Source organism: Cardiobacterium sp. Marseille-Q4385 (genome assembly GCF_916618745.1).
Taxonomy (GTDB): domain Bacteria; phylum Pseudomonadota; class Gammaproteobacteria; order Cardiobacteriales; family Cardiobacteriaceae; genus Cardiobacterium.
Window position 1 is genome coordinate 1,332,501 of record NZ_OU745373.1, and the last position, 55,219, is coordinate 1,387,719.

Here is a 55,219-nt window from a genome sequence, read left to right on the forward strand (position 1 = left end):
ACGAATTTCTACGGAAATGAAGTGGTTGATGCTCTGCTTCCAGGAAAAGCCTCTAAGCTTCAGATTATGATTAACCGTACCCCAAACCGACACAGGTGGGTAGGAAGAGAATTCCAAGGTGCTTGAGAGAACTCGGGTAAAGGAACTCGGCAAAATGATACCGTAACTTCGGGAGAAGGTATGCCTCTGATGGTGAATAGCTGTTGGAGGCCGCAGAGAATAGGCCGCTGCGACTGTTTAACAAAAACACAGCACTCTGCAAACACGTAAGTGGACGTATAGGGTGTGACGCCTGCCCGGTGCCGGAAGGTTAATTGATGGGGTGCAAGCTCTTGATCGAAGCCCCGGTAAACGGCGGCCGTAACTATAACGGTCCTAAGGTAGCGAAATTCCTTGTCGGGTAAGTTCCGACCTGCACGAATGGCGTAACGATGGCGGCGCTGTCTCTACCCGAGACTCAGTGAAGTTGAAATCGCTGTGAAGATGCAGTGTACCCGCGGCAAGACGGAAAGACCCCGTGAACCTTCACTATAGCTTGACACTGAACATTGAAACAAGTTGCATAGGATAGGTGGGAGGCTAAGAAGCAGAGACTCTGGTTTCTGTGGAGCCATCCTTGAAATACCACCCTGCTTGTTTTGATGTTCTAACGTAGACCCGTGATCCGGGTTGCAGACAGTGTCTGGTGGGTAGTTTGACTGGGGCGGTCTCCTCCCAAAGAGTAACGGAGGAGTGCGAAGGTGGGCTCGGTGCGGTCGGAAATCGCACCAAGAGTGCAAAGGCAGAAGCCCGCTTAACTGCGAGACAGACAAGTCGAGCAGATACGAAAGTAGGTCTTAGTGATCCGGTGGTTCTGAATGGAAGGGCCATCGCTCAACGGATAAAAGGTACTCCGGGGATAACAGGCTGATTCCTCCCAAGAGTCCATATCGACGGAGGAGTTTGGCACCTCGATGTCGGCTCATCACATCCTGGGGCTGTAGCAGGTCCCAAGGGTATGGCTGTTCGCCATTTAAAGTGGTACGCGAGCTGGGTTCAGAACGTCGTGAGACAGTTCGGTCCCTATCTGCCGTGGGCGTTGGAGATTTGAGGGAAGCTGTTCTTAGTACGAGAGGACCGGAATGGACGAACCTCTGGTGTACCGGTTGTCACGCCAGTGGCACAGCCGGGTAGCTATGTTCGGAAGGGATAACCGCTGAAAGCATCTAAGCGGGAAGCCCCTCCCAAGATAAGATCTCCCTGAGACTATAAGTCTCCTAAAGATCCGTTGTAGACTACGACGTTGATAGGCTCCATGTGGAAGTATAGTAATATATGCAGCTAAGGAGTACTAATTGATCGTGAGGCTTGATCATACAACGCTCAAGTTATTTTTAGCGCTCAAAAGTTTTAGACGATGATTCTCTTTTAAATAGATAGAGAACATTTATTAATTGAATGTAACCGGTTTTCCTGACGGTCATAGAGCTGTGGTACCACCTGAATCCATGCCGAACTCAGAAGTGAAACGCAGTATCGCCGATGGTAGTGTGGGGTTTCCCCATGTGAGAGTAGGACACTGTCAGGGTTTATTATCAAGCCTCCGCATCTAATGCGGAGGCTTTCTTCATTTGTGAATAACGGTTCTGTGATTGTTGTAAAGCAGGTATTGTCGGAGCGTGAGGTCAAGAACGAGATGACTGCACTCTCTCGGCAAGAGAGTTACGTCGCTTTCGGAAAAAGCGAGCAGTGATACTGAACATTGTCTGCAAAGCGAGGCTGTACGCAAGCCGTGAGTTACTATAGTCGTTTCCCCCTCACAGTAGAGAGGCCTCCATGCTATGTGCCGACTGACCTTCCTCACCCTGCTCGCGAGCGTTACCGCCTGCGCCGATGCCATCGACCGCATCACCCCCAACCCGCCCGCGCGTATGGTCGCCCGCACCCAAATCAACAAAAGCCACTGCATCGGCGAAGCGGCAACGGCGATATGCAGCCGTATCGAAATCGTCTGGCCGCAGAACAATGATCCGTGGCTGAACGACTGGCTGACCGGCATCAGCAAGAATGAACTGCACACACCCGACAGCCTCACGCTGGACGCTGCCGCTACCGCCTTTATTCGCGCCCAGGCACAGCAGCAGGGCGTGCAGGGCAGCACCGCCGACCTGAAATTACACTGGACGATGCTTGGCGAAGTTGGCCGCTATCGCAATTTGCTGTTGGTGCGCGACGCGCAGGAAAACGGCACGGCGGGGCGCGCCGTTTCGCGCCGCTTCTACGTTCTCGATCTCACCCGTCATGCGCCGCTTGACCTACCTGACATCATCCTGCCCGGACAAGAACAGGCATTACAGGTGCTGCAACGCCGGGCCCTGCAAGGCTGGCTCGAACGCAACCGCGACATGAGTCCGGACGCGGCGGCGCAACAACTCGCCTCGCTGGCGCAAATCCCCGCCGACGACTGGGCCATCAGTCGTGGCGGCCTGGTCTTCTCCTACGCGGCTTACGATATCGGCCCGGCGGAATGGGGTCTGCCGCTCATTTATCTGCCGCTGGACGTTTTGCACGGCATCATCCGACCCGAAGTCCTGACTGCCGCCGGTAACTGGACGGTGGACGTGCCGCGCGCTGTCGCGCAATAACGGTCGGTAGGCACGTGAGAAGCCGTCAGACTTGTAGGGGCATAAAAATCCCCATCTTTGTGGCAAGAATGCGACAATAACGGCGGCTGCCACGAAGGCGCAGCCGCTATCCCACATCACGGAGATTATTGTATGGAATTGAAACCCCAACCCCTGCTTCTTGCCGCAACCATCACCCTGCTCACCGCGTGCGGAGGCGGCAGTGATGACAACAGTCCGGCTGATCCGCGCCCCGACAATCCGGGCAATACCGGTAAAATCCTGCAACCCGCCCCTGGCAATAACGTGCCGGAGATTTACCGCCAGCGCCTGCACGAGGTCAAAACCAAGGATCTAGGAGTATCTTCAGGCGGTGCCAGAATTGACACCATCTTGGATGGGCGGATGCTTACCTCCCTCGCCAACAACCGCCTGAAAATGAATTTGCTCGGCTTGCCGCAGGGCTGGCTGGATAAAACCGGCACCAGCGTACGCAGCGGCTGGGGCGGGGATACGGAGAGCGCCCGTATCCGCAGTTACAACGGTTTTTACGGTGGTGCTTACATTCAGCAGTCGGAGCACGGTCTTAACCTGAAAGCAGCCTATGGTATTGAACCGTTGGCAGGCGAATTCCCCACCAGTGGCAAGGCGACCTACACAGGTGTTGCCTTCGATAAGGATGATAGGGGGACACTCTCCTATCACGTTGATTTCGGCAACAAGCAGGGGCATGGCAATATCACGAATTTGGGTCGCTACGGTAATGTCACCCTGCAACCGGCAACCTTCCGGCAAGTCAACGAAGCAGACTACGTTATCTATGAAATCCCTCAACGTGTCGGCGTTGCCAGTAGCGATCGTTACGGGCGCATGAGCTACGATTTGCGTCTGTGGGGGCCGCAAGCAGCCGAATTGTCGGGTAAGTTGAGCAATACTGACGAGGCGGTCGCCGTCTTCCACGGCACGCGCGGTGCCATCACCGAATGATGCACATTCTCCCGAAAGGAAGAGGCACCGCTTGCGGTGCCTCTTTTGTATCCCACCGCTGCTTGACACTCCCCAACCCTTCGCCAACAATCCCTTGCCTCACCCGCCAATAAGGAAACCCCATGAACAAAACCCTCGGCACCACCCTGCTCGTCTCCGGCACCATGATCGGGGCGGGAATGCTGGCCATGCCGCTTACCTCAGCCGGCATAGGCTTTACTTTTACCGTCGTCCTGCTGCTGATTCTGTGGGCGCTGCTCACGTACAGCGCGTTGCTGTTCGTCGAGGTGTATCAGACCGCCGACAGCGACGCCGGCATCGGCACTCTCGCCGCGCTGTATTACGGCAATGCCGGGCGGGTCATCGCTACCACCGTGATGTTTGTCTTCCTCTACGCGCTGCTTTCCGCCTACATCAGCGGCGGCGGCGAAATCCTGATGAAAGCGGCCGAGCGGACGGGGCTTGCGCCTGATACCGGTCTGAACGGGCAAGCGACTCTGAAACTCTACATCGGCCTTTTCACCCTCGTTTTCGGTGCCTTCATCGTTATCAGTGCCAAAGTGGTGGATGGTGGCAACCGCTTTTTCTTTTTCATTATGCTCGCTGCGCTGTTGCTCGTTATCGCCGTCATGCTGCCGCAGGCCTCGCTGCACAATCTCGCCGCCATGCCGCTTAATAATGCGCTGCTGCTCTCCGCCGCGCCGATTTTTTTCACGTCTTTCGGCTTCCACGGCTCTATTCCCTCGCTGAATAAATACCTCGCCGGCAATGTGCGCGCGCTGCGTTTTGCCATCATTTGTGGCTCGCTCCTTACCCTCGGCGTTTATACGCTGTGGCAGCTCGCTACCCACGGTGTTCTCAGTCAAAGCCAGTTCACGCAAATCCTCAGGGAAAACCCGACGCTTTATGGCCTGATCGAGGCGACCCGCGTTATCACTGGCAGCAATATCATCGCCGGCACGGTCGAACTTTTTTCGGCACTGGCGCTGATTACGTCTTTCCTCGGTGTGGCGCTGGGGCTGTATGACTGCATTGACGACATGCTGCGCAAGGGCATGAAACTCAACCCCGGCCGCGCTATCCTCGGCACCGCCACGTTCCTGCCGCCGATTCTCTTCGCCTGGTTCTACCCCGATTTCATCGCTGCCCTTAGTTATGCCGGGCAAATGTTCGCCTTCTATGCAGTCGTGCTGCCGGTCGGTCTCGTCTGGAAGGCGCGTCGCCGCTATCCGCACCTGCCCTACCGCGTGCCGGGTGGCGATATTGCCCTCATCCTGGCGCTTGTCCTCGGCATCGCCGCCGCCGTCATCCCCTTTTATGTCAAGGCCGGTTATTTGCCGCCAGTGGTCGGTTGATCCAGCGTCGTCACGGCATAAAAAACCCCGCTTGAGCGGGGTTTTTTATGGGTGCGGGAATTATCCCCGCAGACGCGCAATATAGCCTTCGCGCAGGGCTCGGGTGAATTTGCCCGGTTTGCCGTCGCCGATTTTCACGCCGTCAATCTCCACCACCGGCAGCACAAAGGAACCGGCGGCGCTCATCAGTGCTTCATCCGCCGCTTTGGCCTCTTCAATCGTAAACGGGCGTTCGTCCAGCACCAAGCCGCAGTCCTGCAACAGAGTAAAGAGCGCCTGGCGGGTGATGCCGTTCAAGATGTCATGCGTTGCCGGGCGCGTCGTCAGCGTGTTGCCCTTGATAATCCACACATTATTCGAGCTGCCTTCGGTGACGAAACCGTCCGGCGCGACCATCCACGCATCATCAAAGCCCGCTGCCTTCGCCGCCATCTTCGCCAGCGATTGCGCCAGCAGTTGCGTCGTTTTGATGTCGCGCCGTCCCCAGCGGATATCCGGATGTGCCATGACCCGCAGCCCTTTCTGCGCGGCGGGTACGTCAATAATCGCTTTTTCCTGGGTGAAGAGCACCAGGGTTGGCCGCATGGCCGGGTCATAGACAAAATCACGGTCGGCACTGCCGCGCGTTACCTGCATATAAACAATCCCCTCGCGCAGATGATTTTCGGCAAGCAGCCGCTCTTCCACCACGACCAGCTCGGCCAGCGGCAGCGGCAACGGCATTGCCAACTCGCCGAGGCTGCGTTCCAGGCGGCGCAAATGGCCATCGTTATCGACCAGCTTGCCGTCCACCACGGCGCTTACCTCATAGACCGCATCCGCCATCAAGAAGCCGCGATCAAAAATTGAGACCGTCGCAGCCTCTTCCGGCAGGAATTGCCCGTTTACATACACCACTCTACTCATCACTTGTTTACCTCACGTTGCTTGGAAGAACCGCCGAAGCGGCGCAGCATGATACCGGCCACGAACGCAATCGTAGCGGGCATCACCCAGCCGAGCTGAATCTCAAAAAGCGGCAGCCAGCGGCTGATCGCCCCGACCGTATCCGGCGAAAAACCCACCGCCTGCCGCGTGGCATCGAGCAGTCCGGCGGCGGCGGTCGCGGCAATCGTCAGCACATAAACGCGACGGCTACCGCCGAAAAACGGATGCAGGAAAGTGAGCAGCACCAGCACGATAGTCAGCGGATAAAGCAGCATCAAGACAGGCAGTGACAGCTTGATGATGCCGTTTAAGCCGTAATTGGCGAAAACGCAGGCGATAACCGCAAACAGCACCGCCAAGCCGCGATAAGGCAACTGCGGCATCAGGCGGTTGAAATACTCGGCGCAGGCGCAAATCAGGCCGACTGACGTGGTGAGACAGGCGAGGAAAACAATCACCGCCAGGAGCCCCTTGCCGGCACCGCCGAAATAAAAGTGCGCCGTCTGCGCCAGCACCGCTGCGCCGTTTTCCTGCAACCCGATACCGGCGACACTGCTCGCACCAAGATAAGCGATAAAGACATACACCAAGGCTAGACAACACACCGCCAGCAGCCCGGAAAACGCGACCATGCGCAACACCTGCCGCCGCCCGTGCACACCGAAGCCCTGCACCGCTTCCAGCACAATCACGGCAAAAATCGGCGAGACGATACCGTCCATCGTGTTATAGCCGTCAATCATGCCCGTCGTCGCTGGATGCAGCACATACGCATCATGTGCCGCCTGCAAGGCGCCGCTGGGAAACAGCGCCGCTGCGCCGACCAGAATCGCGATACAGAACAGCAGCAGAGGCGTCAGCACCTTACCGATGCGGCTGACCAGCTTCCCCGGCGACAGTGCCAGCCAGCAACTGAGCGCAAAGAAAAACAGCGAAAAGAGCGCCAGCGGCAAGGTCTGTGAAGCACCGGGCGCCATGAACGGCACCACGCCGATTTCAAACGACACCGTGGCCGTGCGCGGCATGGCGAAAAGCGGGCCGATGGTCAAATAGAGCAGCAGCGTGAACACCAGCCCGTAAGCGGGCGAAACACGCGCGGCCAGCGACTGCGCATCACGCACCCCGGCATAGCCGACAGAAATAATGCCGAGCAGCGGCAGGCCGACCCCGGTCAGGAGAAAGCCGAACATGGCGGCAAAGACGTGTTCCCCCGCCTGCTGCCCCAACATCGCCGGAAAAATCAGATTTCCGGCACCAAAAAACAGCGCGAACAACATCAACCCTGTCGCCCAAAACGCCGATTTATCAAAAGAACGCATAAAAAACCTCAAAACAAGCGCTATCTATCGCGCGATGAAGCGGGATATTAACAAAAAAAAATCCCGACCAGTCCCACCAATTCCCAACACACCGCGTAAACACTATACTTCGCGGCAACGCAATACCGGGAGATTCCCATGTACCGACTGGAAAACGAACACCTCGCCATTACCGTCTCAAACCACGGTGCCGAGCTGCAATCCCTCGTCAGCGGCGGGCGCGAATACCTCTGGCAGGGCGATGCGCGCTACTGGAAACGCCGCGCGCCCATCCTCTTTCCCATCGTCGGCAAACTGAAAAACGGCGAATACCGCTATCGCGGCCACAGCTACACCCTGCCGCAGCACGGCTTCGCACGCGATCGTGACTTCAGCCTGCTTGACCACGACGAACACCACATCAGCTTCCGCCTCGAAGACGACGGCGAAAGCGCTGAACACTACCCCTTCGCCTTCACCCTCGACCTCAGCTATACCCTGCTGGGCGACACCCTGCGCGTCGGCTGGCAGGTGCACAACCCGGCTGAACAAGAAGACCTGCTCTTCTCCATCGGCGGCCACCCCGCCTTTGCCCTGCCGCTGACCGACGGCGAAACCTTTGCCGACCACCACATCCAGATAGAAAGCGCCAATTTCTCTCGCCTCGGCTGGCGCGACGGCCTGCTTGACCCCACCCCGCATCCCGGCGAACGCCACCTCGCGCTTGACTACGCCGCTTTTGCCAATGACGCCCTCATCTACCACACCCCGGCAGCGACCACCATCCGCCTGCACGGCACGCGTCCCACACCCGCCCTCAACATCAGCTATCCCGACCTGCCCTACCTCGGTATCTGGACCCCGGCGGACAAAGAAGCCCCCTTCATCTGCATCGAACCCTGGGCGGGGGTGATGGACTGCGCCGACTACGACGGCGAACTTGAACACAAACTGGGCATCATCCGCCTCGCCCCGCAAAGCAACTGGCAGCGCCATTACGACATCCAGATACAGCACACGGATACGCCGTAACCACCGGTTCCTGCATTTACAAAAAATCCTCCCCCCGCTTGCGGGCTGCCGACTCCCTCTAATTACTGCTGTTTATCGAATAAAAATCCTGACGTTGCACGAACCTCCCCCTCTGTCGCTTGCGAATCAAGAAAAGGCTGGGGCGAGGGCAAACAGCGGTATCGCAGATAATTATGATGACAGAGGGTTAGCTAAACATGACCGCCCTGCCGCTTGCGGGGGAGAAGTGCCAACAACACCACAAACCCAGCGGAGAACACCATGACCATCCACGCCCTTGCCTTCGATCTCGATGGCACCCTCTGCGACACCCTACCCGACCTTGCCGCCGCCGCCAACGCCACCCGCGTTGCCAGTGGGCTTGCCCCGCTGCCTGTTCCCCGCATTGAAAGCTACGTCGGCGACGGCATCCCGCGCCTCGTGCACCGCCTCCTGCTCGATGCGCGCGAGGGTGACGCCCCCGCTGCGCAGCACGCCGCCGCCTACCAATACTTCACCGACTACTACCGCGACCACCTCTGCGTGGCAAGCCGCCTCTACGATGGCGTCGCCACGACCCTCGCCACCCTGCGCGCACGCAAGCTGCCGCTCGCCGTCATCACCAACAAAAACGAAGCCCTCGCCCGTCGCCTCCTCGCCGACCTTCATATCGCCGAACACTTCGCCCTCATCTACGGCGGCGACACCCTGCCCGAAAAAAAACCCGCACCGCTGCCGCTTATTACCGCTGCTGAAGCGCTTGGGGTCGTCCCGGCGCAGATGCTCATGGTCGGTGATTCCGCTAACGACATCCTCGCCGGCAAAGCGGCAGGCTGCCCCGTCGCCGCTGTTACCTTCGGCTACGCCGACACCCGCCGCCTGCACGACAACCCAGCGACCCGCGCCGATTACCTTATCGACCAGTTCGCGCAATTGCTTGAATGCATCTGAAAAAGCAAAACCGCGTAACTATCCCGCTTGGCGGCATCTCCCTGCAAACCGGCAAGATCCGGACCGAGGGTCTCACTCGCTTCAATGACAACGGCGGCCTCGCCTGGCGGACATGAACGGATACCTCCATTCGTCCTTCATGGGGAAGGGCTCTCTTTTGTCGTGTACGAAGGATTTTGGTATTACTCCTCCACCCTAACGTTCTCGCGCTGAAGCATGGGTTCAGCGAGCCCCCGTAAGCGGGGGAGATGATTTTTTGGTGATGTAAAGGCTCCCGCTCATCAGGCTGTAGAGAACCATGGCAAAACGGCAGCGGAGTGCGGACATAAAAAAAGCCCGCAGCAGCGGGCTTTGGCGATAAGCGGCAATTAATGCGCTTCGTGGAAGTTGCGTTCCTGCCGTTCGGCGATTTCTTTGCAGTCAATGCACAGTTCGGCAGTGGGGCGGGCTTCCAGGCGGCGCAGGCCGATTTCTTCGCCGCAGCGTTCGCACCAGCCGAAATCTTTGCGGGCGATGCGTTCCAGGGCGTTGTCGATTTTGCGCAGCAGTTTGCGTTCACGGTCACGGGTGCGCAGTTCCAGGGAAAATTCTTCTTCCTGTGTGGCGCGGTCGTTGAGGTCAGCGGTGGGGGAGCGGTCGTCACGCAGGTGTTCTTTGGTGCGGTCGCTGTCAGAAAGAATATCTGCCTTCCAGGCTTCAAGTATTTGGGTGAAGTAAGCCAACTGGGCATCGCTCATGTATTCTTCGTTTTTAGCGGGGGTATAGTGGGTTTTAGCCTTGTATTCTTTCATGTTTTTTACCATCCGTTGTGGGCCAGGGAAATTGGCGGCGCATGGTAGCGAAGCGGTCTGGTGTTGTAAATGTTTTTCTCCCGGCCTGCCGGACGGTCTTTATCCCGTCATCGCGGTACTCATCCGCCGCTGTGATGCTGGGGACGAGTGAGGCGGGCGTTGTCCGCATCGGCCAGCATCCGCTCCCGCCAGCGGGCAGCGGAATAGTGGTAGAACGGCTTGGGCTGGATTTGTTGTGACAGCCATGAGGCGATGAGGCTTGCCATCAGCAGCCAGATTAGCAGCGGCTGGCTGCCGGTCATTTCCATGACCACCACGCTGGCGGTCACGGGTGATTGTGTCGCGGCGGCGAGGAAGGCGGCGGTGCAGAGCAGGGCGATGAGACCCTGTTCGACCGTGCCGTCGGACAGTGCCCACAGGCCGCTGCCGATCCCCGCGCCGGTACTGAGCGCGGGGGTGAAGATGCCGCCCGGAATACCAGTCCAGTAGGTGATGACGGTCGCCCCCAGTTTTGCAGGTCCTGTGCCGGCAGGTTCGAGGGTGATACCGTTCAGGGCGTTGGCGACAGTGTGGTAGCCGGTACCATAGGTCTGGCCGTGGCTGTATGTGCCGAGGGCTGCGAGCAGCAGGCCGAGGACGAAAGCGACCGTGAGCGGGTGGCGGCGTAGCGGTGCACGCAGCAGGGCGGGGACGTAACCCGTCAGTCCTTTGGCGAGCAAGCGGGCGAAGATGCCACCTGCGACGCCGCAGGCCAAGCCGCAGATGATGATCCAGGTTAGGGGCGCGTTGCCCGTGCCGTTATAACGCGGGAAGTAGGGGTTGTTGCCCTTGATGGCGACGAGGATGAAGCCGGCGGCAAGCACGCCGAGAAGCACGCGCCGCTGCCATTGCAGGTGCAGGCCGCGTCCCAGTTCTTCGATGGCGAAGATGATGCCGGCAAGCGGTGCGTTGAAGGCGGCAGCGAGACCGCCTGCCGCGCCGGTCGCCATCAGTTCGTTGGCACTGAAACCGCCGAAGGCGAGGCGGTGGCGGCGGCAATAGGCGCCCCAGGCGAGCATTACCGCTGCGCCGACCTGCACTGATGGCCCTTCGCGCCCAACGGAGGCACCGATGAACATGGCGAGGAAGGTCAGCGGGATTTTCCACAGGGTTTGCCGCAGTGCCACCAGCCGTCCTTTATCCATGCTGTACGGTAGGCTGATGGCGGCGATGACTTGCGGGATGCCGCTACCGGCGACGTAGGGCGCGTGTTTGCGGGTGAGATGCACCAGGGCGACGAGGCCGAGCGGCAGCACGAACCATGACAGAAGCGGCCAGTGTCCCGCCCACCAGGCATTGGCTTCCAGCGCCCAGTCGGCGAGGGCGGCGAAGGTGAGCGAGGCCAGCGCAACCAGCACGGCCCCGATGAGCAGGCAGGTAAATTCCAGGCTTTTGCGCGAGATGCGCGAGGATTGGCGCAGTTTGCGGTGCAGGTAGTAGCGCAGGCGGATACGGCGGTTGGCGGGAGTGGGCATGGGGTTGGTGGGATGGTAGTGATGGGTGCGCATTATAGGCGGATGGGGATGCGGCATTCGGTGGCCAGCCAAATGCGGGCACAAAAAAACCGCCGTTGGTCAGGCGGCGGTTCGGGGTGGGTTGCATCAGCGGCGGCAGCGGGTGAGGTCGTGGCTTTCGCGGTCTTCGAGTATGAGCTGTTGCGCGTTCAGGAAGATGATGTTGGAGGCTACGGTTTGCTGCGGTTTGCTGTTGACGTCGCGGGCGATGCTTTCCGCTGCCGGACGCAGTGCCGCCTCGGTCTTGGGCGCAGTGGTCAGGCGCGGCTTGATGCTTTCGATCAGGATGGTGTCATCGCGGCGCTGCCAGTTGCCGTCTGAGGCGTAGATGAAGTGCAGGCGGGCGGGCGGTGTGTCTTTGCTGTGGATACGCACTTCGAGGGTACCTTCGCCGTGCAGGGTGCCGTCTTCTCTGTGCTGCCAGCGGGTGTTGTCGATAAACACCAGGTAGTTGTTACCGTATTGCTGGTAGCTGATGGTCTGGCACTGCCAGTCACCGCTGATCGGGACGAGGGCGGCGGCAAAAGGGGCGTGAGCGAGGAGGAGGAATGCGGCGAGGAGTCGCTTCATGAAAGGTCCTTTGTTATTTTTAACGGATGGTAATTATACCCGCTTCCTCGTTTTTTGCGGTGGTTTTGCCACCCCATTCCGCCACAGTGCGGCACATTTTTCACAGTGAGTGTGGCAATGTCTGTGGAAAGGGGTGGCGGCGCAGGCTCGGCTACCGGTTTTCAGCTCAGGGCTTGCAGCGCTTCCTGCGCAGCGGCAAAGCCTTGCGCTGCGGCTTTTTCGAACCAGCTTTTCGCAGTGTCAGGGTCTAGCGTCACGCCGAGGCCTTCGCGGTAGAGGATGCCGAGGTTGGTTTGCGCTTCGGGGTCGCCTCCGGCGGCGGATTGTTCCCAGTAGGCGCGGGCTTTGCCGTAGTCCTGGTTGACGTCAATACCGCGCGCGTAGCGGATGCCGAGGGCATTTTGCGCGCCGCTATGGCCTGCGCTGGCGGCTTTCTCCAGCCAGAGCAGGGCAGTGGCGGGTTGCGGCGGCAGGTCGAGTTCTTCGCTGTGGCCGTAGAGGATGCCGAGGCCGTATTGGGCGACGACGTGTCCGTGCAGGGCGGCTTTTTCAAACCATTCGCAGGCTTTTTTGCTGTCTTTGTTCACGCCTTCGCCTTGCAGGTAGCAGATGGCGAGGTGGTTTTGCGCGTTGGCGTTGTCCTGTTCGGCGGCGGTTTTCCACCATTGGTAGGCTTGGGCGAAATCCTGGGTGACGCCGAGGCCGTCGTGGTAGAGCTGGGCGAGGCCGTTTTGGGCAGCGGTATCGCCCTGGGCGGCGGCCTGCTTCCAGTAGTCGTAGGCTTTTTTGTAGTCCTGCGCGACGCCTTCGCCTTCGGCGTAGATGATGCCGAGGTTGCGTAGGGCGTCGCTGTCGCCCTGGGCGGCGGCTTTTTCAAACCAGGTGCGCGCTTTATCGAGATTTTGTTCGCCACCTTCGCCGTTGTAGTAGTAGAGGGCGAGGATGCTTTGTGCTTCGGCATTGCCGCGTTCGGCCGCCTGGGTGTACCAGTCGCGTGCTTTGGCGTGGTCTTGCGTGACGCCAAGGCCGCCGCTATAGAGCCGGCCTAGCAGGTTTTGTGCGGCGGCGTTGCCTTGCGCGGCGGCTTGTTCGCACCATTCGCGTGCAACGGTGTAGTCCTGCGCGATGCCGAGGCCGCCGAAGTAGAGGAGGCCGAGCTGATATTGTGCTTCCGCATCGTGTTGGGCGGCGGCTTTTTCCCACCACTGCCGCGCTTTCTCGTAGTCCTGCGCGACGCCGTCGCCGGTGGCGTAGTAGCTGCCGAGCAGGGTTTGTGCGGCGGCGTAACCCTGGGCGGCGGCTTTTTCTTGCCACTCGTGTGCGGTTGTGCTGTTTTGCGGCACGCCCTGCCCACGCAGGTAGAGGTTGCCAAGTTGGTGCTGTGCTTCGGCATCCCCTTGGGCGGCGGCTTTTTCCAGCCAGACGCGGGCGTTATCGTAGGCAGTAGCGACCAGGTAGGCATCGCCCAATTCGCGTTGGGCGCTCGCGTCGCCGGTTTTGGCAAGGCTTTCCAGCAGGCGGCGCACGGTGGCGTCGTCGTTTTGTGCGCGGGCCTGTTCAATCTGGCGGCGGATGGCGCCCGGATCGTCGCTGCGGCCAAAGAGTTTGCTGAAGATGCTCATGGTTTTTTCCTTATGTTGCGGTTACTTGGGGAGGGTTTCGCTGTCGCGCCAGGCGGCGAGGGCAGCAATATGTTCGGGGCCGATACCGCAGCAACCGCCGATGATGTCCGCTCCGGCGGCACGCCAAGCTTGGGCAAGGGCGAGGTAGGCGGCGGGGCTGAGGTCGGTGCGGATGTCATCCAGGCCGTCATTGGCGGGCAGGGCGGCTTCGTCAGCGTCATGGGCGCAGAATGCGTTGGCATAGACGCCGAGGCGCAAGGTGCTGTCTGCTGCGTCCAGCGCGGCGCGGGCCACCGCGATGGCGTCCGCCATGATTTCGGGGTGGCTGCAATTGAAGAGCAGGGCGTCGGCACTGAGGTCAATGACGGTGGCAACGGCATCAGCGATGCCTTCACCGCTGCGCAGGCGCGGCGGTTTGGCAGGGTGTTCGTCGTCGAGGGTGAAGGAGGCCCAGAAGGGGCGATCGTGCGGTGCCAGCGCATGCAGGGCGCGGACTTCAGCAGTGCTGCTTTGGGTTTCGGCCAGCCACAGGTCGGCATAGGGGGCTTGTCCGTCAATAAGCGGGCGGGCGATGGCCGGAGCCTGTGCGGCGTCAAACAGGTCGGGGCGGTAGGAGCCGAATAGTGGTGGCAAAGAGGCGGCGACGCGCACTTTTTTGCCGCTGTCCCTGACGGCTTGCTGTGCCAGTTCTCCGGCGAGGCGGGCGAGTTTGTTGCCCTGGGTGCGGAAATCGTCTTCGCCGATATGGAAGGGGACGAGGGCGTAGCTGTTAGTGGTAATGATGTCGGCACCGGTCTCGATGTAGGCACGATGCACGTCGGCAACGGCGGACGGTTGCTGCATCAGCGCGAGCGCTGACCATTGTGGCTGGGCAAAGGGCGCGCCCCGGCGCAGCAGTTCGCGGCCCATGCCGCCATCAAGGATGAGAAGGGGGTGTGGCATTGGGATTCCTTTCAGTGGTGTTTGTGTCTTTATTATAAGGGCGGCAATAAAAAACGGCGGTTGCCCGCCGTTTTTGTTTCTCTACTTGCCGCTTTATGGCGTCGCTTTTTCCGCCTGCTGTTTGGCAACAAAGGCTTGTGCATTAGCCAGGGTGCCGAGGTTGGTGACTTTTTTGTAGCCGAGGCCGCTCAATGTTTCCTGGGCGACACCGGCACGGCGGCCGCTGCGGCAGTACACGTAAATATCGGCGTCTTTGTCAGCGGTCACTTCGCTGATTTTTGCCGCTACGTCTTCCACCGGAATGTTGATGGCACCGTCGGCATGAGCTTCGGCGTATTCGGCCGGGCTGCGCACGTCAATCAGGTAGGTCTCCGCCCAGGCGCTGAGGGCAGGCACGGCGAAGAGGGCGGCGAGAAGGGTCTTTTTGAGCATGTTTGGGGTCTCCGTCTGGTTTTGAGGGTGGCGAGTGTAGGGGGCAGAAATGCCGCAATCAAGTGGGGTTTGTCGCATTTTTCCGTGCCAGTGTCGCGTGTTGCCCTTGTTACCTTGAGGCAGTACCATAGGCCGCCTTCCCCATTTGTAATATTTTTATCATGTTTAATAAAGAAATGACCATCACGGGCTTTGATGACGAACTGGCGGCCGCGATTGCCGCCGAAGCCCTGCGGCAGGAAACGCATATTGAGCTGATTGCTTCGGAAAACTATGCCAGCCCGCGTGTGATGGAAGCGCAAGGCACTTGTTTAACCAACAAGTACGCCGAGGGTTACCCCGGCAAGCGTTATTACGGCGGCTGTGAGCATGTTGATGTCGTCGAAACGCTTGCCATCGAGCGCGCCAAGATGCTCTTCGGCGCGGATTATGCCAATGTGCAGCCGCACTCCGGTTCGCAGGCAAACGCCGCTGTCTTCCTCGCCCTGCTGAACGCGGGCGACACGGTACTCGGCATGGATCTTGGCCACGGCGGCCATTTGACGCACGGCTCGCCGGTCAGCTTTTCCGGCAGACTGTACAACGCCATTCACTACGGCCTTGACCTGAAAACCGGCCTGATTGATTACGACGCGCTGCAGCGTATGGCCACAGAACACAAGCCAAAGATGATCATCGCCGGCTTTTCCGCCTATTCTCAGGTTCTTGATTTCCAACGTTTCCGCGAGATTGCCGACAGCGTCGGCGCTTATCTGCTGGTCGATATGGCACACGTCGCCGGACTGGTCGCCGCCGGGCTGTATCCGAACCCGGTGCCGATTGCTGACGTCGTTACCTCCACCACGCACAAAACCCTGCGTGGCCCGCGCGGCGGCCTCATTCTCGCCCGCGCCAATGAAGAGCTGGAGAAGAAGCTCAATTCCGCCATTTTCCCCGGTGTGCAGGGCGGTCCGCTGATGCAGGTGATCGCGGCGAAAGCAGTCGCCTTCCTCGAAGCGCTGGATCCGTCTTTCACCAAATACCAGGAACAGGTGCTGGATAACGCCAAGGCGATGGTCAAAGTATTCCTTGCCCGCGGCTACGATATCGTTTCGGGTGGCACCAAGAACCACCTGATGCTGCTCAACCTCGTCAGCAAAAATATCACCGGTCGCGCCGCCGACGCTGCCCTGTCGCGCGCACATATCACCGTCAACAAAAACGCCGTGCCGGATGATCCGCAATCCCCCTTCGTCACCAGCGGTATCCGCATCGGCACACCGGCCATTACCACGCGCGGCTTCAAGCAGGCCGAAGCGAAGCAGGTTGCCACCTGGATCTGCGACATCCTGGATGACATTGACAACGAGGAAACTATCCTCGCCGTGCGCGAAAAAGTCAGCCGCCTCTGCGCTGAATTTCCGGTGTACCGCTAACGGGGGCGTGCCTTGCATTGCCCCATCTGCCATCAGCCCGACACCCGCGTCGTCGATTCTCGCCTTATCGCCGACGGCAGCAAAATCCGCCGCCGGCGCGAGTGCATCAACCCCGATTGCACCACCCGCTTCACCACCTACGAAACAGCGGAAATTTCGCTGCCGATGGTGATCAAGCAGAACGGCGAGCGGCAGGCCTTCTCGGCAGAAAAACTGCGCAACGGTCTCCTGCGCGCCATCGAAAAGCGTCCGGTCAGCGTCGATAAAATCAACCGTCTTATTGACGACATCGAAAACCGCCTGCGTATCGGCGGCGAGCGGGAAATCCCCTCACGCCGCCTCGGCGACTGGGTCATGCAGGGGCTGAAGGACATCGATCATGTCGCCTACATCCGCTTCGCCTCGGTGTACCTCAGCTTTCAGGACGTCGAAGCCTTCATCAACACCATCGCCGAACTGCGGCAAGACTAGCCGCCATGCACGACGATACCTACTGGATGCGGCGCGCGCTTGACCTCGCGCGGCGCGGCCTCTACACCACCGCCCCCAATCCGCGCGTCGGCTGCGTCCTCGTCAAAAACGACGTTGCCGTCGGCGAAGGCTGGCACCAATATGCCGGCGAGCCGCACGCCGAAGCACACGCCCTGCGCGCAGCGGGCGACGCGGCCAGTGGCGCCACCGCCTACATCACCCTCGAACCCTGCGCGCATCATGGCCGCACCCCGCCCTGCGCTGACGCGCTCATCGCCGCCGGTATCGCCCGCGCCGTCGTCGCCTGCCGAGATCCTAATCCGCTTGTGGCCGGTCAAGGCGTCGCCCGCCTGCGCGCCGCTGGCATCGCCGTTAGCGAAAACGTGTGCCAGGCCGAAGCCACCGCCCTCAATCGCGGCTTCTTCCGCCGCATCAGCACAGGCCGCCCCTTCGTCACCCTGAAACTCGCCGCCTCGCTTGATGGCCGCACCGCGCTGGCAAATGGCGACAGCCAATGGATCACCGGCGAAGCGGCACGGCTGGACGCGCACCAGCACCGCCTCGCTGCCGACGCCATCATCGCTGGTACCGGTAGCATCATCGCCGATAACGCCCGTCTCACGGCGCGTTATCCCACTGACCGGCCCAGCCGCCAGCCGCTGCGCGTCATCATCGACAGCCGCCTGCAAACCCCGCCTGATGCCGCCGTCTTCAGCGAACCCACGCCCATCCTCATCGCTTGTGGCGAAGTCGCGCCAGCCCCTGCCTACCCCGCTCATGCCGAACTGCTGCGCTTGCCGCTTGCCGACGGCCACATCTCACTTGCCGCCCTGCTTGACGAACTGGGGCGACGCGGCATCAACAACGCCCTCGTCGAAGCCGGGGCAGGGCTGGCGGGCGCCTTTCTGCGCGCGCAACTAGTCGATGAAATCCTCTACTACCTCGCGCCCTGCCTGCTCGGGCCGGATGCCCGCCCGCTGGCCGCGCTGCCGCCGCTTACAGACCTATCTGCTAAAATGCAGTACACCATCACCGATACCACCCCGCTAGGCACCGACCTGCGCCTCACCCTTACCCCGGAAAACCCATGTTCACAGGCATCATAGAAACCACTGGCACCCTGCGCGCCTGCGACACGCACGGCGACGACAGCACCCTCACCATCGCTTCCCAGGCATTCGATTTTGCCCGCTGCGCCCTGGGCGACAGCATCGCCGTGAACGGCGTCTGCCTCACCGCCACCGCCCTCGGCGCGGACTGGTTCAGCGCCGATGTCTCCGCTGAAACCCTGCGTCTTACCACCCTCGGCGATCTTACCCCCGGCGCCGCCGTCAACCTCGAACGCGCCCTGACACTCGCCACCCCGCTGGGCGGCCACCTCGTCAGCGGCCATGTGGACGGTGTCGGCGAACTCATTGACCGCATCCCCGAAGCGCGCAGCGAGCGCCTCACCATTGCCGCGCCGCGCGCGCTGATGCGCTACATCGCGGCGAAAGGCTCCATCACCGTGGACGGCATCAGCCTCACCGTCAACGGCGTGGACGGCGACACCTTCCACGTCAACATCGTGCCGCACACCCAGGCGCGTACCACCCTTGCCGACCTGCGCCCCGGTGCACACGTCAACCTCGAAGTGGACCTCATCGCCCGCTACCTCGAACGCCTGCTGCATGCCCCGCAAGAAAGCGGCCTCACCCTCGACACCCTACGCCAACACGGATACTAAAATGCCCCTGAACAGCACCCAAGAAATCATCGACGACCTGCGCGCCGGCAAAATGGTCATCCTCATGGACGACGAAGACCGCGAGAACGAAGGCGACCTCATCATGGCCGCCGAACACATCACCCCCGAGGCCATCAACTTCATGACCAAATACGGGCGCGGCCTCGTCTGCCTCACCATCACCCAGGCGCGCAACGACCAGCTTAACCTCTGGCCGCAATCGCGGCACAACACCTCGCCGTACCACACCGCCTTCACCGTCTCGATCGAAGCCGCCGAAGGCGTGACCACCGGCATCAGCGCTGCCGACCGTGCCCGCACCATTCACGCCGCGACCGCTAAAAACGCCCGCCCCGAAGACCTTGTCCAGCCCGGACACATCTTCCCCATCGTCGCGCGTGAAGGCGGTGTCCTTGTCCGCGCCGGGCACACCGAAGCCAGCACCGACCTGGCTCGCCTGGCCGGCCTCGAACCTGCCGCCGTTATCGTCGAAATCCTCAAAGAAGACGGCTCGATGGCGCGCCGCCCCGAACTCGAAACCTTCGCCGCCGAACACAACATCAAAATCGGCACCATCGCCGACCTCATCGCCTACCGCCTCGAACGCGAACAAACCATTGCCCGCATCGCCCAATGCGAACTGCCGACCGAATATGGCACCTTCACCCTCACCGCCTACCAGAACATCTACGACAACGACCGCCTGCACTACGCCCTGAGCAAAGGCAAAATCCAGGCGGCGCGCCCGACCTTCGTCCGCGTTCACGTGCAAAACACCCTCGGCGACCTCTTCCATGCCCGCCTCAGCGAACGCACCCATAGCCTGCAAAGCGCGCTGCAACGCCTCGCGCAAGAACCGGACGGCATCATCGTCGTCCTCGACGAAGCCGAAAACAACAACGACATATTGAGCCGCATGGTCGCCTTCACCCACAACAACCCGCCACCGAAACGTCCGCAAGAACAAGACCTGCGTACCTACGGCATCGGCGCACAAATCCTCATCGACCAGGGTGTCGGTAAAATGCGCCTGCTCTCGGCGCCGTACAAACTCACCGGCATCTCCGGCTACCAGCTCGAAGTGAGCGAATACCTCAGCGAATAAACCTGAGAAGCCGCCAAGCGAGACAACTACGCGGATTTCCCCCCTTAACAAACCCACAAGGAAAACACCATGACCTCTAACGACGTCAATCGCCTTGAAGGCGACTACATCCTCGACAGCGCGCGCTACGCCATCATCTGCTCGCGCTTCAACGACTTCATCGTCAACAAACTCGAAGCCGGCGCCATCGACGCCCTGAAACGCCACGGCACCGAACTCACCAACATCGACGTCGCCTACGTCCCCGGCGCGCTCGAACTCGGCATCGCTGCGCAGCGTCTCGCCGCAACCGGTCGCTACGACGCCATCATCGCCCTCGGTGCCGTCATCAAAGGCGCGACCGCACACTTCGACATCGTTATCGGCGAAAGCGCCAAAGCACTCAGTAGCGTCGCCCTCAAACACGACATCCCCGTCATCAACGGCGTCCTCACCACCAACAACATCGAACAGGCCGTCGAACGCGCCGGTACCAAAGCCGGTAACAAAGGCGCCGAAGCGGCCCTGGTCGCCATCGAAATGGTCAGCCTGCTGCGCCAAATCGGCTAAACCGCGCCATCACCCCGCCTGGCGAGCCCGGTAACAACCTCGCTTGGCGGCTGCCCGAACTGCAGGTGGGCATTAGCCCACCACACCACCGACCCCTCATGCGGTTCCCCCGCCTGATCCCACCATAACCCTGATCTTTAACACGCCCCCGCACACCTAACGCGTCGCTGCTAACCAGTACCCATCGACAGAACCATGCCCACCAACCAACATCACCAACCCATCGGCGACGCCCTGCCCGGTTACACCCCTGGCGCACGTCCGGCCATCACCACCCTGCATGGCCGCTACTGCCGCCTCGAAAAACTTGATCCCGCCCGCCACGGTGACGATCTTTATGCCGTCTATGGCCCCGCCGCGCCGCCAGCGAACTTCACCTACCTCAGCATTGACCCCGCACCCGACCGCGCCGCGCATGATGCCCACATGCAGCGCATGGCCGCATCCAATGACCCCTACCACCTCGCCATCTGTGACGCCACAAGCGGCACCGCGCTGGGCACCCTGGCCCTGATGCGCATTGACCCGGCCAACCGCGTCATCGAAGTGGGCTGGGTCTGCTATGGCGACGCCCTCAAACGCTCGCGCCTTGCCACCGAAGCGCAATACCTGCTGATGCACTACGTCTTTGACGAACTGCACTACCGCCGCTACGAATGGAAATGCGACAGCCTGAACGCGCCCAGCCGCCGCGCCGCCGAACGCCTCGGCTTCACCTACGAAGGCACCTTCCGCCAGGCCGTCGTTTACAAAGGTCGCAACCGTGACACTGCCTGGTATTCGCTGCTCGATAACGAATGGCCGGCACAACGCGCCCGCTTCGAGCGTTGGCTTGAGCCGGCCAACTTCGACGCCGCTGGACGCCAGCACACTCCACTCTAATCCCCCAACCCGAGACAACCATGCACATCCGCCAACTGACCCTCGCCGACCTCGACCAACTGCAAAGCATCAGTCGCACCACCTTCCACGAAACCTTCGCCGCCGACAACAGCGAAGCCGACATGGCGCACTATCTCGAACACAACCTCTCGGCCTCCCGCCTCGCGCAAGAACTCGTGAACCCCGAAAGCCGCTTCTACTTCGCCGAAGACGACGACGGCAACGTCCTCGGCTACCTCAAAACCAACACCGGCGCGGCACAAAGCGAGCCGCAAGACCCGCAGGCGCTGGAAATCGAGCGCATCTACGTCCTCTCCGCCCACCACGGTCAAGGTGTCGGTGCCGCACTCTACCGGCAGGCGCGTCATGATGCCGAACAACAGGGCGCCCCCTACCTCTGGCTCGGCGTGTGGGAACATAACCGCAGCGCCTTGCAGTTCTACCAAAAACACGGCTTCACCGCCTTTGCCAGCCACACCTTCACCCTCGGTAGCGACGCGCAGACCGACATCCTGATGAAACTCGACCTTGTCCCCAGCGCTGATGATGCCGTTCCAGTCACTAACAGTGCCGCTTATGCCGCTGACGATACCGCCCCCGCAGCCGATAGCGTTGCGCCTGACGCAGACCATGCCGCCCCGATCGCGCCTAGCAAAGTGCCCAACCTGCGCCGCCGCGCCATCGAACAACGCAGCCGCGCCCGCCGCCTGCTCCTGCAAACCCTCTACCAATGGCAAATCACTGGCGACCCGCCCCACCATGTGCGCATGAACCGCATGGAAGACCCGAAAGCGCGCGAAATCGACGAAGACTACTTCGCCGCTGCCTACACCTACATCACCACGCACCGCGAAGAGCTCGGCAACCGCCTCGCCACCGTGAACAACCGCAAAGTCTCGCTACTTGACCCCGTCGAGCGCGCCATCCTCTGGATCGGTGTTTACGAAATCGACGAGCGTCCGGACATCCACCCGACCGTGACCATCAACGAAGCCGTCGAACTCGCCAAACAATTCGGCGCCGCCGACAGCTACAAATACATCAACGCCACCCTCGACAAACTCGGCAAGCAACGACGCGCCTGAGACATAAGGACACCACATGCAATCACAAAACATCCGCTACATCGCCCGCCTGGACCACCTGCGTTTCTTCGCCTTCGTCCTGGTCTTCGTCTTCCATTTCCTCGGCCCGGACAGCCCGCTCGTCTTCCACGGCGAGTGGATGAACCCAAAAGATCTCGCCAAGCTGTGGATACAGAACGGCTCCAGCGGCGTCAGCCTCTTTCTCGTGTTGAGCGGCTTCCTTTTCAGCCTGATTGCCGACGGCGGGCGCAAACCGGTGCGCTATCTGCCTTTTGTCTATAACCGCATCCTGCGCATCATCCCGCTCACCACGTTTTTCCTCTTCCTCATCATCACCGTCAACCGCGCCGAATCGACACCGATGGACATCCTGCGCCTCCTTACCCTGCAACTGAACACCGGGCACCCGTGGACAGGCTGGGGGCACAGCGATGCCTTTCCTTCCGGCCCCATCTGGACGATTGCCGTCGAATTCCAGTTCTACCTGCTTTTCCCGCTTATCATCGGCTTTATCCGCGACAAAGGTATCCGCTGGGCGCTCGGCCTCATCCTGCTGATGATCACCACCCGCCTCCTCATCATCGGAAACAACAACCCGCACATCTTCTACAACCTCTACCACACCATCACCGGCCGTCTTGATCAGTTCGTCATCGGTATCCTCGCCGGTATCTACTACCTGCGCAGTGGCGACGCGCGCCCCGCCCGTGTGCTACCGCTGATGCTTGCCGCCGTCGTCCTTTTCTACGCTTTCAGCTACCTCTTTGCGCAGCGGCATGAAAGCTGGTTCGGCGCTGCCTTCAGCTTCCCCGTCGAAGCCGTGCTGTGGAGCGCCGTCATCATTGGTTACCTGCGTTTTCCCTTCCCGAACTGGCCGTGGTTGGACCGCCTGCTGGCCTGGCTCGGTGGTCTCAGTTTCTCGCTCTACCTTTTCCACCTGCCCGTGACCTTCCTCGCCCTGAAGCGCTTCGGCATGAGCTATCCGCAAAGCCTGACGGAAATGCTGCAACGCAGTGCGGTGATCATCGCCGTTACCATTGCCTACGCCTGCCTTACCTACTACACCATCGAAAAACCCTTCGCCGCCAGACGGGTCAAATACACCACGCACGGGTCATGAAATCCGCCAACCTTGCTTATTTCTCGCGCCTTGATCACCTGCGCCTCACCGCCAGCCTGTGGGTATTTGTTTTCCACCTGAGTTTCGCCGGTGATTTTCCCCGTGCCGGCAACGACCTCACCGATCCGGTAGAAATCCTCAAACTGTGGGTAGATAACGGACAGGTTGGCGTCAGCCTCTTCCTCGTGTTGAGCGGCTTCCTCTTCTGCCTCATTGGTTTGAACAGCGCCCGTCCCATCCGCTACCTGCCGTTTATCTATAACCGCATCCTGCGCATCTTCCCGCTCACCACCCTGCTCGTCTTCATCACCATCAGCGTGGGGCGGGGCGATTCCACCCCGCTGGACGTCCTGCGCCTTCTCACCCTGCAACTGAATACCGGCGGCGGTGCTGCCGTCGCCGTTTGGGGCATGGAAGCCTATTTCCCGATCGGCCCCGTGTGGACGGTTGCCGTCGAATTCCAGTTCTACCTGCTCTTTCCCTTCATTTTCGCTGCTTACCGCACCCACGGTGCGAGCCGCCTCGCCTTGCTCATCCTGCTGATGATCGCCACCCGCCTACTACTCGCCGGTAACAGCAGCGACCCGGATTTCCACCTCACCCTCTACTTCACGCTCATCGGTCGCCTTGACCAGTTCCTCATCGGCATGCTGCTTGCCACTTATTACTACCGCCGCCCGCATTCCCCGCTGCCGCCGCTGCGTTGCCTCATGGCGAGCATCCTCACCCTGGCTGTTTTCACCGCCTATTTCGCCCATCGCGGCCCGCCGTGGTTGCGGCAAAGTCTCGAACCGACCATCGAGGCCCTGCTCTGCGCCGCCCTCATCTACCTCTACCTGCGTGCACCGCTGCCCGACTGGCGGCGACTCGACCGCCTGCTCGCCTGGCTCGGTGGCCTCAGCTTCTCCCTCTACCTGTCGCACACCGCCATCTACCGCATGATGCCCAAACTGGGGCTGGCTTACCCGGCCTCCTACACCGATCTGTGCGGTAAAACCCTGTTTCTCCTGCCGCTGCTCATTGCCTACGCCACCCTTACCTACTACATCATCGAAAAACCCTTCAACGACAAACGCATCAAATACACATGAAGATCATCCTCTCGCACGGACGCGGCGGTACCCCGCATAACAAAGAAATCTTCCACCTTGCGCGCACCGCCAAGCGCGCCGGTCACGACACCCACTGCATCAACGATACCGACAGCGAAGACCCGGAACTGCGCAGTGCGCGCCTGACCGCGCTTGTCGCCGCCGAGCCGGAACCCGTCGTGCTGATGGGCTTCAGCATGGGCGGCTACACCGCGATGCTTGCCGCTGCCGCCCATCCCGACAAAGTCAAAGGACTCTTCCTCATCGCTCCCGCCCTCTACTGCCTGCGTTACCGCGTGCAACACTACCCGCGCATCAGCCCGACCACCATCGTGCACGGCTGGCACGACGACGTCATCCTCTACGAACACTCGCTGCGCTACGCCCGCGACCACGACGCCACCCTGCACCTCGTCGATGCCGGACACTTCTTCTACGCGCCGCATGAATTGGCTCAGCTCTGCCACACCTTCAGCGGCTTCCTCAGCCAATTCACCGCATAGACGGCGTTGCTATAATCCCGCCCAACCCCCATCCGAGCGAACCGCCCCATGCCCATCCACAACACCCTTGTCTTTGACATCGAAACCGTCGCCGATACCGCTGCCTATCGCCTGCTGCACAACCTCCCCGCCGAACAGAGCGATGCCGATACTTACCGCCTCATGGCTGGCGAGCGTCTTGCTGAAAGCGGCAGCACCTTCATGCGCCATCATCTGCACAAAATCGTCGCCATTTCCGTCGTCCTTAAAAACGCCAGCGGTCTGAAAGTGTGGTCGCTTGGCGAAGAAAGCAGCAGCGAATACGAAATCGTGCAGCGTTTCTTCCAGGGCATCGAAAAATTCGCACCAACGCTCGTGAGTTGGAACGGCAGCGGCTTCGACCTGCCCGTGCTGCACTACCGCGCCCTTTTCCACGGCATCCCCGCTGCGCGTTACTTTGAAAACGGCGACAACGACAACAGCTACAAATACAACAACTACCTGAACCGCTACCAGTGGCGGCATCTTGACCTCATGGACGTACTCTCCGGCTACCAGGCGCGCAGCAGCGCCAGCCTGAACGACGTCGCCAAACTTTGCGGCTTCCCCGGCAAACTCGACATGGATGGCGCCGCCGTGCAAGACCGCTACGCGAGCGGCGACATCAAAGGCATCCGCGACTACTGCGAAACCGACGTGCTCAATACCTATCTCGTCTATCTGCGCTTCGAACTCATCCGTGGCAACCTCACCCAGGACAGCTACCAGCAGCACCTCGAAGAAGTCGAAACCTTCCTCGAAGAACAAGACGGCGTGCACTGGCAGGCCTTCCTGCAAACCTGGGCGGAACGCGGCGCATGACCCGGGAAAACAGCATCTACCGCGTGCAATTCAAAACCGAGCGGCACTACTACGACCTCTACGTCCGCCACGTCTTCCCGGCGGACATGGCGGGCTTCATCTGCCTCGAAGACTTCCTCTTCCACGAAGAAAGCGGCGTCCTCATCGACCCGCGCGTGGAAAGACTTAGCGCCGAATTTGGCAACGTCAGAACCGCGTTCATCCCCTACCACCAAATCATCCGCATCGACCAGGTCGAACGCTGCGGCGAAAGCCGTATCCGCCATAGCGAAGACGGCGGCGGCAACCCGAAAATCCAGCCCTTCCCGCCCCCGCGCTAAACGAGAAAGCCATGCCTGCCCAGACCCTCACCGCCGGCGCCAATGCCCCCATCCGCGATCCAGTCCGCCTCACCCTCCGCATCGATAGTAGCGAGCCGATCGATTGCGCTGCCTACCGCCTTGCCGCCGATGGCCGCGTGCGCGGCGACCACGACATGATCTTCTACAACCAACCGCGCAGCGACGACGGCAGCATCGCCTGCCATGCCGGCGAGCGCCGCAGCGAATACCACCTCGACCTCACCCGTCAGCCGGCGGACATCGAGCGCATTGCCATCGCCTTTAGCGGCGCCGCGCCACTCTCCCGCTTCAGCCACCTCAGCCTCGACATCAGCGAAAACGGCACAGCTACCCTGCATTGCCCGGTCGAACACCTCGGTGAGCGGCAAGAAACCGCGCTCATCCTCGGCGAATGCTACCGTCGCGACGGAGCCTGGAAATTCCGCTTCATCGCACAAGGCTTCGTCGGCGGTCTTAAACCACTGTCCGAACACTACGGCGTGGAGATTGCCGACGATGACGAAGAAGAAGCGGCGGGGGTAGAGGAGACTGCCGCTAACCCGCTGCACAACGCCGCCTGGCAAGAAGAAAACAGCCTCGCCAATGCCGCCCAACACCAGCCACTGGCCGACTGGTTCGCGCGCAAACAAATCCGCGTCCGCTTCAACCATGCTGCCGTCGATATGCGCGGCTACTACGACGAAGCCGCCGCCCTCCTTGGCAGCGAACACGTCCTGCTCAACAACCTGCTCAATCAAATCAACTGGGCCTACCGCCACCGTCACGACGGCTTGCGTCTCGACCTCAAACCCTACGCCGCAGCGGAGAGCAAACGCCTGCTTGCCATCGTGCGCGAACTCTACGACGCAACCCTGATTGCCCGCTATCACTACGACAAAGCCAAACACAGCCTGCACATCCAGCTACAAAACGCCCAGCCCGTGCGCCAATTCCTCGGTGGCGGCTGGCTGGAATGGTATGCCCTCGGCAACCTGCTGAGTGAGGCGGCCAAACGCGGCGCGAACTACCGCTTCGCCTGCGCGCGCGGCGTCCACATCGAATTCGCGAACGGCGACAAACACGAACTCGATGTTGCCTACCTGCCGCTAGGCAAACCCCCGCTCATCATCGAATGCAAAAGCGGCGAATACCGGCGCGATCTCGATAAATACCTCAACCTGCGTAAACGCCTTGATTTACCACCAAGCCACTACCTCATCCTCGCGACCGACCTCAGCCATGCCCAGGCAAACTCACTGAGCGCGATGTACCAGCTCACCTTCGTTACCCCGGATAGACTGCTGCCGCACTGCCTGCCATTGCTGTAAACATTTTTCTACCAAGCCATTATCAAAAAAATCAACACGGTACCGCCGGGTTTGGCATAAAACATGCAAACATGAGCAAAACAACACCAGACAGGGAACCGGCATGCCACAACAGGCCAACCTCTACGAAATCCTCGCCGCCTGGCAACGCAACCGCCGACAGCGCTTCACCGACCGCACCGTCCTCGAACTGTGGCAGCGGCGGATGCTAACCCGCTTTTTCAAAGAAACCCTGCCGCAAAGCCCCTACTACCGGTCTTGCCTCAAAGAATCCATCCAAAACTGGCCGGTGATGAACCCGGTGGATCTCACCCGCCACTTCGACCAAATCAACACCCTCGGCGCCAGACACGAAGAAGTCTTCGCCCTCGGCGTGCGTGCCGATATCTCGCGCGACTACGCCTACTTTGCCCGCGACTACACCCCGCTTCTCTCCGCTGGCAGCAAAGGCCGCTGCCGCGCCTACATCCTCAGCCACGAAGAACGGGTGGACCGCATCGGCGCCATCCTCGCCCGTCTCTACCCGGACGAACTGCCGGAAGGCACCAGCATCGCCTGGTACTTCCGCAGTAACAATGCGCCCTACCACACCCTGAAAACAAGCACCCTCGAAATCCAGAGCTACGACCTGCAAGAACACCCCTCCTATCTCGCACAAAAACTGCGCCATCAGCAGCCGCACCTCATCATCGCCCCAGTCAGCGTCCTCCTGCGCATCCTCAGCCTTATCATGGAAGGGCGCCTCGAACTCGAACGCTGTAACCGCGTCTATAACAGCGGCGAAGTGATGACCGCGCGCGACCGTCTCGCCCTGCGCCGCCAGTTCGCCACCGTCGGTGACATCTATCAGGGCGTGGAAGGGATGCTCGGCGTCACCTGCGCGCATGGCCGCCTGCACCTTTGCGAAGAGAAATACCTCATCGAAAAAGAATGGCTGGATGACGTCCACTATATCCCGCTTATCACCTCATTCACCGCTCACGCCCTGCCGCTGGTGCGCTACCGCGTGGACGACGTGCTGCAACACGATCCGCAACCCTGCCCCTGCGGTAACTGCGCCGACAGCGTGCGCGCCATCGAAGGCCGCACTGACGACATCTTCATCCTGCCCTCGCCAAACCTCACCCGCCGCATCAAAATCTACCCGCAGACCAGCCACCACACCCTGGCCCGCCTGCTGCCGTGGAAAAACGACTACCAGCTGAACCAGCACAGCCCGACCGGCATCACCCTCACCGCTGCCACCGATGCTGACACCCTGCACAACTGCCGCGCCCACCTGCAACTCGTCTGGCAAAAACTCGGCGTCGATACCGCCCGGTTGCAATGGCGGCTTGATGACCACCTGCCCCAAGCCGATCCGGGCAGCGAACAACGCCGCATCCGCCGTCTGCCAATGGCGATGCGGGCCTGACGGCAACCGCTGCGGACAAAAAAACCGCTAATGCGGGTTTTTTTAGTTCTCCGCGCCATACTGGCCGTACCGTTACAGCGCGCCAACGCGCCCAGATTATTTTCTGAAGTGGCTATAAGCGGCGCGAATGTGGTCAAGGAGGCTTTCTGCCAGCGCGCTTTTGCTCTGCCGTGGCAGCGGGATTTCCCGCGCGGCGCTGATGAGGGTCGCGCTGTTGTCGTCTGCGCCGAAGACATCGCCGCTCACGTCGTTGGCGATGATGAGGTCGAGGTTTTTGCGCGCGCGTTTGGCGCGGGCGTAGGCGAGCAGGTTTTCGGTTTCGGCGGCGAAGCCCACGGTGTAGGGGCGTGTCTCGGGCGGCAATGCGGCGATGGTCGCGATGACGTCCGGATTTTGCACGAGGGTGAGGGTGAGCGGGGCGTCGCCCTGTTTTTTTTGTTTTTGTGTGGCGGGATGCTCGACGCGGTAGTCGGCAACGGCGGCAGCGGAGAGGTAGATGTCGCCAGGGTGGGCGAGAGCGGCGGCAAGCAGGTCTGCGGCGCTTTCGATGTTGATGCGGGTCACGCCCGGCGGGGTCGGCAATGCGGTCGGGCCGCTGATGAGGGTGACAGCAGCGCCACGGCGCGCAGCGGCGGCAGCCAGCGCGTAACCCATTTTGCCGCTGCTGTGGTTGGAGAGGTAGCGCACCGGGTCAATGGCTTCGCGCGTCGGTCCGGCAGTGATGGTGAGGTGGATGCCCTGCCAATCCCGCTTGGGCGTGAGCCAGTCACGCAGGGTTTCGGGTTCGGGCAGGCGGCCCGCGCCGATGTCGCCACAGGCTTGCGCGCCGCTATCGCTGGGGATAACGGTGTGTTTCTCGCGGGCAGCAAGGGTGGCGAGGTTTGCCTGCACGGCGGGGTGGGCGAGCATGTGGCAGTTCATCGCCGGTGCGAGGTAGATGTGTGCGTTTGTCGCGAGGTAGAGGGTGGTGAGGAGGTCGTCGGCGATGCCGTGCGCGAGTTTGCCGAGGATGTTCGCGGTGGCGGGGGCGATGAGGTAGGCATCCGCCCAGCGCGCCAGTTCGATGTGCCCCATGCCCTGTTCAGCAGCGGGGTCAAAGAGGTCGTGCCGCACCGCCTCGCCGGAGACGGCCTGCAAGGTAGTCGGGCTGATGAAGTGGGCGGCGTGGGCGGTGTGGACGATGCGGACGTTGTCCCCCTGTTTTTTCAGGAGGCGGACGAGGTGCGGGATTTTGTAGGCGGCGATGCCACCGCTGATGCCGATGAGGATGTTCTGCGTCATATAATGCTGCCGTTTTTTTGAGGGAAATCATTGTAATGGATGAGGATGCGTTCTCAACGGATATGCCGCGCGAGCGTCTGCTGACGAAAGGCGCGGCGGCGTTGGCCGATTATGAGCTGCTGGCGATTTTGCTGCGCACTGGTGCGAAGGGCGTGGATGTGCTGCGTTTTGCGCAAGATTTGCTGAAAGCGCGTGGTGGCCTGGTTGGCCTCTTTAACAGTCGTCCTGCCGATTTGCAGGCGTTGCGCGGCCTCGGCAAGGCAAAATCGGCGGAGATTCTTGCCGTTACGGAGTTGGCGCGGCGTTTCATGGCGGAAGAGATGCGTCATCCCTCGTGGTCGTTTTCTTCGCCGGACGATGTGCGCAATTTTCTGCTGCTGCAATTCAAGGGGCAGGGGCTGGAATCTTTCGGCGTGCTTTTCCTCAATCAGCAGCACGGTTTTATCGCCTTCGAGCGTCTGGCAGCGGGCGCAGCCGGAGCGGTCAATATTCCCGCGCGCGAGCTCTTTGCCAGCGCCCTGCATCATCACGCTGCCGCCGTCATCCTCGCCCATAATCATCCGGCGGGCAGTACCGAGCCATCAGCTGCCGACCGCGCTGCGACGAAGCAGATTGAGGCGGCGTTAGCACTGATGGAAGTGCGCTTGCTGGACCACTTCATCGTCGCCGGTAACACGCTGGTTTCTATGCGGGAATGCGGTGGTTGGTGATACAATGCGTTAACGTTTTTTTATGGATGAGGATTTGATTTTTATGCTGAAAACCGCCTTGATTGTGGATGATTCCCGTCTCGCGCGCCTCACTTTGAAGCGATTGCTGACCAAATACGATATTGACGTGATTGAAGCCGAAAGCGTCATCGATGGTGAAAGCTGGATTTCCCGCCATACCCTGCCAGATATCGTCTTCATGGACATCATGATGCCCGATTTGGACGGTTACGAAGGCTTGGCACGGCTGCGCGCTGATCCGGAAACGCATGATTTGCCGGTCATCATGTATTCCGGCGACATTTCCGAAGAAGCGCGGCAGAAAGCACGCGATGCCGGCGCGACCGGCTATCTGCCGAAACCCGCCGACGCCAGCCGCCTTGATCACCTGCTTGCCGCGCTGCGTGACCGTGTGCGTCCAGCGGCGCAACCTATAGCGCAACCCGCTCCGCCGCCGCCCCCGCCGCCGAAACCCGTTTCTGCCCCGCCACCGGTACGTGCCGTGGTAGATGAACCCGATTTCGACGTGGTCACGCCGTCTTATGTCGCCCCCGCCGCTGTGCCGCAGCAACAGGCGCATATTCCGCTGGCCGTCACCTATGTGGATACCACGGAAATCACCCGCCGCATTGATGCCCTCGAACGTCAGCTCACCCTGACCCAGGAAAAAGCGCAGCGCGCCGCCGACGAAGGCAAAGCGGGTGTGACTGCCGACATCGAAAAACAGCGCAAAGAAGTGCAGCACCTGCAAACCCGCCTCGCCGAAAGCGATCGCCGCGCGACCATCTCCATCGTTATCGGCGGCATCGCCCTGCTGATTGCCGTGCTGGCCGTCGTCTGGCAGTTGTTGCACCTCGGCAGCTGATTCTTCCTCTCCCCGACATAAACGCCACGTCCTGTGGCGTTTTTCATTTCCCCAACCGAGACAAAAACACCATGAACCCGACAATAGACCTGCTTTTACGGCGCAACTCACCACGCCCGGCGCAACTCGCCGATCCCGCCCCCAGCGATGACGAACTGACCCTCATCCTGCGCGCTGCGACCCGTGTTTCTGATCACGGCAATCTCACTCCGTGGCGGCTGGACGTATTCAAAAAGCCGGCGCAGGAAGCGCTCTATCAAACCCTGCTCGGCATCTGGCAATGGAAATATCCCGATGCCGACGAAGGCCTGACCGCGAAAAAAACTGGCTTCGTCCGTGCGGCACCGCTGCTCATCATGGTTTCGAGCCGCCTCAACACGATCAGCACCGTGCCGCGCTACGAACAAATCCTCTCCGGCGGTGCTGTCTGCCAGAACCTCATCATTGCCGCAAGCGCGCTGGGTTACGGCACCTGCTGGCTGACCCCGTGGGCGGCAAGCGATGCCGACGTCAAGGCTCACCTCAATGTCAAGGCAGAAGACGACATCCTCGGCTTCATCTCGCTCGGCACTCCGGCCATCACCCCTCCGGAACGCTTCCGCCCGCCGCTGGAAGACGTAGTGGTGTGGCATGAATAGCCCGGAAAAACAGGACAGACTCGCCGTCCTTATTGATGCGGATAATGCTTCTGCGGCGGCTGTTTCCGGCCTTTTCGCGGAAATTGCCAAACTGGGCATTGCCAGCGTCAAGCGTATTTACGGCGATTGGAGCCGTCCAGAACCGCAGGGCTGGAAAAAAGACGTGTTACTGCGCCATGCACTGATGCCGGTGCAGCAATTTGCCTACACGACCGGCAAAGACGCCACCGACATGAAGCTCATCATCGACGCGATGGATCTGCTGTACAGCGGCACTTTCGACGGTTTCTGCCTCGTGTCCAGCGATAGCGATTTCACCCCGCTGGCCGCCCGTATCCGCGACAATGGCCTCACCGTGTACGGCTTTGGACGACGCAATACTCCGGAAGCCTTCCGCCAGTTTTGCGACCGCTTTTTCTATTTGGAAAACCTGCAAGAAACGACTGCCGCAGAAGAAGGCGATAAAAGCACGGCGGCAACTGCCACGACAGCGCCCCCAGCGCGCAAAATTATCACCGAGGCCTTGCGCGATTTGCTCAACAAAGCCGTCAAAGACTGTATTGACGACACTACGGGCTGGGCCTTTGTCGGCCGCATCGGCACCTACCTGCGGCAAACCCAGCCGGACTTCAATACGCGCAGCTTCGGCTACGACAAACTGTCCAGCCTGCTCAAGGCACTAGGCGGCCTGCAATTCCGCCATGATGACGCCAGACGGATGTATTGCCGCCGCATTCCTTACAGCGACCTGCTCAAACTGTTGAGTAACGACGCCATGCCCAAATTCCGCAACAGGGACGGCTGGGCCAAAATCCACGCGCTGGAAACCTATCTCGCCTCGCGCTGGTCCTATCAAGAATACGGCTTCGCCAGTTTCACTGCCCTGCTTGAAACCGTCCACAACGCAGAAATACGCAACGACAGCGTACGCCTGACGCAGGCCGCAACGCCGGCCATAGCTGGCGAATAACCGCTTACGCCTCGCCGATAATCAGTGCCGCGTTGTTGCCGCCGAAGGCAAAGGAGGTGCTCAATGCCAGGCGGCGTCCGGCGGGGAAGTGGCTGCTGTCGCCGGTCAAATGGATGGGCGGCAGGGCGGGATCGTAGGCGGGGCAGCGTGCGTCGGGCAGGCGGCCGTCGGGATTGTCGCGGCGCGAGGTATGCAGCCAGCACAGCGCGGCTTCCAGCGCGCCAGCGGCGGCAAGGGTATGGCCGGTGAGTGTTTTGGTGGAGGTGCAGGCGGTGTGCGGCAGGGTGGCGGCGACGGCTTGTGCCTCCATGAGGTCGTTCTGCACGGTGCCGGTGCCATGCAGGTTGAGCCAGCCGATCGTTTCTGGCGCAAGCCGGGCATGGGTGAGCGCGGCACGAATAGCAGCGACGGCACCCGCACCGTCGGGGCGCGGTGAGGACATGTGGTAGGCATCGCTGCTCGCGCCGTAGCCGTAGAGGATTTGTGTGTCGGTGGCAAGCGCTTCGCGGCTGGCGACGAAGACGGCAGCGGCTTCGCCAATGTTGATGCCGTCGCGTCCGGTGGTGAACGGGCGGGCGCGGTCGGCAGAAAGCACTTCCAGGGCGGCAAAGCCGTGGATGGTCAGCGCTGACAGGGTATCGACGCCGCCGCAGATGACGGCATCGGCTGCGCCGCTGGCAAGCAGGCGAGCGGCGCTGATGAGAGCGCGCGCGCCGGAGGTGCAGGCGGTGGAGATGCCATAGGCGGGGCCGCGCAGGTGATAAGCGGCGGCGACGCAATCGGCGGGAGCGGACATGCGCTGTTTGCCGACGGAAAAGCCCGCCTCCGCCCACGGCGTGCCGTGTATGTGTGCTTCGAGGGCAGCACGGTTAGCGTCGCCGCCACTGGTCGAGGTGCCGAGGACGACGGCAACGCGTTCGGCGCCGAAGCGGGCGATGGCGGCACGGATGGTGTCTTCTATCTGGCAGAGCGCCTGCCAAAGCAGGCGGTTGTTGTCGGTATGGTGTTCAGGCGGCAGGTCAACAGGCAGCGGCTGCCAGTCGTGCATGGGGCAGCGGCCAACGGCGAGACGGCGTCCGGATAGCCAGTTGTCTTCATAGGTGAGCGGCTGCGCGGCGGGATCATAGAGGGTCGTGAGTGTGGCGGCGCTGCCGTTGCCGAGGGCGCTGATGAGGCCGGGGCGATGCAGATGGATCATGGGGTGAGCGGCTCGATGTGCCAGTCGCCAGCGGCGGTACTGAGGCGGTAGCCCTGCGTTTCCCGGGCGACGTGCAGCCAGCGGTGGTTACGGTAGTAGTAGTCACCATCCTGCTGGCGAACCTGCGGATAGGCGGCGGGGTCGTGCAGCAGCATGAGGGCGGTAAAGAGGGCGCGGGCACGACGGTTCGGTGGCAGGAAACCGTCGTTGTGCCAGGCGGTACCGTCGTAGGTTTGCCGCGCCAGCGGTGCACCCAGCGGGGAGGTCTGTATCCAGCGCCACTGCCCGGCGTGGTAGTGGCCGATGATGTGGCTGTCACCCTCACCGGCGGCATGGGCGCGGTAATGCAGTTCGGCAGGCGCAGCCGCCTGCGGTGTGGCCAGCGGCAGCGGCGCGGTGCAGGCGGTGAGCAGCAGGCTGAGGAGGAGGGTGGGCAGGCGGGGCATGTTATGTCTGGCGGGCGGTCTCAGGACGAAGCCGCTTCTTCCTGCAAGGTTTTCAGCATCTCATCGGCTTTGACGTAGCCGGGGATCAGCGCGCCTTTCGGGGTGATGATGGCGGGGGTGCCGTTCACGCCGAACTGATGCCCGAGCTGGTAGTGTTTGCGCACTTTATTCACCGGGGTTTCGGCAACTTTCCGTCCATTTTCCAGATCATCCAGCAGTTTTGCCTTGTCTTCGCCGCTGAAGACGGTTTCCATCTGCCGTGCGACGCCGCTATTCATGCCGTTACGCGGGAAGGCAAGGTAACGCACGGTGATCCCTTTTTCGTTGTACTTGGCGATGTCTTTGTGCAGCAGCTGGCAGTAGTGGCAGGAGGTATCGAAGAAGACGGTGATGGCGTATTTTTCGTCCTTGGCCGGGAAGACGATCATCTCGTCTTTCAGCGCTTCCAGTTTGCCGAGGAGCGGTGCGTTGCTGAGGTCAACCGGCTGGCCTTTGTCGGTTAGCTCCACCAGACTGCCTTGCAGGTAGTATTTGCCGTCCTCACTGGCGTAGAAGATGCCCTGTTCGGTGACGACGCTGCGCAGGCCTTTCACCGGGCTGGCGCTGATTTCCACTTGTTTCAGGCCGAAATCGTGCAGTTTTTTGCTGATGACGGCGTCATCCGCCTGTGCGGCGGCGGCAAGCGTGAGCAGGGTAAGCAAGATGCTTTTTTTCATGGATTGTCCTGTGGTTAGAGAAAGCGGCGGATTATAGCCTGCCGTCCATGCGGCGGGATGAGCGTTTTTTTACTGCGCCGCCTCAGCGGCGGGGCGCGGGTGTAAGATGTCCGCTTAGCGACACTGCGGGAGAGCTTATGAGCGAGACAGTCACCAACAACCGGGGTATGGCCTTTGCCAGCGAGAAAGGAATGGAGACTTGGCATCAAGCGCTGTGTGCATCCATATGATGAACTGGTTTTTCTACGCCTTACTCTCCGCGCTTTTCGCCGCCCTCACCGCCATTTTCGCCAAGGCCGGGCTGCAAGGCATCGACAGCGATTTTGCCACCTTCATCCGCACGGTGATGATCGTCTTTGTGCTTGCCCTCTGGGTCAGCTATCTCGGCAAATGGCAGCCGCTTGCCACCGTCGGCGGCAGACAGTGGCTGTTCCTCGGCCTCTCGGCGGCAGCGACCGGCCTTTCCTGGCTTTTTTATTTCAAGGCGCTGCAACTCGGCCATGCCTCGCACGTCGCGCCGGTGGACAAGCTCTCTGTCGTCTTCGTCGCCCTCTTTGCCGCTCTCTTCCTCGGCGAACGCCTCAGTGCGCGTGAATGGCTGGGCATCGCCCTCATCGTCGCCGGCGTTATCTGTATTGCCCTCAAACCCGTCGTGCCACCTTCCCCTCCCTCTCATCCGGAATCCCATCATGAAGCCTGAACGCCTGCAAATCCTCATCATCGGTAACGAAATCCTCAGCGGCCGCCGCAGCGATGTCCACTTTGCCAATACCCTCGCCGCTTGCAACGCGCGTGGTCTGCGCCTGCATGCCGTGCATTATCTCGGCGACGACGGCGATGCCCTCATCCGCCACTACCGCCGCGCGCTGGACGCTAACGAAGCCGTACTCAGTTTCGGCGGCATCGGCGCCACGCCGGATGACCGCACCCGTCAGGCCGTCGCCGCCGCCTGCGACGTGCCGCTGGCCTATCATCCCGAAGGCGACGCCCTGCTGCGCGCCAAATACGGCGAAGACGAATACACCGCCGCGCGACGCGAACTCATCCATTTTCCGCAGGGCGCCAGCCTCATCCCCAACCCGGTCAACAACATCCCCGGCTTCAGCCTGCGTCACATCCACTGCGTGCCGGGCTTCCCGCAGATGGCTGAACCGATGATGCAGTGGGTGCTGGATCACGATTACCGCTACCTCAGCCGTGAGCGATGCTATCTCGCCCTCGACGTCTTCGCGCCGGAAAGCCGCCTTACCCCCATCATGCAGATTCTGGAAGAGCGGCACCCACAAGTGGCCGTTTCCAGCCTGCCGAAACTGCATTTTGAAAGCGAACTCGGCTTCGATGGCAGCCGCGCTGACTGCGAAGCGGCTATCGCCACCGCCCGCCGCCTGTTGGATGAAGCGGAGATGCAGTGGCAGGGGCATGAATGAATTACCGATTCGAATGGGATGATGGAAAAGAGCGCATCAATATCCGTAAACACAGCATAGATTTCACAATGGCCTCCACCGTTTTCCTTGATCCGCTACATCAAATGGTGCAAGACCGCATAGAAGGTGGCGAGTGGCGATGGCAGACTATAGGAATCGTTAAAGGGCAAGTCGTTGTTTTGGTTGCTCATACTGTTGTAGAGACAGATACAATGACCTGCATCCGCATTATCTCGGCACGCCATGCCACCAAAAAAGAACAGGAGTATTACTATGGGCGTACTTATCATTAAAGACGGCGAATACCCCGAATTTACCCCGGAACAAGAAGCCATGCTGACCAAACTCGCTGCTATGGACGACCGCGACATTGACACCAGCGACATCCCCGAACTGGGCGACGATTTCTGGCGGCAGGCGCAGCGTGGCCACTTCCGCCGCCGCGAACAACTCACCATTGGTATCGACAGCGACATCCTGCACTGGCTGCGTCAACAGGGTGGCGACTACCAGGCGCGTCTCAACGCCATCCTGCGCCGCGTCATGCAGCAGGAAAGCAGTGGCGGCTGATGCCTGCCATAAAGCGCCGCCCCGTGCCCCGTCGCGTTTCTGCTAAAATCGTGCGGTTTTCATCCATCGGTCATTCATAGGAAATCATCATGTCCCACTATATTTTTGTCCTGAACTGCGGCTCTTCCAGCCTGAAATTTTCCGTCATCAACCCGGAGAACGGCGACGAGGCGCTGAAAGGCCTTGCTGAACGTCTCGGTGTTGGCGGCGTCGGCAACATCACCATCAAGAACGCCAAGGGCGACAAACTCGAAGAAACGCTGGATCCCGGTACGCACCAGGAAGCGCTGCGCCACATCGTTGCCGCGCTACACAAAGAAGGGCTGATGGATAAAATCAAGGCCGTCGGGCACCGCATTGTGCATGGTGGCGAATATTTCGCCGAATCCGTCCTCGTGGATGACGATGTGCGCAACAAGATCGTGGACTGCATCCGCCTTGCCCCGTTGCACAACCCGGCGCACGTCACCGGTATTGACGCCGCGCGCGAGGCCTTCCCCAATCTGAAACAGGTCGTCGTCTTCGATACCGCTTTTCACCAGCATATGCCGGAACGCGCCTATCTCTATGCGCTGCCGTACAAGCTCTACACCGACAACAAAATCCGCCGCTATGGTTTCCACGGTACCTCTTACCGCTACATCGCCAGCCAGTTGCCGGAAAAACTTGGCATCGCCAAGCCGAAAGCCGTCGTCGCCCACCTCGGTAACGGTGCCTCCGTCGCCGCTGTGGATTTCGATCATTCTGTGGATACCACGATGGGTCTGACCCCGCTGGAAGGTGTGGTGCACGGCACCCGTTCCGGCGATGTCGATCCCGCTATCTTCGGCATCCTCACCGGGCAAATGGGCATGAGCCCGAAAGAAGTGGATGACATGCTGTGGAAACAGTCCGGCCTGCTCGGCCTGTCCGGCATGTCCAACGACTGCCGCACCGTGGAAGAAGCCTATGCCAAGGGCGACGCGGCGGCCATCCGCACCATGGAGGTCTATTGCTACCGCCTCGCCAAACACATCGCCGCGCAGATGGTCGGCCTCGGCGGTGCTGATGCTATCGTCTTCACCGGCGGTATCGGCGAAAATTCCTCGCTGGTGCGCGAAAAAACCATCGCCCTGCTCGAATATCTCGGCTTTAGGCTCGATAGCGCGAAGAATCACGAAACCTTCCGGGGCAAAGAAGGCAATATTGCCGCAAGCGGCAGCAAGCCGGTGTGGGTCATCGCTACCAACGAAGAGCTGATGATCGCCCGCGATACCGACGCACTCAGCGCCTAAGGAGAACCACTATGGCAAAAACAATCCTGGTCGTTGCCACCCGTCAGGGCATCGGCCTGACTTCCGCCGTTCTTGGCCTTTATCACGCCCTTGACCGCAAGGGCATCAAAGTCGGCTTCCACAAACCCGTCATCCAGTACGACGTCGAGGGGCAGGAAATCGACCACAGCCGCAGCGTCCTGCGCCATTCCGCGCGCACCACTGCCGACGACAGCCTCGCCATCCGCCCCGAAACCGTGCAGCAGGCGCTGGACGCAGGCAATCTCGACGAACTGATGGAAACTGTCATCCAGAATTTCGAAACCGCGAAGGGTGACGCCGATGTCGTCGTCATGGAAGGCCTGCTGGAAACCGCCAACGTGCCTTACGCCAACGAAGTGAACCGGCAAATCGCCCGTGCGCTCAATGCCGACGTCATCCTCCTTGCCGACGCGCGCACCAGCAGCATCGCCCGTCTGGAAAACCAGCTCGACTACGCTGCCGGCAACATCGGCAAAAACCAGCTGCTTGGCGTCATCATCAACCACATCAATGCCGCAAGCGCCCTCAGCGCCGCCGATATTGCCACCAGCACGATCGGCGATAAATACCGCCTGCTCGGCACCATCGCCAGCAAACCCGAACTCGGTGCGCCGCGCGTCAGCGACCTGCAACAACACCTCGGCGCGAGCATCCTGCTCGAAGGCGAAAGCGCCACCCGCCGCATCCATGACTACGTCCTCTTCGCGCGTACCCCGGCGAATGCCGCTGACTTCCTGCAACCCGGCAACTGCATCTTCCTGCCGGCAGACCGCGACGACGCCCTGATGGCAACCACCATCAGCGCCAAAGCGGGCAACCACCTCGCCTGCCTCGTGTTGACCGGGCCGCTACCCGCTTCCGATGTCGTCATGAAACTGTGCAAACCGCTGCTCGAAGAAGCACGCCTGCCGGTGCTGCACCTCGAAACCAGCAGCTGGGAAATCAGCAAACTTATCGAAAAATTCAACCGCTACATCCCCGTTGACGACGAACAACGCATCCGCGACACCAAAGAGTACATCGCCGACAGCATCAAAGACGACTGGATCGACGGCTACCTCAGCACCGCACGCGCGGTTAGCCTCTCGCCCGCCGCCTTCCGCTACCAAATCGTGCAGCGTGCCATCGCCGCACAAAAAACTATCGTCCTGCCCGAAGGTGACGAACCGCGCACCGTGGTCGCCGCCAGCATCTGCGCCGAACGCGGCATGGCACGCTGCGTCCTGCTCGCCAAACCGGACAGCGTCCGCGCCGTTGCCACCCAACAGGGCGTCACCCTCGGCGACAACATCCAGATCATCGATCCCGACGCCGTGCGTGAAAAATACGTCGCCCGTCTCGTCGAACTGCGCAAAGCCAAAGGCATGACCGAAGACCAGGCGCGCGACGCGCTGGCCGACGGCGTCATGCTCGGCACCATGATGCTTGAAGCCGGCGAAGTGGACGGCCTCGTCTCTGGCGCCGTGCACACCACCGCCAACACCATCCGTCCGCCGCTGCAAATCATCAAAACCGCGCCGGGCGCAAGCATGGTCTCCTCCGTCTTCTTCATGTGCCTGCCGGATCAAGTCCTCGTCTATGGCGACTGCGCCATCGTGCCCAACCCCAGCGCCGATGACCTCGCACAAATCGCCATCCAGTCCAACGACAGCGCCAAAGCCTTCGGCATCGAGCCGCGCGTGGCGATGATCTCCTACTCGACCGGCACCTCCGGCAGCGGCGCAGACGTCGAAAAAGTCAAAGAAGCGACCGCCAAAGTGCGCGAACTGCGTCCGGACATCCTCGTGGATGGCCCGCTGCAATACGACGCCGCCGCCGTCGAGTCCGTCGGCAAACAAAAAGCGCCGAACAGCCCTGTCGCCGGACAAGCGAGCGTCTTCATCTTCCCCGACCTCAACACCGGTAACACCACCTACAAAGCCGTGCAGCGTTCGGCAAACGCCATCTCCATGGGCCCCGTCCTGCAAGGCATGCGCAAACCCGTGAACGACCTCTCACGCGGCGCGCTGGTGGACGACATCGTCTATACCATCGCCATCACCGCCGTGCAGGCCGCCCACAGCTAAACGGCAAACAAAGCCCCTTGCCCGCTTGCGGGTGAGGGGCTGACCATATCCCCAGACCCCAAATCAGGAGCACCCAATGGGAATCAGCCCAATCCAACTACTCATCGTCCTCATCATCGTCATCGCCATCTTCGGAACCAAAAAACTCGGTGGTGTCGGCTCTGACCTCGGCCAGGCCATCAAAGGCTTCAAAAACGCCATGAAAGAAGACGAAAAACCCGCCGACAAACTCGAACACCAGGCAGAAAAAACCGCCGCCGATAACCGCATCATCGAAGGCGAAGCGCGCCGCGACGAAGAAAAAACCCACTAAGGCGGCCTCGTGTTTGACATCGGATTCTGGGAACTCGTCGTCATCGGCGTCATCGGCATCGTCGTCATCGGCCCCGAACGCCTGCCGGAAGTCGTGCGCAGCGCGCTCATCTTCATCCGCAAAATCCGCCGTGGCTTCAGCGACGTGCGTGCCGACATCGAGCGCGAACTCGACCTCGACGACATGCGCAAAATCCTGCACGAAGCCGATATGCGGGAACACATCAAAAAACTTAACGACGGCGTGATGAACCTCGACAAAGAAGCGCGCGACCTCGGCACAAGCATCAAAGAAGACCTCGAACACGCCTACGACGGCTACACCCCGGAAGACGCCAGTGCCGAAGCCGAAACCGGTATCGAACCGCCCACCGCTGGCGCAGCACAAATACCGCCCACCGCCGATACCGCTGACGTCCAAAACAGCGCGCCGGCAGAAACCCCGCCCAAACCCTGAATCGCGCCAAGCGGGATAACCACGCGGTTTCTGCCATGCGCGCAAACGGAAAAAATCGCCACACCGTAGCGCACCACAGCACTCGCCCGCGGGACGAACCCTAAAAACAGGAGCGAATAGACATTTTTGCTCCCTTCGTCCTTCGCGATACCTCCCCGCGCAAGCGGAGGAAAAAATGACCGGCTTATTCCAAGAAGATTCTTTCCTGCTGCGGGACGTATAGAGGAGAGGGCAGCAAAAACAGGCGACAACCACAACAGCGGCCAGGCAGAACAACCACGCACATATAGTTGGATAGATAAAAAGCGTAACAAGGCGCGTCGCCGCAGACAGTACAGGCAAGTACGGCAAGGCGACGCAACGCCGTTACGAATTTTTAGATGTTTAACCATATCCACCATTCCACCCACAACAGAACCCCCATGACCGACCACGACACCCCACCGCAAAGCGACGACAAAGAAATGCCCATCGTCGAGCACCTCATCGAACTGCGTACCCGCCTACTGCGCATCATCTACGCCGTCGCCGGTGTTTTCGTCCTGCTCCTGCCCTTCCGCAACCGCGTTTACGAAACCTTCGCCCTGCCTGTGCTCAGCAGCCTACTGCCGGGGCAGAGCATGCTCGCCTACGACGGCATCGACATCTTCCTCACACCGGTGAAAGTCTGCCTATTTCTCGCCTGCCTGCTGACCATCCCGTGGATCCTCTACCAAATCTGGGCTTTCGTCGCGCCGGGCATGTACCGCCACGAAAAACGCCTCGTCCGCCCCATCCTCATCTCCTCCACCATCCTCTTCTACACCGGCGTACTGTTTGCCTACTTCATTATCCTGCCCATCCTCTTCAGCTTCCTTGCCGGCATCGAACTCAAAGGCGTCGAATACAAACCGGACATCACCCAGTACATGTCACTCAGCCTGACCATGTTCATCGCCTTCGGTGCCGCCTTCGAAGTACCGGTGGCGACCGTCATCTGCCTCATGCTCGGCATCGTCCGGCCCGAGACACTCGCGAAAAAACGTGCCTACGTCATCCTCGCCGCCTTCACCATCGGCATGCTGCTCACCCCGCCGGACGCCATCTCGCAAACCCTGCTCGCCGTGCCAATGCTGCTCCTCTTCGAAGCGGGACTTTACATCGGCAAACGCCTCCTCGCCGCGCGCGAAGCGGATAACTCCCCGCCACCTGCCGCGAAACCCTGAATGCACATCGACGCCGACGGCTGGCTGGACGCTGCCAGCCGCTACCCCAGCCCGCACCACAACGAACGCCCCGACGTGGACGACATCAGCCTCCTCGTCATCCATAACATCAGCCTGCCACCTGACGAATACGGCGACCGCTACATTAGCGACCTTTTCTGCGGCAGCCTGCCCGCGAGACGCCACGAACACCCCTACCTCGACAGCATCGCCGACCTGCGTGTCGCCGCGCACTTCCTCATCCTGCGCGACGGTCATATCCAGCAATACGTCCCCACCACCGCCCGCGCCTGGCACGCAGGCGAATCCAGCTACCATGGTCGCGCCAACTGCAACGATTACAGCATCGGTATCGAACTGAACGGCAGCGATCATCATCCCTACACCCAGCGCCAATACCAGGCGCTCGCCGCCCTCAGTCGCGCCATCATGACGCGCCACCCGCGCATCACCGCGATGCGCATCACCGGCCACAGCGACATCGCGCCAAGCCGCAAAACCGATCCCGGCCCCGCTTTTAACTGGTATTACTACCGGCGCTGTTTGGAAGCTGCACACCATTCAGCCGTCAAGCGGCGTGAATACTGGCTCCGTCAAGCGGGATAAATAATGGGTTTCCGCATATCTTCCCCCCATCCGCCGCTGCGCGGCACCTTCCCCCGCAAGCGGGGGAAGGGATTTTTTGTGCATCTGAACGTCCGCCAAGCGGTGTAAATACCGTACCCGCCAGGCGGCGTCATTACTGAACCCGTCAAGCGGGATGACAGTTTTTGCTCGCGGATGAACGGGCAAGAAAAAACCCCGCAGGGTGGCGGGGTTCGGCGAGGAGAAATCAGGGCTTGAGGCAGCCGCTGAGATTGTCCGCAAGATTACCGAGCAGCTGCGCGTACATCGCCTTGCCGGCGGGAATATCCGCACCGACCGGATCCAGCACGGCGGTCTTCACCCCGCTTTCCTTCGCCAGCTTATCAACGATTTTTGCCGGGAATTGCGGCTCGCTGAAGAGACACACGACTTTGTTATGCATCAGCTGTTCGTGCAACTCGCCGATACGTTTCGCACCGGGTTCATGTTCGGGATCCACGCGCACGGTGCCGACGGCGTTCAGTTTGTAATCCTGTTCAAAGTATTGGTAGGCGTCATGGAAGACCATGAAGGGGCGTTTTTGCAGCGGCGCGAGTTTGCCGTTGAGCTCCTGATGCAGGGCGTCCAGCGCGGCGCGGCTTTTTTCTGCGTTTGCCTGGTATTTGGCGGCGTTATCGGGGTCAATCTTGCCGAGTTCGTCGGCAATGGCGGTAAGCAGCTGCTTGCTGCGCGTGGTACTCAGCCACAGGTGGGCGTCGTATTTGCCGTGATGGTGGCCGTCGTGATCGTGGTCATGTCCGTCGTGGTCATGCGCATGATCATGGTCGTGTCCGCCGTGCTCATGACCGTGATCGTGGTCGTGCGCATCGCCGTCATGATGATGGTCGTGATCGTGGCCGTCATCGTCATGATGGTGATGGCCGCCTTCTTCCCACAAGCCGCCATGCCGCGTCGGTAGCGGATACAGATTGGGCAGGTTCAGCCATTCGATGCTGTGCACCTGCGGGCTTTTCTGCAAAAGCGGCGGGATGAAGGTTTCCAGCTCATGGCTGACATAGATGACCAGATCGGCCTGATTGATCGCTTTCGCGTCCGACGGCTTCATCTGATAGCCGTGCGGTGAGCCTTGCCGGATAAGCAGTTCTGGTTCGGCGATGCCGTCCATTACCTGGGCGGCAAGTGATTGCACCGGCTTGATGGTGGCGACGACTTTCGGTGCGGCCAGTGCCTGGCAGCTGATAGCGACGAGGGTAGCGAGGATGAGTTTTTGCATGATGGTCTCCGTGATTAAGCGGTGCAAAATCATAGCACTCCGGTCATTTTTTGCAACGGCATAACGTCATCTTTATCACGACAACCACGCGTATTATGGCCATAAATTTGTTTTTCTTGTCATATCTGCCAAATGGTGAACAGAACGCAAAAAAGCCCAAGCGAAGCCGTCCTGCGTTACAGCCGCGAATGCGCTGCAAAAAGCGCCCCGAAGGGCGCCGCCTGATTACAAGACGATGTTGATTTCCGGCGGTGGCGGCGGCAAATCGTTGCCTGCCGTCGGGGCGCCGACGCTGACGCTGCTGCTGGCAACCGCCGCCGAGACCCACTGGAAGAATTTGGCAAAGGCGCTGGCATCCATGGTGTCGAGCGAGGCGACGGTGTCGGTCAGTTGCCGCAGGTAAGAGGCATCGGCCTTCGGCCCGGCGGCGCAGGCGACGATATTGCCGAAGCCCAGCGATTTGATGACGGGGATGGCTTCGCTGTAGGCGAGTAGGTCGGTCGGTTTGCCGTCGGTGAGGATGATGAGGATGGGGCGCCAGTCACCTTTTTGTTCGCCGCTGGTCATGATGCGGTCGCGTTTGACGGCATGGGCGATGTGTTCCAGCGCCGCGCCGAGGAAGGTCGCGCCGCTCTCGGGGCAGACAATTTCCGGCAGCACCACTTGCTCCAGCGGGGTCAGCGGCAAGACGTCCTTGATTTTGGAGTCGAAGGTGGTGATGGTGAGATAAACGCTTTCCAGTGCGTAGGGGTTCTGCCGCAGCGAGGCAAGCAGGGCATGCAGGCCGGTGTTGACGGCTTCGATCGGCTCGCCGCGCATGGAGCCGGAGGTATCGATACAGATGTAGGTAAGCAGGCGTCGGGACATGGGGTTTCCTGTGGGTGGCGGGCGGTGGTCGATGGATCAATCCAAGAATCAGGCCGAGAAGGCAGCGTGGCGAAGACTGTACAGGGCGTATGGCGCGGGTTGCCATAAAATCGCATGGCGATTCTTATGGGGATCCGCTCAGACGCGCCAACGCACGCAGATAGCTTCCCAGGTTGGTATCAGTAGGGCAGGTAGTGTTTCAGCAGGTCAACAAAGCGGTCAGTGTCGTGGAAGTCGCCGATGGCGTTGAAGTGCCAGCCGTTTGCGCCGCGCTTCACGGTGGCGAAGGTCATGGCGCAGGCGCGATTCGTCGGGTCGCTGCCGATGTCGTAGCGGCAAATTTCCTGGCCTTTGCCATCCAGGGCGCGGATGTAGGCGCGGCGAACGCCAGCGAAGCTCTGTCCGCGTTCGTGGCCTTTGTAGATGGCGACGACAAAGAGGATTTGCTGGTAGCTGTCGGGCAGGGTATCCAGATCCACTTCGATTTGCTCGGCGTCATCACCCGCGCTGCTGCCGCTCTGGTTGTCGCCGGAGAGGCGCACTTTGCCGCTGGGGTGGATGAGCGAGTTGTAGAAGACGACGTCGCCGCCTTCCAGCGTCGGCCGGCCATTTGCGCCCGCTTTGCCGAGGTTGCGCACTTTGCCGTTTGCATCCAGCAGGAAGGCGACGGCGTCAAGGTCGTAAGCGGGGCTGCTTGGCGCGATGTCCCAGCCGAGGCCGATGGTGAGGCGGGAAAGGTCGTAGCCCGATTCTTTGCGCAGGCTGACGCCCTGGCCTTTTTGCAGGTTGATGGCCATGTTTACAGCACGATGTTGAGTTCAGGGGGCGGCGGCGGCAGTTCGTCCAGCCCGCTGACTTCTTTGCCGCTTTCGATTTTCTGGCTGGAAACGGAGATGGAGGAGCTGACCCACTGGAAGAAGCTCTTGATGGAGGTGGCGTCGGCGGTGTCGAGCGAGACGACGGTTTCGGTGATGCGTTTCAGGGTGGCGGTGTCCGCACTGGGGCCGGCGGCGCAGGCGACGAAGGTGCCGGTTTTCACGCCCCGGATGGCGGCGATGCCTTTTTCCAGGTCGTCGGTCGGCGCGCCGTCGGAGAGGAGGAAAACCACGGGTTTCCAGTCGCCTTTGACTTCGGCGCTGCCTTTCACCACTTCGCGGTTGATGCAGTCGGCCAACAGGGTCAGCGCGGCACCGAGGGCGGTCATACCGCTGGCACGCAGATCAGGCACCTGGAAGCTCATCAGTTCGGTGAGCGGGGTGAGCTGTTTGGCGTCGTTATTGAAGGTGATGACGGAGAGATAGGCAGTTTCCAACGCGTAGGGGTCTTGACGCAGGGCGGAGACGAGGACTTGTAGACCGTTGCGCACGGATTCGATGGCTTCGCCGTGCATGGAGCCGGAGGTATCAACGAGGAGGTAAACGGGAAGGCGTCGCATGGGGTTTCCTTATGGGTTTGGGCGGAAAGGCAGCCGCCGGGGCTGCCTTGTGTGGCTTAAAGGTAGGGGACGATTTTCGGCAGGATAAGATCCGGCGTCGCACCCTGGCTGTTTTCGCCGATGGCGTGCATTTTCCATTCGCCGTTGTGGCGGTACACCTTCGCCATGATTTGTGCGGTGTGGTTGCCTTGCGCGGAGAGGTTGTAGCGGGCGATTTCTTTGCCCGTCTGCCCGTCCACCAGGCGGCAGTAGGCGTTTTCCACCTGGCTGAAATTCTGCCCGGTGTAGTTGCTGACCGTGAAGACCAGGGTTTTGACGTTGGCCGGGATACGGTTCAGGGCGACGGCGATTTGTTCGTCGTCCCCGTCGCCTTCGCCGGTGCGGTTGTCGCCGCTGTGCTGGACGCTACCGTCGCGGCTGGCCAGCTGGCCGAAATAGACGAGATCAATGGGGTTGTTGTTGTCATCGAAGATGAAGCAGGAAGCGTCAAGGTCGATAGACTGCTCACGGCCAAAGCCGAACAGGCCTTTTTTCTTGGCGACGTCCCAGCCGAGACCCATAACGACGCTGGTGAGCGTGCCGCCCGCTTCTTTTTCCAGAGAAATTTTCTGGCCTTTTTGCAGATTGACTGCCATAAGCACTCCTTAATTGAGGAAGGTTGATGGAAAGAAAGCGCGGGCGATTGTACCAGCATTACCCCGCTTATAATGCGCGCATTTATAACCACTTACCCCGCCATGCCCGCCTATTCCCTGCCCTACGGCACCCTGCATCTCGACATTGACCATGCCGACCTGCCGCCGGACGACCTGTTTGCCCTCGGTGCCCGCGATAACCCGCGCCGCGCCTTCCTCTTCGTCAGCAAAGTGCTGGGCAAACACATCCCGGTGCCGACCGCGACCCTCGCCCGTGTGCATCGCCTGCTTGCTGCGAAACTGCCCGCCGACCTGCCTGCCCCCGTGCTTTTCATCGGCATGGCGGAAACGGCGACCGCGCTGGCGCAAGGCGTCTTTGAAGCCTGGCTTGCCGCCCACCCGGCCACGCCCGCGCTCTACCTGCACACCAGCCGCTTGCGCGTCGCTGGCGCCGACATCTGCCCCTTCGAAGAAAGCCACAGCCATGCCGCGCAGCAATGGCTGCACCTGCCCGCCGAGCGCAGTCTGCTCAATGCCGCACAAAGCCTGGTGCTGATTGATGATGAACTCTCGACCGGCAACACCTTCCGCGCCCTCGCATCTGCCCTGCGCCCGCAACTGCCCGCCCTGCGCACGGCGCACTGGCTCTCGCTCACCGATTTCAGCCCGCCTGCCGCCGCTCGTGACGTGCAGCGCCACAGCCTGCTGCGCGGCCGCTGGCATTACGAAGCGACCGCTGCCGTACCGCCCGTTGCCGCTGTGCAGGAAGCGCCCATTACCATTGCCGACAGCGGCTTTGGCCGCCTCGGTATCCGCCAGGCGGTGCGGCTGGATTCCGCCGTTTGGGCGGAGACGGGCGACATCGGCGCGGGGGCACGCGTTCTTGTCCTCGGCACCGGCGAATTTATCCATCCACCTGCCGTCTTCGCCCGCGAACTCGCAGCGCGCAGCGGCGCGGACGTGTATCTGCAATCAAGCAGCCGCTCGCCCGCACTTCCATGGGGCGCACTGCTGCACAAGCGCAGCTTCGCCGACCCCTACGACGCCGGCGTGCCTTATTACCTCTACAACCTCGCCACGCCTGACGCCTACGACCACGTTTTTATCTGCCACGAACACCCCGCCAACGCGGCGTTGCGGGAAACCGCGGCAACGCTGGATGCGCGATTGCTGCATTTGCGCGCCAAGCGGGATGAAACCTGAATACTGACCTCGCAAGCGGCGTAAATACAGGGCTTTGTCGCTGCGCGGTTTTGTCCAACCCCCACCCTAACCCCTCCCCCATAAAAAAGGGGAGGGGCTTTTTTTGTGCGAGATTCACGTCCGGGACACGCCAAGCGGGATAAAACCTGACCCCGCCAAGCGGCGTGTACTGGGCCCGCCAAGCAAGATCAGGTCTATTTGAAACGACTATAACGGCAGCAGGCTGGCGCTGTCGAAGAGGCGAAAGCCGTCCGCATCGTGGCAGAGGATTTGCCCATGTGGATGCCAGTCGCCGAGGACGTACACGCGCTTGCCGTCATCCAGCGGATGCACGGCGGGGCGGTGGGTATGGCCGTGGATGAGGATTTCTGCCTGCTGTTCTTGCAGGACGCGGTAGATGGCGGCGGGATTGGTGTCGGTGATGCGCGGTGCTTTGCGGCGGCTGCGTTTGCGGCTTTGCCCGCGCAGTTTTTCAGCGATAGCGAGGCGCAGGCGCGCGGGCAGGCGGTAGTAGAGGCGTTGCAGGCAGCGGCAACGCAGGATGCGGCGCAGGCGCTGGTAGCCGTGGTCATCGGTGCAGAGCAGATCGCCGTGTTCGATGAGGACAGTTTTGCCGCCGAGGCTCAGGCGGTAGCGTTCGGGCAGAATCCGCATGTGGGCTGCGCGTGCGTAGGCGTCGCCCAGGAGAAAATCGCGGTTGCCGTGCTGGTAATAGACGGGGCAAGGCAGGGCGGCGAGGGCGGCGGCGATGTCTTGTTGCAGGGGGCTCGCGAGGTCGTCGCCGAGGTAGTAGTCGAAGAGGTCGCCCAGGATGTAAACGGCGCTGGCGTCGCGGGCGAGGGCAGCGAGGGTGGCGCGGAAGGCGGCGGTGATGTCGGGCCGTTCGGCACTGAGATGGATGTCGGCGAGGAAGTATTCCGCCACGGGGGATTCCGGTTGGATGGTGGATAAGAAAGAGGCGGGCTGAAGCCCGCCCCATGTTGGTGGAGGTTCAGAGGATTTCTGTCTTCTCAATCACCACTTCTTCCAGCGGCACGTCTCTGTGCATGCCGCTGCGGCCGGTTTTGACCGTGGCGATTTTATCGACGATGTCCATGCCGGCGACGACCTTGCCGAAGACGGCGTAACCCCAGCCGGCGTTGGTTTTGCTGGTGTGGTTGAGGAAGTGGTTATCGACGAGGTTGATGAAGAATTGCGCCGAGGCGGAATGCGGGTCGCTGGTGCGCGCCATGGCGATGGTGCCGCGCGCGTTTTTCAGGCCGTTGTCGGCTTCGTTGGCAATCGGTTCACGCGTGTCTTTTTCTTTCATGCCGCTTTCCATGCCGCCGCCCTGAATCATGAAGCCGGGGATGACGCGGTGGAAGATGGTGCCGTTGTAGAAGCCGTCTTTGGCGTATTGCTCGAAGTTGGCGGCGGTGGCGGGGGCTTTGTCGAAGTCGAGTTCGATGTCGATGTTGCCGTGATTGGTGATGAATCGGATCATTTGCGTTTGGCCTCTTTGTTTTTTTCGGGAAGGATTTCAACGGATTGGATGGTGATGGTTTCTGTCGGGACGTTGGCGTGCGGTGGGCGTTTTTCCGTCGGCACTTTGGCGATAGCGTCCACCACGTTCATGCCGCTGGTGACTTTGCCAAAGACGGCATAACCGTAGTTGTCCGCGCCGCCGGGGTTCAGGGCGTCGTTATCGACGAGGTTGATGAAGAATTGCGAGGTGGCGGAATGCGGATCGCTGGTGCGCGCCATGGCGATGGTGCCGCGTGCGTTTTTCAGGCCGTTGTGTGCTTCGTTGGCGATCGGCTCGCGTGCCGGTTTTTCCTGCAAGTCGGCGGTGTGGCCGCCGCCCTGAATCATGAAGCCGGGGATGACGCGGTGGAAAATGGTGCCGTTATAAAAGCTGTCTTCGGCGTAGCGGCGGAAATTAGCGACAGTGGCCGGAGCCTTGTCTTCATCGAGTTCGAGGGTGATATCGCCTTTTGTGGTGTGGATGATGGCGGTCGGCGTGGCGAGAGCACTGCCGAAAGCGAGGCAGAGTGAGAGGCTGAAAAGCCGTTTGGTCATGGGTTTTTCCTTAGGTTTCAAGGGGCGTTTATACTAACAAACTTTTGAGATGACCCACTGGAGAACCCATGAGCGCCTTGCAGTTTTACAACAGCCTGAGCCGGCAAAAAGAACCCTTCCACCCGCTGCATGCAGGCAAAATCGGTATGTACGTCTGCGGCATGACCGTGTACGACTACTGCCATATCGGCCATGCGCGCGTGATGGTCGCTTTTGACACCATCGCCCGCCACCTGCGCGCGCTGGGTTATGAGCTGCATTACGTGCGCAACATCACCGACATCGACGACAAAATCATTGCCCGCGCCGCCGAAAACGGCGAGCCCATCGCCGACCTCACCACCCGCTTCACCGCCGCCATGCACGAAGACGAAGCGGCGCTGGGCTGCCTGCCGCCGGACGAAGAACCGCGCGCCACCGACGCCGTGCCCGGCATGATTGCCCTGATTGAAACGCTCATCAAAAAAGGCCACGCCTACGCGGCGGACAATGGCGACGTGTACTACGCCGTGCGCAGCTTCCCCGGCTACGGCAAGCTCGCCAACCGCAGCCTGGACGACCTGCGCGCCGGCGAACGCATCGCGGTGAACGAAGCGAAAAACGACCCGCTTGATTTCGTGCTGTGGAAAGCGGCGAAGCCCGGCGAACCCAGTTGGGACAGCCCCTGGGGCCAAGGCCGCCCCGGCTGGCACATCGAATGCTCGGTGATGAGCGCCGCCGCGCTCGGCGAACATTTCGACATTCACGGCGGCGGCATGGACCTCAAATTCCCGCACCATGAATGCGAAATCGCGCAAAGCGAAGGCGCCTGCGGCCACCAGCACGTCAACTACTGGCTGCACAACGGCTTCGTGCAAATCAACGACGAGAAAATGAGCAAATCGCTCGGCAACTTCTTCACCGTGCGTGACGTGCTCAAGCACTACGACGGCGAAACCCTGCGCACCTTCATCCTCGGCAGCCACTATCGCGGCCCGCTCAATTACAGCGATACCGCCCTGGCTGAAGCGAAAAAAATGCTGACCCGCCTCTACACCGCCCTTGACAAACAGCCGCTGGACGGCGCGCTGGATACCGCCGCCGTCGCCGCCTTCGCAGAAGCGATGAACGACGACATCAACACGCCGAAAGCCTTTGCCGTCCTCTGCAACCTCGCCCGCAGCATCAACAGCGGCGATGCCCACCTCGCCGCGACACTGAAAGCGCTTGGCGGCCGCCTCGGCATCCTGCAACAAGACCCCGCCGTCTTCCTCAAAGGTGAAGGCAGCCTCGATGAAGCGACGATTACCGCCCGTATCGCCGAACGCAACGCCGCCAAAGCCGCGAAAGACTACGCCCGTGCCGACGCCATCCGCGCCGAACTCGCCGCCCAGGGCATCATCCTCAAAGACACGGCGGGCGGTACCGAGTGGTGCTATGAATAACCCCGCCTGCTGCCCGGGAAGCATCGGTTAATGACGGGGCACGACAACAGTGCGCTGGCGAAAATCGCCGCCCTCTTTCCCCACTGCATCCGCGAAAGCCGGGGCGCGCACGGCAAACCCGCGCCCGTCGTGGATTTCGACCTGCTGCGTCAGGAACTGGCGGGGGCGCTGGCCGAAGGCCCGCAGGAACGTTACCGCCTGGACTGGCCGGGCAAGCGTGCCGCCATCCTTGCCGCCAACACGCCGCCCGCGCACCGTCTGCGCCCCTGTCCGGCGGAAAGCGTGGATTTCGCGCACACGCACAATCTCTTTATCGAAGGCGACAATCTGGAAGCGCTGAAACTCTTGCAGGCGGATTACGCCGGCAAAGTGAAAATGATCTATATCGATCCGCCGTACAACACCGGTAACGACTTCATCTACAAGGACAAATTCGCCGAAAGCCACCATGTGTACCGCCGCCGCGCCCGGCAGCAGACAAGCGAAACCGGCGACGAGGCGGGCAGTGACCACGAGCATGATGGCCGCCTGCACGCCAACTGGCTGTCAATGATGTACAGCCGCCTGAAAATGGCGCGCCCCTTGCTGGCGGATGACGGCGTCATCTTCATCTCCATCAGCGAAAAAGAGCTGGCCAACCTGAAAATCATCGCCGACGAACTCTTTGGCGCTGCCAACTTCATCGAACTCTTTAGCTGGCAGAAAACGACGACGCCGGCCAACCTGTCGCGGAAAACCAAAAAAACCTGCGAATACATCCTCGCCTACCAGAAAAAAGAAGATGTGCCGCTGTGGGGGACGGTAAAGGCGGCGAAAAGTAGCAACGGTCTGATGAACCAGAGCAATGCCGTGGGCAGGCTGGTCTTCCCCGCCTACCTCACCCGCACCAAACTGGCCGATGGTGTCTATCCGGCGGGCATGTACGGCACCAAGGCCTATAACATCGAGCTGGAACAGGCGACCGCCGTCAAAGGCGGCGTGTTTACCCGCCCGGTACACCTGCGCGGCAAATTCAAGTGGACGCAGCCCTATCTGGAACAGCAACTCCGCGCCGGGGTGCAAGTCTTCATCCAAAGCCGTGCCTTCTCGCCCTCTTACGAAAAAGCAGCCTATGCGGCGGAAAAATCCTGGAACCTGCTCAATCAGGACTGCGGCGTCGGCACCAACGAAAACGCCGGCAGCGAGCTGGACAAACTCTTCAGCCCGAACTTCTCCGACAAACTCTACCCCAAGCCGCTGTCGCTCTTGCGCTACCTGATCAACACCAATGTCGGCAAGGACGGCCTCATCCTCGACTTCTTCGCCGGCTCGGCGACCACGGCGCATGCGGTGATGCAGCTCAACGCCGCCGACGGCGGCAGCCGCCGCTTCATCATGGTGCAACTGGCGGAACGGACGCCGCGCCACTCCGCCGCCGGTCAAGCGGGATACTTGACCATTGCTGACATCGGCAAAGAACGCCTGCGTCGCGCCGCCGCTGCCATCCGCCAGACTGCCGCCGCCGACGGACAACCACTGCCCGCCAACTGGGACGGCGGCTTCCGCGTGCTGAAAATCGGCGACGACGGGGAGGCCTGACATGATCCTCATCCGCCGCGACAACGGCTTCCGCTTCGCCGCCCACTGGCGCTACGCGCAGAGCAAGGCGGCGGCGATGCTGGCGCAGCAACTCTATTCCCGCTTCGGCTACGACGACGAACTGCGTCTGGAAAAAGCCGCTATCGGCTGCCTCGGCGAAGCGGCCTTCCGCCATTTCCTGCACAGCCAGCGCATCCCGTTTCAAGAAGACACGACCGATTTCAGCCAGGCGCGCAGCGACGCCTTTGACGTCGCCATTCACGGCAAAACCATCGACGTCAAAGTGGCGAAAAAATCCACCCCCAACCTGCCCAACGATCACTGGACCTACGGCTACCCGCAGGAACAGCATCCCGCCAGCAAAGATTACGTCGTGGTCGGCCTCGTGGATTTCACCCTCGGCATCGTCGCCTTCTACGGCTGGATCAGCGGTGCGCAGATCAGCCGCTACCCCGTCGTCACCCACAATGCCTATGCCAAATTCCCCTACGAAACCCCCAATCACGAATTCCGCTACGGCGACATGAACAAAGACTTCGCCCAACTCTTCCGCCTCTGCGCCGCCACACCATGAACCCCATCCCGCAAAGCCTCTACATCCACATCCCGTGGTGCGTGCGCAAATGCCCGTACTGCGACTTCAACTCACACGCCCTGCGCGGGCAGATCGATGAAACGGCCTATATCCGCCACCTGCTCACCGACTTCACCGCCGATTACGACGGCCGCCCCATCTACTCCATCTTCATCGGCGGCGGCACACCGAGCCTGTTGAGCGGTGCGGCGGTTGCCGCCCTGCTGGACGGTATCGCCCGTCTCGCCCCGCTTGCCGCCGATTGCGAAATCACCCTGGAAGCCAATCCCGGCACCTTCGAGCAAGAAAAATTCGCCGCTTACCGCGCGGCGGGCGTGAACCGCCTCTCCATCGGCGTGCAGAGCTTTGCCGATGCGCAGTTGCAGGCGCTGGGGCGCATCCACAGCAGCGCCGAAGCGGTGCGCGCCGTTACCCTCGCACAGCAGGCGGGCTTTGCCCGTATCAATCTGGATGTGATGTTTGCCCTGCCCGGGCAGGACGTCGCCGGCGCGCTGGATGACCTGCGCCAGGCCATTGCTC

60 protein-coding genes and 2 rRNA genes (2 of these 62 only partly in view) are annotated in these 55,219 nt (G+C 60.9%); 42 read left to right on the plus strand and 20 right to left on the minus strand.

Going from position 1 to position 55,219, the window contains the following annotated elements; all coding sequences use genetic code 11:
* From LG374_RS06505 to LG374_RS06525, 5 genes are all read left to right on the plus strand, one after another.
* Positions 1-1,355, plus strand: a 23S ribosomal RNA gene (locus LG374_RS06505); it begins 1,504 nt to the left of the window's first position.
* Positions 1,356-1,451: 96 nt separating this feature from the next.
* Positions 1,452-1,567: ribosomal RNA gene (rrf, locus tag LG374_RS06510) — 5S ribosomal RNA — on the plus strand.
* Between the two features lie 253 nt (positions 1,568-1,820).
* Entirely contained in the window at positions 1,821-2,624 is an 804-nt protein-coding gene (locus tag LG374_RS06515; RefSeq protein WP_225756928.1) for an RsiV family protein, read from the plus strand.
* A 132-nt stretch (positions 2,625-2,756) separates the two neighbouring features.
* Positions 2,757-3,590 carry a factor H binding family protein gene (locus LG374_RS06520; protein WP_225756929.1) on the plus strand — a complete coding sequence of 278 codons (834 nt, stop codon included), beginning with the start codon at positions 2,757-2,759 and terminating at the stop codon, positions 3,588-3,590.
* Between the two features lie 122 nt (positions 3,591-3,712).
* Positions 3,713-4,945, plus strand: a complete 1,233-nt coding sequence (locus LG374_RS06525) for an aromatic amino acid transport family protein (RefSeq protein ID WP_225756930.1) — start codon at positions 3,713-3,715, stop codon at positions 4,943-4,945.
* Positions 4,946-5,005: 60 nt separating this feature from the next.
* Here LG374_RS06525 and LG374_RS06530 read toward each other — a convergent pair whose 3' ends face one another.
* Complete coding sequence (locus LG374_RS06530) at positions 5,006-5,851, minus strand: D-amino-acid transaminase (RefSeq protein WP_225756931.1); 846 nt, start codon at positions 5,849-5,851, stop codon at positions 5,006-5,008.
* Positions 5,851-7,191, minus strand: coding sequence for a branched-chain amino acid transport system II carrier protein (gene brnQ, locus LG374_RS06535; protein WP_225756932.1), 1,341 nt, complete (start codon positions 7,189-7,191; stop codon positions 5,851-5,853). The genes LG374_RS06530 and brnQ overlap by 1 nt, the downstream gene beginning before the upstream one ends.
* A 138-nt stretch (positions 7,192-7,329) precedes the next feature.
* On the opposite strand from brnQ, the gene LG374_RS06540 reads away from it, so the two are divergent.
* From LG374_RS06540 to LG374_RS12420, 3 genes are all read left to right on the plus strand, one after another.
* Entirely contained in the window at positions 7,330-8,202 is an 873-nt protein-coding gene (locus LG374_RS06540; protein WP_225756933.1) for an aldose 1-epimerase family protein, read from the plus strand.
* 261 nt (positions 8,203-8,463) lie between these two features.
* On the plus strand, positions 8,464-9,132 hold the full coding sequence (locus LG374_RS06545) for a phosphoglycolate phosphatase (protein ID WP_225756934.1): 669 nt from the start codon (positions 8,464-8,466) through the stop codon (positions 9,130-9,132).
* Positions 9,123-9,248, plus strand: coding sequence for a hypothetical protein (locus tag LG374_RS12420; protein WP_255594444.1), 126 nt, complete (start codon positions 9,123-9,125; stop codon positions 9,246-9,248). Before LG374_RS06545 ends, LG374_RS12420 begins: the two co-directional genes overlap by 10 nt.
* Before the next feature lie 252 nt (positions 9,249-9,500).
* On the opposite strand, the gene dksA is transcribed toward LG374_RS12420, so the two are convergent.
* From dksA to LG374_RS06575, 6 genes are all read right to left on the minus strand, one after another.
* Complete coding sequence (gene dksA / locus LG374_RS06550; RefSeq protein ID WP_225756935.1) at positions 9,501-9,923, minus strand: RNA polymerase-binding protein DksA; 423 nt, start codon at positions 9,921-9,923, stop codon at positions 9,501-9,503.
* Positions 9,924-10,042: 119 nt separating this feature from the next.
* A complete protein-coding gene (locus tag LG374_RS06555; protein ID WP_225756936.1) occupies positions 10,043-11,437 on the minus strand; it encodes a chloride channel protein in 1,395 nt (464 codons plus the stop codon).
* Between the two features lie 126 nt (positions 11,438-11,563).
* Positions 11,564-12,046: a hypothetical protein gene (locus tag LG374_RS06560; RefSeq protein ID WP_225756937.1), complete on the minus strand. Its 483-nt coding sequence runs from the start codon at positions 12,044-12,046 to the stop codon at positions 11,564-11,566.
* A 161-nt stretch (positions 12,047-12,207) separates the two neighbouring features.
* The gene (locus tag LG374_RS06565; RefSeq protein ID WP_225756938.1) at positions 12,208-13,668 is read right to left on the minus strand and encodes a tetratricopeptide repeat protein; all 1,461 of its coding nucleotides are present in this window, start codon (positions 13,666-13,668) and stop codon (positions 12,208-12,210) included.
* Positions 13,669-13,689: 21 nt separating this feature from the next.
* Positions 13,690-14,610, minus strand: coding sequence for a homocysteine S-methyltransferase family protein (locus LG374_RS06570; RefSeq protein WP_225756939.1), 921 nt, complete (start codon positions 14,608-14,610; stop codon positions 13,690-13,692).
* A gap of 93 nt (positions 14,611-14,703) precedes the next feature.
* Entirely contained in the window at positions 14,704-15,042 is a 339-nt protein-coding gene (locus LG374_RS06575) for a rhodanese-like domain-containing protein (RefSeq protein ID WP_225756940.1), read from the minus strand.
* Between the two features lie 161 nt (positions 15,043-15,203).
* Here LG374_RS06575 and glyA point away from each other — a divergent pair, with 161 nt between their 5' ends.
* The 15 genes from glyA (at position 15,204) to LG374_RS06650 (ending at position 28,891) form a co-directional block, all read left to right on the plus strand.
* On the plus strand, positions 15,204-16,457 hold the full coding sequence (glyA, locus tag LG374_RS06580) for a serine hydroxymethyltransferase (RefSeq protein ID WP_225756941.1): 1,254 nt from the start codon (positions 15,204-15,206) through the stop codon (positions 16,455-16,457).
* 12 nt (positions 16,458-16,469) lie between these two features.
* Entirely contained in the window at positions 16,470-16,928 is a 459-nt protein-coding gene (gene nrdR, locus LG374_RS06585) for a transcriptional regulator NrdR (protein ID WP_225756942.1), read from the plus strand.
* 5 nt (positions 16,929-16,933) lie between these two features.
* The gene (gene ribD, locus LG374_RS06590) at positions 16,934-18,034 is read left to right on the plus strand and encodes a bifunctional diaminohydroxyphosphoribosylaminopyrimidine deaminase/5-amino-6-(5-phosphoribosylamino)uracil reductase RibD (protein ID WP_225756943.1); all 1,101 of its coding nucleotides are present in this window, start codon (positions 16,934-16,936) and stop codon (positions 18,032-18,034) included.
* Complete coding sequence (locus LG374_RS06595) at positions 18,016-18,654, plus strand: riboflavin synthase (protein ID WP_225756944.1); 639 nt, start codon at positions 18,016-18,018, stop codon at positions 18,652-18,654. The genes ribD and LG374_RS06595 overlap by 19 nt, the downstream gene beginning before the upstream one ends.
* 1 nt (position 18,655) lies before the next feature.
* The gene (ribBA, locus tag LG374_RS06600) at positions 18,656-19,759 is read left to right on the plus strand and encodes a bifunctional 3,4-dihydroxy-2-butanone-4-phosphate synthase/GTP cyclohydrolase II (RefSeq protein WP_225756945.1); all 1,104 of its coding nucleotides are present in this window, start codon (positions 18,656-18,658) and stop codon (positions 19,757-19,759) included.
* Between the two features lie 69 nt (positions 19,760-19,828).
* Positions 19,829-20,308 (plus strand): 6,7-dimethyl-8-ribityllumazine synthase, encoded by a 480-nt coding sequence (ribE, locus tag LG374_RS06605; protein ID WP_225756946.1) that lies wholly within the window; start codon positions 19,829-19,831, stop codon positions 20,306-20,308.
* A gap of 195 nt (positions 20,309-20,503) precedes the next feature.
* Positions 20,504-21,190 (plus strand): GNAT family N-acetyltransferase, encoded by a 687-nt coding sequence (locus tag LG374_RS06610; protein ID WP_225756947.1) that lies wholly within the window; start codon positions 20,504-20,506, stop codon positions 21,188-21,190.
* A 20-nt stretch (positions 21,191-21,210) separates the two neighbouring features.
* Positions 21,211-22,275 carry a transcription antitermination factor NusB gene (nusB, locus tag LG374_RS06615; protein ID WP_225756948.1) on the plus strand — a complete coding sequence of 355 codons (1,065 nt, stop codon included), beginning with the start codon at positions 21,211-21,213 and terminating at the stop codon, positions 22,273-22,275.
* 16 nt (positions 22,276-22,291) lie between these two features.
* Positions 22,292-23,395, plus strand: coding sequence for an acyltransferase (locus tag LG374_RS06620; RefSeq protein ID WP_225756949.1), 1,104 nt, complete (start codon positions 22,292-22,294; stop codon positions 23,393-23,395).
* Entirely contained in the window at positions 23,392-24,486 is a 1,095-nt protein-coding gene (locus LG374_RS06625; protein WP_225756950.1) for an acyltransferase, read from the plus strand. Before LG374_RS06620 ends, LG374_RS06625 begins: the two co-directional genes overlap by 4 nt.
* Positions 24,483-24,989 (plus strand): alpha/beta fold hydrolase, encoded by a 507-nt coding sequence (locus tag LG374_RS06630; RefSeq protein ID WP_225756951.1) that lies wholly within the window; start codon positions 24,483-24,485, stop codon positions 24,987-24,989. The genes LG374_RS06625 and LG374_RS06630 overlap by 4 nt, the downstream gene beginning before the upstream one ends.
* Positions 24,990-25,037: 48 nt before the next feature.
* On the plus strand, positions 25,038-25,829 hold the full coding sequence (locus LG374_RS06635; RefSeq protein ID WP_225756952.1) for a 3'-5' exonuclease: 792 nt from the start codon (positions 25,038-25,040) through the stop codon (positions 25,827-25,829).
* Complete coding sequence (locus LG374_RS06640) at positions 25,826-26,149, plus strand: DUF1820 family protein (protein ID WP_225756953.1); 324 nt, start codon at positions 25,826-25,828, stop codon at positions 26,147-26,149. The genes LG374_RS06635 and LG374_RS06640 overlap by 4 nt, the downstream gene beginning before the upstream one ends.
* Positions 26,150-26,160: 11 nt before the next feature.
* A complete protein-coding gene (locus LG374_RS06645) occupies positions 26,161-27,477 on the plus strand; it encodes a TerD family protein (protein ID WP_225756954.1) in 1,317 nt (438 codons plus the stop codon).
* Positions 27,478-27,580: 103 nt separating this feature from the next.
* Positions 27,581-28,891 carry a F390 synthetase-related protein gene (locus tag LG374_RS06650; protein ID WP_225756955.1) on the plus strand — a complete coding sequence of 437 codons (1,311 nt, stop codon included), beginning with the start codon at positions 27,581-27,583 and terminating at the stop codon, positions 28,889-28,891.
* A 96-nt stretch (positions 28,892-28,987) separates the two neighbouring features.
* Here LG374_RS06650 and coaBC read toward each other — a convergent pair whose 3' ends face one another.
* Positions 28,988-30,172, minus strand: a complete 1,185-nt coding sequence (gene coaBC / locus LG374_RS06655; protein WP_225756956.1) for a bifunctional phosphopantothenoylcysteine decarboxylase/phosphopantothenate--cysteine ligase CoaBC — start codon at positions 30,170-30,172, stop codon at positions 28,988-28,990.
* 35 nt (positions 30,173-30,207) lie between these two features.
* Between coaBC and radC the strand changes: the two genes are divergently transcribed.
* The 4 genes from radC (at position 30,208) to LG374_RS06675 (ending at position 33,355) form a co-directional block, all read left to right on the plus strand.
* Positions 30,208-30,882 (plus strand): DNA repair protein RadC, encoded by a 675-nt coding sequence (radC, locus tag LG374_RS06660; protein WP_225756957.1) that lies wholly within the window; start codon positions 30,208-30,210, stop codon positions 30,880-30,882.
* 43 nt (positions 30,883-30,925) lie between these two features.
* Positions 30,926-31,747: a response regulator gene (locus tag LG374_RS06665; protein ID WP_225756958.1), complete on the plus strand. Its 822-nt coding sequence runs from the start codon at positions 30,926-30,928 to the stop codon at positions 31,745-31,747.
* A 71-nt stretch (positions 31,748-31,818) separates the two neighbouring features.
* Positions 31,819-32,385, plus strand: a complete 567-nt coding sequence (locus tag LG374_RS06670; RefSeq protein ID WP_225756959.1) for a nitroreductase — start codon at positions 31,819-31,821, stop codon at positions 32,383-32,385.
* Complete coding sequence (locus LG374_RS06675; protein WP_225756960.1) at positions 32,378-33,355, plus strand: NYN domain-containing protein; 978 nt, start codon at positions 32,378-32,380, stop codon at positions 33,353-33,355. The genes LG374_RS06670 and LG374_RS06675 overlap by 8 nt, the downstream gene beginning before the upstream one ends.
* Positions 33,356-33,359: 4 nt before the next feature.
* Here the strand turns inward: LG374_RS06675 and LG374_RS06680 are convergent, their stop codons facing one another.
* From LG374_RS06680 to dsbC, 3 genes are read right to left on the minus strand one after another with little or no spacing between them, the layout of a single operon-like run.
* Positions 33,360-34,553, minus strand: a complete 1,194-nt coding sequence (locus LG374_RS06680) for a beta-ketoacyl-ACP synthase (RefSeq protein ID WP_225756961.1) — start codon at positions 34,551-34,553, stop codon at positions 33,360-33,362.
* Positions 34,550-34,999, minus strand: coding sequence for a hypothetical protein (locus LG374_RS06685; RefSeq protein ID WP_225756962.1), 450 nt, complete (start codon positions 34,997-34,999; stop codon positions 34,550-34,552). Before LG374_RS06685 ends, LG374_RS06680 begins: the two co-directional genes overlap by 4 nt.
* Positions 35,000-35,019: 20 nt before the next feature.
* Positions 35,020-35,715, minus strand: coding sequence for a bifunctional protein-disulfide isomerase/oxidoreductase DsbC (gene dsbC, locus LG374_RS06690; RefSeq protein WP_225756963.1), 696 nt, complete (start codon positions 35,713-35,715; stop codon positions 35,020-35,022).
* A gap of 229 nt (positions 35,716-35,944) precedes the next feature.
* On the opposite strand from dsbC, the gene LG374_RS06695 reads away from it, so the two are divergent.
* From LG374_RS06695 to ampD, 10 genes are all read left to right on the plus strand, one after another.
* Entirely contained in the window at positions 35,945-36,415 is a 471-nt protein-coding gene (locus LG374_RS06695) for an EamA family transporter (RefSeq protein WP_225758006.1), read from the plus strand.
* Complete coding sequence (locus tag LG374_RS06700) at positions 36,405-37,142, plus strand: molybdopterin-binding protein (RefSeq protein ID WP_225756964.1); 738 nt, start codon at positions 36,405-36,407, stop codon at positions 37,140-37,142. The genes LG374_RS06695 and LG374_RS06700 overlap by 11 nt, the downstream gene beginning before the upstream one ends.
* Positions 37,139-37,435 (plus strand): BrnT family toxin, encoded by a 297-nt coding sequence (locus LG374_RS06705; RefSeq protein WP_115612595.1) that lies wholly within the window; start codon positions 37,139-37,141, stop codon positions 37,433-37,435. Before LG374_RS06700 ends, LG374_RS06705 begins: the two co-directional genes overlap by 4 nt.
* Positions 37,416-37,712, plus strand: a complete 297-nt coding sequence (locus LG374_RS06710) for a BrnA antitoxin family protein (protein ID WP_225756965.1) — start codon at positions 37,416-37,418, stop codon at positions 37,710-37,712. Before LG374_RS06705 ends, LG374_RS06710 begins: the two co-directional genes overlap by 20 nt.
* A gap of 86 nt (positions 37,713-37,798) precedes the next feature.
* Positions 37,799-38,986 (plus strand): acetate kinase, encoded by a 1,188-nt coding sequence (locus LG374_RS06715; RefSeq protein WP_225758007.1) that lies wholly within the window; start codon positions 37,799-37,801, stop codon positions 38,984-38,986.
* Between the two features lie 11 nt (positions 38,987-38,997).
* A complete protein-coding gene (gene pta, locus LG374_RS06720; protein ID WP_225756966.1) occupies positions 38,998-41,073 on the plus strand; it encodes a phosphate acetyltransferase in 2,076 nt (691 codons plus the stop codon).
* 76 nt (positions 41,074-41,149) lie between these two features.
* Positions 41,150-41,386 (plus strand): twin-arginine translocase TatA/TatE family subunit, encoded by a 237-nt coding sequence (gene tatA / locus LG374_RS06725; protein ID WP_225756967.1) that lies wholly within the window; start codon positions 41,150-41,152, stop codon positions 41,384-41,386.
* Between the two features lie 9 nt (positions 41,387-41,395).
* The gene (tatB, locus tag LG374_RS06730) at positions 41,396-41,842 is read left to right on the plus strand and encodes a Sec-independent protein translocase protein TatB (protein WP_225756968.1); all 447 of its coding nucleotides are present in this window, start codon (positions 41,396-41,398) and stop codon (positions 41,840-41,842) included.
* Between the two features lie 422 nt (positions 41,843-42,264).
* A complete protein-coding gene (gene tatC / locus LG374_RS06735) occupies positions 42,265-43,047 on the plus strand; it encodes a twin-arginine translocase subunit TatC (protein ID WP_225756969.1) in 783 nt (260 codons plus the stop codon).
* The gene (ampD, locus tag LG374_RS06740) at positions 43,048-43,653 is read left to right on the plus strand and encodes a 1,6-anhydro-N-acetylmuramyl-L-alanine amidase AmpD (RefSeq protein WP_225756970.1); all 606 of its coding nucleotides are present in this window, start codon (positions 43,048-43,050) and stop codon (positions 43,651-43,653) included.
* Positions 43,654-43,879: 226 nt separating this feature from the next.
* On the opposite strand, the gene LG374_RS06745 is transcribed toward ampD, so the two are convergent.
* The 5 genes from LG374_RS06745 to LG374_RS06765 all read right to left on the minus strand — a co-directional run bounded on the left by LG374_RS06745 (position 43,880) and on the right by LG374_RS06765 (position 47,842).
* On the minus strand, positions 43,880-44,905 hold the full coding sequence (locus tag LG374_RS06745) for a zinc ABC transporter substrate-binding protein (protein ID WP_225756971.1): 1,026 nt from the start codon (positions 44,903-44,905) through the stop codon (positions 43,880-43,882).
* A gap of 225 nt (positions 44,906-45,130) precedes the next feature.
* Positions 45,131-45,772 (minus strand): VWA domain-containing protein, encoded by a 642-nt coding sequence (locus tag LG374_RS06750; RefSeq protein WP_225756972.1) that lies wholly within the window; start codon positions 45,770-45,772, stop codon positions 45,131-45,133.
* Positions 45,773-45,951: 179 nt separating this feature from the next.
* Positions 45,952-46,569, minus strand: a complete 618-nt coding sequence (locus LG374_RS06755; protein ID WP_225756973.1) for a TerD family protein — start codon at positions 46,567-46,569, stop codon at positions 45,952-45,954.
* Positions 46,570-46,571: 2 nt separating this feature from the next.
* The gene (locus LG374_RS06760) at positions 46,572-47,207 is read right to left on the minus strand and encodes a VWA domain-containing protein (RefSeq protein WP_225756974.1); all 636 of its coding nucleotides are present in this window, start codon (positions 47,205-47,207) and stop codon (positions 46,572-46,574) included.
* 56 nt (positions 47,208-47,263) lie between these two features.
* Positions 47,264-47,842: a TerD family protein gene (locus LG374_RS06765; protein WP_225756975.1), complete on the minus strand. Its 579-nt coding sequence runs from the start codon at positions 47,840-47,842 to the stop codon at positions 47,264-47,266.
* 72 nt (positions 47,843-47,914) lie between these two features.
* Here LG374_RS06765 and LG374_RS06770 point away from each other — a divergent pair, with 72 nt between their 5' ends.
* A complete protein-coding gene (locus tag LG374_RS06770) occupies positions 47,915-49,045 on the plus strand; it encodes a phosphoribosyltransferase domain-containing protein (RefSeq protein WP_225756976.1) in 1,131 nt (376 codons plus the stop codon).
* Between the two features lie 207 nt (positions 49,046-49,252).
* Here LG374_RS06770 and LG374_RS06775 read toward each other — a convergent pair whose 3' ends face one another.
* From LG374_RS06775 to LG374_RS06785, 3 genes are all read right to left on the minus strand, one after another.
* Entirely contained in the window at positions 49,253-49,969 is a 717-nt protein-coding gene (locus LG374_RS06775; protein ID WP_225756977.1) for a UDP-2,3-diacylglucosamine diphosphatase, read from the minus strand.
* A gap of 67 nt (positions 49,970-50,036) precedes the next feature.
* Positions 50,037-50,528 carry a peptidylprolyl isomerase gene (locus LG374_RS06780; RefSeq protein WP_225756978.1) on the minus strand — a complete coding sequence of 164 codons (492 nt, stop codon included), beginning with the start codon at positions 50,526-50,528 and terminating at the stop codon, positions 50,037-50,039.
* A complete protein-coding gene (locus LG374_RS06785; protein WP_225756979.1) occupies positions 50,525-51,103 on the minus strand; it encodes a peptidylprolyl isomerase in 579 nt (192 codons plus the stop codon). The genes LG374_RS06780 and LG374_RS06785 overlap by 4 nt, the downstream gene beginning before the upstream one ends.
* Positions 51,104-51,171: 68 nt before the next feature.
* On the opposite strand from LG374_RS06785, the gene cysS reads away from it, so the two are divergent.
* The 4 genes in view from cysS to hemW are tightly spaced (at most 30 nt apart) and all read left to right on the plus strand, a layout consistent with a single transcriptional unit that may run on beyond the window.
* Complete coding sequence (gene cysS / locus LG374_RS06790) at positions 51,172-52,527, plus strand: cysteine--tRNA ligase (RefSeq protein ID WP_225756980.1); 1,356 nt, start codon at positions 51,172-51,174, stop codon at positions 52,525-52,527.
* 30 nt (positions 52,528-52,557) lie between these two features.
* The gene (locus LG374_RS06795; RefSeq protein ID WP_225756981.1) at positions 52,558-54,105 is read left to right on the plus strand and encodes a site-specific DNA-methyltransferase; all 1,548 of its coding nucleotides are present in this window, start codon (positions 52,558-52,560) and stop codon (positions 54,103-54,105) included.
* A gap of 1 nt (position 54,106) precedes the next feature.
* Complete coding sequence (locus tag LG374_RS06800; protein ID WP_225756982.1) at positions 54,107-54,679, plus strand: hypothetical protein; 573 nt, start codon at positions 54,107-54,109, stop codon at positions 54,677-54,679.
* Positions 54,676-55,219: the start of a radical SAM family heme chaperone HemW gene (gene hemW, locus LG374_RS06805; protein ID WP_225756983.1), read on the plus strand. 590 nt of this gene lie beyond the right edge of the window; only the first 544 of its 1,134 coding nucleotides appear in the window; its start codon is at positions 54,676-54,678; its stop codon lies off the right edge, out of view. The genes LG374_RS06800 and hemW overlap by 4 nt, the downstream gene beginning before the upstream one ends.

Bases quoted from the DNA above. Each gene is read 5' to 3' on its own strand.
- LG374_RS06515 (WP_225756928.1), top strand. From the start codon at position 1,821: ATGTGCCGACTGACCTTCCTCACCCTGCTCGCGAGCGTTACCGCCTGC.
- LG374_RS06520 (WP_225756929.1), top strand. From the start codon at position 2,757: ATGGAATTGAAACCCCAACCCCTGCTTCTTGCCGCAACCATCACCCTG.
- LG374_RS06525 (WP_225756930.1), top strand. From the start codon at position 3,713: ATGAACAAAACCCTCGGCACCACCCTGCTCGTCTCCGGCACCATGATC.
- LG374_RS06530 (WP_225756931.1), bottom strand. From the start codon at position 5,851: ATGAGTAGAGTGGTGTATGTAAACGGGCAATTCCTGCCGGAAGAGGCT.
- brnQ (WP_225756932.1), bottom strand. From the start codon at position 7,191: ATGCGTTCTTTTGATAAATCGGCGTTTTGGGCGACAGGGTTGATGTTG.
- LG374_RS06540 (WP_225756933.1), top strand. From the start codon at position 7,330: ATGTACCGACTGGAAAACGAACACCTCGCCATTACCGTCTCAAACCAC.
- LG374_RS06545 (WP_225756934.1), top strand. From the start codon at position 8,464: ATGACCATCCACGCCCTTGCCTTCGATCTCGATGGCACCCTCTGCGAC.
- LG374_RS12420 (WP_255594444.1), top strand. From the start codon at position 9,123: ATGCATCTGAAAAAGCAAAACCGCGTAACTATCCCGCTTGGCGGCATC.
- dksA (WP_225756935.1), bottom strand. From the start codon at position 9,923: ATGAAAGAATACAAGGCTAAAACCCACTATACCCCCGCTAAAAACGAA.
- LG374_RS06555 (WP_225756936.1), bottom strand. From the start codon at position 11,437: ATGCCCACTCCCGCCAACCGCCGTATCCGCCTGCGCTACTACCTGCAC.
- LG374_RS06560 (WP_225756937.1), bottom strand. From the start codon at position 12,046: ATGAAGCGACTCCTCGCCGCATTCCTCCTCCTCGCTCACGCCCCTTTT.
- LG374_RS06565 (WP_225756938.1), bottom strand. From the start codon at position 13,668: ATGAGCATCTTCAGCAAACTCTTTGGCCGCAGCGACGATCCGGGCGCC.
- LG374_RS06570 (WP_225756939.1), bottom strand. From the start codon at position 14,610: ATGCCACACCCCCTTCTCATCCTTGATGGCGGCATGGGCCGCGAACTG.
- LG374_RS06575 (WP_225756940.1), bottom strand. From the start codon at position 15,042: ATGCTCAAAAAGACCCTTCTCGCCGCCCTCTTCGCCGTGCCTGCCCTC.
- glyA (WP_225756941.1), top strand. From the start codon at position 15,204: ATGTTTAATAAAGAAATGACCATCACGGGCTTTGATGACGAACTGGCG.
- ribD (WP_225756943.1), top strand. From the start codon at position 16,934: ATGCACGACGATACCTACTGGATGCGGCGCGCGCTTGACCTCGCGCGG.
- LG374_RS06595 (WP_225756944.1), top strand. From the start codon at position 18,016: ATGTTCACAGGCATCATAGAAACCACTGGCACCCTGCGCGCCTGCGAC.
- ribBA (WP_225756945.1), top strand. From the start codon at position 18,656: ATGCCCCTGAACAGCACCCAAGAAATCATCGACGACCTGCGCGCCGGC.
- ribE (WP_225756946.1), top strand. From the start codon at position 19,829: ATGACCTCTAACGACGTCAATCGCCTTGAAGGCGACTACATCCTCGAC.
- LG374_RS06610 (WP_225756947.1), top strand. From the start codon at position 20,504: ATGCCCACCAACCAACATCACCAACCCATCGGCGACGCCCTGCCCGGT.
- nusB (WP_225756948.1), top strand. From the start codon at position 21,211: ATGCACATCCGCCAACTGACCCTCGCCGACCTCGACCAACTGCAAAGC.
- LG374_RS06620 (WP_225756949.1), top strand. From the start codon at position 22,292: ATGCAATCACAAAACATCCGCTACATCGCCCGCCTGGACCACCTGCGT.
- LG374_RS06625 (WP_225756950.1), top strand. From the start codon at position 23,392: ATGAAATCCGCCAACCTTGCTTATTTCTCGCGCCTTGATCACCTGCGC.
- LG374_RS06630 (WP_225756951.1), top strand. From the start codon at position 24,483: ATGAAGATCATCCTCTCGCACGGACGCGGCGGTACCCCGCATAACAAA.
- LG374_RS06635 (WP_225756952.1), top strand. From the start codon at position 25,038: ATGCCCATCCACAACACCCTTGTCTTTGACATCGAAACCGTCGCCGAT.
- LG374_RS06640 (WP_225756953.1), top strand. From the start codon at position 25,826: ATGACCCGGGAAAACAGCATCTACCGCGTGCAATTCAAAACCGAGCGG.
- LG374_RS06645 (WP_225756954.1), top strand. From the start codon at position 26,161: ATGCCTGCCCAGACCCTCACCGCCGGCGCCAATGCCCCCATCCGCGAT.
- LG374_RS06650 (WP_225756955.1), top strand. From the start codon at position 27,581: ATGCCACAACAGGCCAACCTCTACGAAATCCTCGCCGCCTGGCAACGC.
- coaBC (WP_225756956.1), bottom strand. From the start codon at position 30,172: ATGACGCAGAACATCCTCATCGGCATCAGCGGTGGCATCGCCGCCTAC.
- radC (WP_225756957.1), top strand. From the start codon at position 30,208: ATGGATGAGGATGCGTTCTCAACGGATATGCCGCGCGAGCGTCTGCTG.
- LG374_RS06665 (WP_225756958.1), top strand. From the start codon at position 30,926: ATGCTGAAAACCGCCTTGATTGTGGATGATTCCCGTCTCGCGCGCCTC.
- LG374_RS06670 (WP_225756959.1), top strand. From the start codon at position 31,819: ATGAACCCGACAATAGACCTGCTTTTACGGCGCAACTCACCACGCCCG.
- LG374_RS06675 (WP_225756960.1), top strand. From the start codon at position 32,378: ATGAATAGCCCGGAAAAACAGGACAGACTCGCCGTCCTTATTGATGCG.
- LG374_RS06680 (WP_225756961.1), bottom strand. From the start codon at position 34,553: ATGATCCATCTGCATCGCCCCGGCCTCATCAGCGCCCTCGGCAACGGC.
- LG374_RS06685 (WP_225756962.1), bottom strand. From the start codon at position 34,999: ATGCCCCGCCTGCCCACCCTCCTCCTCAGCCTGCTGCTCACCGCCTGC.
- dsbC (WP_225756963.1), bottom strand. From the start codon at position 35,715: ATGAAAAAAAGCATCTTGCTTACCCTGCTCACGCTTGCCGCCGCCGCA.
- LG374_RS06695 (WP_225758006.1), top strand. From the start codon at position 35,945: ATGAACTGGTTTTTCTACGCCTTACTCTCCGCGCTTTTCGCCGCCCTC.
- LG374_RS06700 (WP_225756964.1), top strand. From the start codon at position 36,405: ATGAAGCCTGAACGCCTGCAAATCCTCATCATCGGTAACGAAATCCTC.
- LG374_RS06705 (WP_115612595.1), top strand. From the start codon at position 37,139: ATGAATTACCGATTCGAATGGGATGATGGAAAAGAGCGCATCAATATC.
- LG374_RS06710 (WP_225756965.1), top strand. From the start codon at position 37,416: ATGGGCGTACTTATCATTAAAGACGGCGAATACCCCGAATTTACCCCG.
- pta (WP_225756966.1), top strand. From the start codon at position 38,998: ATGGCAAAAACAATCCTGGTCGTTGCCACCCGTCAGGGCATCGGCCTG.
- tatA (WP_225756967.1), top strand. From the start codon at position 41,150: ATGGGAATCAGCCCAATCCAACTACTCATCGTCCTCATCATCGTCATC.
- tatC (WP_225756969.1), top strand. From the start codon at position 42,265: ATGACCGACCACGACACCCCACCGCAAAGCGACGACAAAGAAATGCCC.
- ampD (WP_225756970.1), top strand. From the start codon at position 43,048: ATGCACATCGACGCCGACGGCTGGCTGGACGCTGCCAGCCGCTACCCC.
- LG374_RS06745 (WP_225756971.1), bottom strand. From the start codon at position 44,905: ATGCAAAAACTCATCCTCGCTACCCTCGTCGCTATCAGCTGCCAGGCA.
- LG374_RS06750 (WP_225756972.1), bottom strand. From the start codon at position 45,772: ATGTCCCGACGCCTGCTTACCTACATCTGTATCGATACCTCCGGCTCC.
- LG374_RS06755 (WP_225756973.1), bottom strand. From the start codon at position 46,569: ATGGCCATCAACCTGCAAAAAGGCCAGGGCGTCAGCCTGCGCAAAGAA.
- LG374_RS06760 (WP_225756974.1), bottom strand. From the start codon at position 47,207: ATGCGACGCCTTCCCGTTTACCTCCTCGTTGATACCTCCGGCTCCATG.
- LG374_RS06765 (WP_225756975.1), bottom strand. From the start codon at position 47,842: ATGGCAGTCAATCTGCAAAAAGGCCAGAAAATTTCTCTGGAAAAAGAA.
- LG374_RS06770 (WP_225756976.1), top strand. From the start codon at position 47,915: ATGCGCGCATTTATAACCACTTACCCCGCCATGCCCGCCTATTCCCTG.
- LG374_RS06780 (WP_225756978.1), bottom strand. From the start codon at position 50,528: ATGATCCGATTCATCACCAATCACGGCAACATCGACATCGAACTCGAC.
- LG374_RS06785 (WP_225756979.1), bottom strand. From the start codon at position 51,103: ATGACCAAACGGCTTTTCAGCCTCTCACTCTGCCTCGCTTTCGGCAGT.
- cysS (WP_225756980.1), top strand. From the start codon at position 51,172: ATGAGCGCCTTGCAGTTTTACAACAGCCTGAGCCGGCAAAAAGAACCC.
- LG374_RS06795 (WP_225756981.1), top strand. From the start codon at position 52,558: ATGACGGGGCACGACAACAGTGCGCTGGCGAAAATCGCCGCCCTCTTT.
- LG374_RS06800 (WP_225756982.1), top strand. From the start codon at position 54,107: ATGATCCTCATCCGCCGCGACAACGGCTTCCGCTTCGCCGCCCACTGG.